The sequence below is a fragment of the Ornithinibacillus californiensis genome (assembly GCF_001038485.1).
GTDB classification, from domain to species: Bacteria; Bacillota; Bacilli; order Bacillales; family Amphibacillaceae; genus Ornithinibacillus; species Ornithinibacillus californiensis.
Map to the genome: position 1 here is coordinate 114147 of NZ_LDUE01000063.1, position 57671 is coordinate 171817.

The 57671-nt window shown below is 35.8% G+C and carries 55 protein-coding genes (1 of these 55 only partly in view); 45 read left to right on the forward strand and 10 right to left on the reverse strand.

The annotated features are described in order from the left end of the window. Window positions 1-54: 54 nt before the first annotated feature. Together TE34_RS16905 and TE34_RS16910 are read left to right on the forward strand one after the other, a co-directional pair. A complete protein-coding gene (locus TE34_RS16905) occupies window positions 55-327 on the forward strand; it encodes a DUF1292 domain-containing protein (RefSeq protein ID WP_047985994.1) in 273 nt (90 codons plus the stop codon). A gap of 154 nt (window positions 328-481) precedes the next feature. Further along, the gene (locus TE34_RS16910) at window positions 482-1687 is read left to right on the forward strand and encodes a serine-tRNA(Ala) deacylase AlaX (protein ID WP_047985995.1); all 1206 of its coding nucleotides are present in this window, start codon (window positions 482-484) and stop codon (window positions 1685-1687) included. A 305-nt stretch (window positions 1688-1992) separates the two neighbouring features. Here TE34_RS16910 and TE34_RS16915 read toward each other — a convergent pair whose 3' ends face one another. Then, window positions 1993-2892 carry a DMT family transporter gene (locus tag TE34_RS16915; RefSeq protein WP_047985996.1) on the reverse strand — a complete coding sequence of 300 codons (900 nt, stop codon included), beginning with the start codon at window positions 2890-2892 and terminating at the stop codon, window positions 1993-1995. A gap of 235 nt (window positions 2893-3127) precedes the next feature. On the opposite strand from TE34_RS16915, the gene TE34_RS16920 reads away from it, so the two are divergent. From TE34_RS16920 to TE34_RS16930, 5 genes are all read left to right on the forward strand, one after another. Continuing rightward, a complete protein-coding gene (locus TE34_RS16920) occupies window positions 3128-4957 on the forward strand; it encodes a MotA/TolQ/ExbB proton channel family protein (RefSeq protein WP_047985997.1) in 1830 nt (609 codons plus the stop codon). Beyond that, window positions 4947-5639 carry an OmpA family protein gene (locus TE34_RS16925; protein ID WP_047985998.1) on the forward strand — a complete coding sequence of 231 codons (693 nt, stop codon included), beginning with the start codon at window positions 4947-4949 and terminating at the stop codon, window positions 5637-5639. Before TE34_RS16920 ends, TE34_RS16925 begins: the two co-directional genes overlap by 11 nt. Window positions 5640-5737: 98 nt before the next feature. After that, window positions 5738-5902 (forward strand): hypothetical protein, encoded by a 165-nt coding sequence (locus tag TE34_RS21280; protein WP_169749111.1) that lies wholly within the window; start codon window positions 5738-5740, stop codon window positions 5900-5902. Window positions 5903-5930: 28 nt separating this feature from the next. Next, entirely contained in the window at window positions 5931-6056 is a 126-nt protein-coding gene (locus tag TE34_RS21535) for a DUF6254 family protein (protein ID WP_236687179.1), read from the forward strand. 33 nt (window positions 6057-6089) lie between these two features. Further along, window positions 6090-6299, forward strand: coding sequence for a hypothetical protein (locus TE34_RS16930; RefSeq protein ID WP_047985999.1), 210 nt, complete (start codon window positions 6090-6092; stop codon window positions 6297-6299). 42 nt (window positions 6300-6341) lie between these two features. Here the strand turns inward: TE34_RS16930 and TE34_RS16935 are convergent, their stop codons facing one another. Both TE34_RS16935 and TE34_RS16940 read right to left on the reverse strand, forming a co-directional pair. Next, entirely contained in the window at window positions 6342-6941 is a 600-nt protein-coding gene (locus tag TE34_RS16935; RefSeq protein WP_047986000.1) for a YqaA family protein, read from the reverse strand. Between the two features lie 323 nt (window positions 6942-7264). Next, window positions 7265-8092, reverse strand: a complete 828-nt coding sequence (locus TE34_RS16940) for an FtsZ/tubulin family protein (RefSeq protein ID WP_047986001.1) — start codon at window positions 8090-8092, stop codon at window positions 7265-7267. A 243-nt stretch (window positions 8093-8335) separates the two neighbouring features. Between TE34_RS16940 and TE34_RS16945 the strand changes: the two genes are divergently transcribed. The 5 genes from TE34_RS16945 to TE34_RS16960 all read left to right on the forward strand — a co-directional run bounded on the left by TE34_RS16945 (window position 8336) and on the right by TE34_RS16960 (window position 11529). After that, window positions 8336-8737 carry a MarR family winged helix-turn-helix transcriptional regulator gene (locus TE34_RS16945; RefSeq protein WP_047986002.1) on the forward strand — a complete coding sequence of 134 codons (402 nt, stop codon included), beginning with the start codon at window positions 8336-8338 and terminating at the stop codon, window positions 8735-8737. A gap of 15 nt (window positions 8738-8752) precedes the next feature. Then, window positions 8753-9964: an MFS transporter gene (locus TE34_RS16950; RefSeq protein ID WP_047986003.1), complete on the forward strand. Its 1212-nt coding sequence runs from the start codon at window positions 8753-8755 to the stop codon at window positions 9962-9964. Between the two features lie 143 nt (window positions 9965-10107). Continuing rightward, complete coding sequence (locus TE34_RS21125; RefSeq protein ID WP_236687180.1) at window positions 10108-10272, forward strand: hypothetical protein; 165 nt, start codon at window positions 10108-10110, stop codon at window positions 10270-10272. A gap of 100 nt (window positions 10273-10372) precedes the next feature. Further along, complete coding sequence (locus TE34_RS16955; RefSeq protein ID WP_047986004.1) at window positions 10373-10582, forward strand: hypothetical protein; 210 nt, start codon at window positions 10373-10375, stop codon at window positions 10580-10582. 131 nt (window positions 10583-10713) lie between these two features. Next, window positions 10714-11529 carry a Rossmann-fold NAD(P)-binding domain-containing protein gene (locus TE34_RS16960; protein WP_084710762.1) on the forward strand — a complete coding sequence of 272 codons (816 nt, stop codon included), beginning with the start codon at window positions 10714-10716 and terminating at the stop codon, window positions 11527-11529. A gap of 57 nt (window positions 11530-11586) precedes the next feature. On the opposite strand, the gene TE34_RS16965 is transcribed toward TE34_RS16960, so the two are convergent. After that, on the reverse strand, window positions 11587-12453 hold the full coding sequence (locus TE34_RS16965; protein ID WP_047986005.1) for a proline iminopeptidase-family hydrolase: 867 nt from the start codon (window positions 12451-12453) through the stop codon (window positions 11587-11589). A 118-nt stretch (window positions 12454-12571) separates the two neighbouring features. On the opposite strand from TE34_RS16965, the gene TE34_RS16970 reads away from it, so the two are divergent. Beyond that, window positions 12572-13342 carry a DUF4181 domain-containing protein gene (locus TE34_RS16970; RefSeq protein ID WP_047986006.1) on the forward strand — a complete coding sequence of 257 codons (771 nt, stop codon included), beginning with the start codon at window positions 12572-12574 and terminating at the stop codon, window positions 13340-13342. Between the two features lie 20 nt (window positions 13343-13362). Further along, complete coding sequence (locus tag TE34_RS16975) at window positions 13363-13644, forward strand: DUF2087 domain-containing protein (RefSeq protein ID WP_053075120.1); 282 nt, start codon at window positions 13363-13365, stop codon at window positions 13642-13644. A gap of 324 nt (window positions 13645-13968) precedes the next feature. Here the strand turns inward: TE34_RS16975 and TE34_RS16980 are convergent, their stop codons facing one another. The 3 genes from TE34_RS16980 to TE34_RS16990 all read right to left on the reverse strand — a co-directional run bounded on the left by TE34_RS16980 (window position 13969) and on the right by TE34_RS16990 (window position 17706). Next, window positions 13969-15321 (reverse strand): TldD/PmbA family protein, encoded by a 1353-nt coding sequence (locus tag TE34_RS16980; protein ID WP_047986007.1) that lies wholly within the window; start codon window positions 15319-15321, stop codon window positions 13969-13971. Further along, window positions 15322-16716: a TldD/PmbA family protein gene (locus TE34_RS16985; protein ID WP_047986008.1), complete on the reverse strand. Its 1395-nt coding sequence runs from the start codon at window positions 16714-16716 to the stop codon at window positions 15322-15324. 153 nt (window positions 16717-16869) lie between these two features. Next, a complete protein-coding gene (locus tag TE34_RS16990; protein WP_047986009.1) occupies window positions 16870-17706 on the reverse strand; it encodes a TetR/AcrR family transcriptional regulator in 837 nt (278 codons plus the stop codon). A 106-nt stretch (window positions 17707-17812) separates the two neighbouring features. On the opposite strand from TE34_RS16990, the gene TE34_RS16995 reads away from it, so the two are divergent. The 21 genes from TE34_RS16995 to TE34_RS17100 all read left to right on the forward strand — a co-directional run bounded on the left by TE34_RS16995 (window position 17813) and on the right by TE34_RS17100 (window position 46036). Beyond that, window positions 17813-20893 (forward strand): efflux RND transporter permease subunit, encoded by a 3081-nt coding sequence (locus tag TE34_RS16995; RefSeq protein ID WP_047986010.1) that lies wholly within the window; start codon window positions 17813-17815, stop codon window positions 20891-20893. A 200-nt stretch (window positions 20894-21093) separates the two neighbouring features. Beyond that, window positions 21094-22311, forward strand: coding sequence for a DUF819 family protein (locus TE34_RS17000; protein WP_047986011.1), 1218 nt, complete (start codon window positions 21094-21096; stop codon window positions 22309-22311). Between the two features lie 185 nt (window positions 22312-22496). Then, window positions 22497-23555, forward strand: coding sequence for an LLM class flavin-dependent oxidoreductase (locus tag TE34_RS17005; RefSeq protein ID WP_047986012.1), 1059 nt, complete (start codon window positions 22497-22499; stop codon window positions 23553-23555). 13 nt (window positions 23556-23568) lie between these two features. Then, window positions 23569-24135, forward strand: a complete 567-nt coding sequence (locus TE34_RS17010) for an NADPH-dependent FMN reductase (protein WP_047986013.1) — start codon at window positions 23569-23571, stop codon at window positions 24133-24135. 136 nt (window positions 24136-24271) lie between these two features. Beyond that, window positions 24272-26215, forward strand: coding sequence for a GTP-binding protein (locus tag TE34_RS17015; protein ID WP_047986014.1), 1944 nt, complete (start codon window positions 24272-24274; stop codon window positions 26213-26215). 181 nt (window positions 26216-26396) lie between these two features. After that, a complete protein-coding gene (locus tag TE34_RS17020; protein WP_047986015.1) occupies window positions 26397-26672 on the forward strand; it encodes a hypothetical protein in 276 nt (91 codons plus the stop codon). 436 nt (window positions 26673-27108) lie between these two features. Then, on the forward strand, window positions 27109-27936 hold the full coding sequence (locus tag TE34_RS17025) for a DUF6612 family protein (protein WP_047986016.1): 828 nt from the start codon (window positions 27109-27111) through the stop codon (window positions 27934-27936). Window positions 27937-28372: 436 nt separating this feature from the next. Beyond that, entirely contained in the window at window positions 28373-29494 is a 1122-nt protein-coding gene (locus tag TE34_RS21705) for a PcsB-like coiled-coil domain-containing protein (RefSeq protein ID WP_053075121.1), read from the forward strand. Between the two features lie 101 nt (window positions 29495-29595). Next, window positions 29596-30051, forward strand: coding sequence for a DinB family protein (locus TE34_RS17040; protein WP_047986018.1), 456 nt, complete (start codon window positions 29596-29598; stop codon window positions 30049-30051). A 304-nt stretch (window positions 30052-30355) separates the two neighbouring features. Then, window positions 30356-31024 (forward strand): response regulator transcription factor, encoded by a 669-nt coding sequence (locus tag TE34_RS17045; RefSeq protein WP_047986019.1) that lies wholly within the window; start codon window positions 30356-30358, stop codon window positions 31022-31024. Beyond that, window positions 31021-32382, forward strand: coding sequence for a sensor histidine kinase (locus tag TE34_RS17050; RefSeq protein ID WP_047986020.1), 1362 nt, complete (start codon window positions 31021-31023; stop codon window positions 32380-32382). Before TE34_RS17045 ends, TE34_RS17050 begins: the two co-directional genes overlap by 4 nt. Window positions 32383-32507: 125 nt before the next feature. After that, on the forward strand, window positions 32508-33419 hold the full coding sequence (locus tag TE34_RS17055) for an ABC transporter ATP-binding protein (protein WP_047986021.1): 912 nt from the start codon (window positions 32508-32510) through the stop codon (window positions 33417-33419). Next, window positions 33416-34126: an ABC transporter permease gene (locus TE34_RS17060; RefSeq protein WP_047986022.1), complete on the forward strand. Its 711-nt coding sequence runs from the start codon at window positions 33416-33418 to the stop codon at window positions 34124-34126. The genes TE34_RS17055 and TE34_RS17060 overlap by 4 nt, the downstream gene beginning before the upstream one ends. Then, window positions 34127-34858: an ABC transporter permease gene (locus TE34_RS17065; RefSeq protein ID WP_047986023.1), complete on the forward strand. Its 732-nt coding sequence runs from the start codon at window positions 34127-34129 to the stop codon at window positions 34856-34858. A 301-nt stretch (window positions 34859-35159) separates the two neighbouring features. Beyond that, entirely contained in the window at window positions 35160-35360 is a 201-nt protein-coding gene (gene cspD / locus TE34_RS17070) for a cold-shock protein CspD (protein WP_047986024.1), read from the forward strand. Window positions 35361-35692: 332 nt separating this feature from the next. After that, the gene (locus tag TE34_RS17075; RefSeq protein ID WP_047986025.1) at window positions 35693-35947 is read left to right on the forward strand and encodes a transcriptional regulator SplA domain-containing protein; all 255 of its coding nucleotides are present in this window, start codon (window positions 35693-35695) and stop codon (window positions 35945-35947) included. Continuing rightward, window positions 35940-36968, forward strand: coding sequence for a spore photoproduct lyase (splB, locus tag TE34_RS17080; RefSeq protein ID WP_047986069.1), 1029 nt, complete (start codon window positions 35940-35942; stop codon window positions 36966-36968). Before TE34_RS17075 ends, splB begins: the two co-directional genes overlap by 8 nt. Window positions 36969-37088: 120 nt before the next feature. Then, window positions 37089-37970: an aminoglycoside 6-adenylyltransferase gene (locus tag TE34_RS17085; protein WP_047986026.1), complete on the forward strand. Its 882-nt coding sequence runs from the start codon at window positions 37089-37091 to the stop codon at window positions 37968-37970. A gap of 223 nt (window positions 37971-38193) precedes the next feature. Then, window positions 38194-39090: a heme o synthase gene (gene cyoE, locus TE34_RS17090; RefSeq protein WP_047986027.1), complete on the forward strand. Its 897-nt coding sequence runs from the start codon at window positions 38194-38196 to the stop codon at window positions 39088-39090. Window positions 39091-39586: 496 nt separating this feature from the next. Further along, complete coding sequence (locus TE34_RS21545; RefSeq protein ID WP_053075122.1) at window positions 39587-44764, forward strand: S8 family peptidase; 5178 nt, start codon at window positions 39587-39589, stop codon at window positions 44762-44764. Between the two features lie 219 nt (window positions 44765-44983). Continuing rightward, the gene (locus TE34_RS17100) at window positions 44984-46036 is read left to right on the forward strand and encodes an FUSC family protein (protein WP_047986028.1); all 1053 of its coding nucleotides are present in this window, start codon (window positions 44984-44986) and stop codon (window positions 46034-46036) included. Between the two features lie 54 nt (window positions 46037-46090). On the opposite strand, the gene TE34_RS17105 is transcribed toward TE34_RS17100, so the two are convergent. Next, a complete protein-coding gene (locus tag TE34_RS17105) occupies window positions 46091-46429 on the reverse strand; it encodes a DUF4363 family protein (protein ID WP_047986029.1) in 339 nt (112 codons plus the stop codon). Between the two features lie 89 nt (window positions 46430-46518). On the opposite strand from TE34_RS17105, the gene TE34_RS17110 reads away from it, so the two are divergent. From TE34_RS17110 to TE34_RS17120, 3 genes are all read left to right on the forward strand, one after another. After that, the gene (locus TE34_RS17110) at window positions 46519-47379 is read left to right on the forward strand and encodes a DUF421 domain-containing protein (RefSeq protein ID WP_047986030.1); all 861 of its coding nucleotides are present in this window, start codon (window positions 46519-46521) and stop codon (window positions 47377-47379) included. Between the two features lie 35 nt (window positions 47380-47414). Beyond that, complete coding sequence (locus tag TE34_RS17115; protein WP_047986031.1) at window positions 47415-47870, forward strand: hypothetical protein; 456 nt, start codon at window positions 47415-47417, stop codon at window positions 47868-47870. Between the two features lie 211 nt (window positions 47871-48081). After that, on the forward strand, window positions 48082-49326 hold the full coding sequence (locus tag TE34_RS17120; RefSeq protein ID WP_047986032.1) for an EAL and HDOD domain-containing protein: 1245 nt from the start codon (window positions 48082-48084) through the stop codon (window positions 49324-49326). Between the two features lie 116 nt (window positions 49327-49442). On the opposite strand, the gene TE34_RS21285 is transcribed toward TE34_RS17120, so the two are convergent. Then, a complete protein-coding gene (locus TE34_RS21285) occupies window positions 49443-49610 on the reverse strand; it encodes a hypothetical protein (RefSeq protein WP_169749112.1) in 168 nt (55 codons plus the stop codon). Between the two features lie 205 nt (window positions 49611-49815). Between TE34_RS21285 and TE34_RS17125 the strand changes: the two genes are divergently transcribed. Genes TE34_RS17125 through TE34_RS17135 form a run of 3 tightly spaced genes read left to right on the forward strand, consistent with a single transcriptional unit; the run spans window position 49816 to window position 52875 of the window. Further along, a complete protein-coding gene (locus TE34_RS17125; protein ID WP_047986033.1) occupies window positions 49816-51087 on the forward strand; it encodes a nickel pincer cofactor-dependent isomerase, group 22 in 1272 nt (423 codons plus the stop codon). Then, window positions 51084-51959 carry a fumarylacetoacetate hydrolase family protein gene (locus tag TE34_RS17130; RefSeq protein WP_047986034.1) on the forward strand — a complete coding sequence of 292 codons (876 nt, stop codon included), beginning with the start codon at window positions 51084-51086 and terminating at the stop codon, window positions 51957-51959. Before TE34_RS17125 ends, TE34_RS17130 begins: the two co-directional genes overlap by 4 nt. Window positions 51960-52017: 58 nt before the next feature. Next, window positions 52018-52875, forward strand: a complete 858-nt coding sequence (locus TE34_RS17135) for a protein kinase domain-containing protein (RefSeq protein ID WP_047986035.1) — start codon at window positions 52018-52020, stop codon at window positions 52873-52875. A 28-nt stretch (window positions 52876-52903) separates the two neighbouring features. Here the strand turns inward: TE34_RS17135 and TE34_RS17140 are convergent, their stop codons facing one another. Continuing rightward, entirely contained in the window at window positions 52904-54487 is a 1584-nt protein-coding gene (locus TE34_RS17140) for a peptide chain release factor 3 (RefSeq protein ID WP_047986036.1), read from the reverse strand. Between the two features lie 279 nt (window positions 54488-54766). Between TE34_RS17140 and TE34_RS17145 the strand changes: the two genes are divergently transcribed. The 4 genes from TE34_RS17145 to TE34_RS17160 all read left to right on the forward strand — a co-directional run. Next, complete coding sequence (locus tag TE34_RS17145; RefSeq protein ID WP_047986037.1) at window positions 54767-55672, forward strand: hydroxymethylglutaryl-CoA lyase; 906 nt, start codon at window positions 54767-54769, stop codon at window positions 55670-55672. A gap of 129 nt (window positions 55673-55801) precedes the next feature. Next, window positions 55802-56317 (forward strand): hypothetical protein, encoded by a 516-nt coding sequence (locus TE34_RS17150; RefSeq protein ID WP_047986038.1) that lies wholly within the window; start codon window positions 55802-55804, stop codon window positions 56315-56317. Window positions 56318-56418: 101 nt separating this feature from the next. Beyond that, window positions 56419-56967: a helix-turn-helix domain-containing protein gene (locus TE34_RS17155; protein WP_269083196.1), complete on the forward strand. Its 549-nt coding sequence runs from the start codon at window positions 56419-56421 to the stop codon at window positions 56965-56967. Between the two features lie 278 nt (window positions 56968-57245). Beyond that, on the forward strand, window positions 57246-57671 hold the start of the coding sequence (locus TE34_RS17160) for an L-lactate MFS transporter (protein WP_047986040.1). It continues 867 nt past the right edge of the window; the window shows 426 of its 1293 coding nt (coding positions 1-426); its start codon is at window positions 57246-57248; its stop codon lies beyond the right edge, outside the window.

A 57671-nucleotide genomic window follows, 5' to 3' on the forward strand; every position in this document is an offset into this window, starting at 1 on the left:
TTGAATTTGACTACTAGATTTACCTAACTCGAAAACAAATAGGAGGCAGTACAAATGGATCCAATTGAAGTAGGAGAAGTATTCACGATAAGTGATGAAACAAATGAAGAACAGGAAGTTGAAGTGTTAGCTAAGGTTACCTTGCAAGGAACAGATTATATAGCTGTCAGCTTTACAGAAGACTTAGAGGAAGGTAACGATGATGATATTGATATCTTTTTCCTCAAAATAGATGAAGATGGTGAATTAGAAGCAATTGAAACGGAAGAAGAATTCGAAAAGGTTTCCGAGGCATACGATGCACTTTTAGCAGAGGATCAAGAATAATTAAATCACATATTACTACATATGTTGTCCACTCAAAAAAGCAACCGAAAATAGGTTGCTTTTTTGTTGTTTAATCACGAACAATCTTTTCATTCGCTACCTAGAAGGGTATAGTAGAAGGAAATAATAAGATGTTTAGAGGTGGAAGTGAAAAGTGACAACAGAAAAATTATATTACCAAGATCAATACTTAGGACGCTTCACAGCAAATGTCCTTCATTCAGGTAAAGATGAAGCGGGACAATTCTATGTTGTCTTAGATCAAACAGCATTTTATCCCACTGGAGGTGGACAACCTCATGACACCGGAACATTGAATAATGTACAAGTTTTTAATGTGGAGGAAATAGATGGTGAAATAAGACACTATCTAAGTGAAGAAATTGATGCAAGTAAAGAATGTGTAGGAGAAATTAATTGGGACAGAAGAATGGATCATATGCAGCAGCATGCGGGACAACATATATTAACTGCAGCCTTTGAAGAAGAGTTCGGTATAAAGACAGTAAGTTTTCATTTAGGAAAAGAGATATGCTCCATTGATTTAGCAACCGATCAACTATCTGAAGAAAGAGCAATTGAAGTAGAGAAAATAGCAAACCTCATTATCATTGAAAATCGACCAATTGAAACTAGATGGGTGACAGAAGAAGAACTAGCTAACTATAAGCTGCGTAAAGAACTTGCCGTTTCAGAAAATATTCGACTAGTCATCATTCCAGATTTTGATTATAACGGTTGTGGTGGTACACATCCTAAATCCACTGGACAAGTCGGTTCGATTGAAATTTTGCATTGGGAAAAGCAAAAAAGTCATATCCGGTTATACTTTGTTTGTGGAAGGAGAGTTCGACAACAGCTTCATGAGAAACATCTAGTAATTCAAAAACTAACAACCCTGCTAAGTGCGCCTCAAGAACAGCTAGAAGATACAACAAAGAGGTTATTAGAACAAACAAAGGATTTAGAAAAAACAATTTTCGAATTAAAGAACCAAATAATTGAATATGAAGCGAATTCCTACATAGAAAAAGTGTTGCACCTAGATGGTAACTATTTAATAAAAGATAAGTTCCATAATCGTTCTATTACTGAAATCCAACAGCTTGCAAAATATATTACAGCTCGTACGAATAGGGGAATAGTTTTGTTTGTCAATGAAACAGAGGAAAAACTTCAACTGGTATGTGCAAGGGGGAGTGATGTGTCTTTAAGTATGAATCATTTGGTGAAGTCAATTCTACCTACTATTAACGGAAAAGGCGGTGGAAGTGATTCGATCGCCCAGGGTGGAGGTGATAAACTTGTTCCAGCAGAAGAATTACTGGAGATGTTGGTAAATCCGGATGAAAAATATTAAAGTGAACAGAATACAAAATGGAATAGTGCACATTTTTCAAATTAGTACATATACTAACTTCTGTGTGAATAAGGGGCATGGAAGGGTGAGTTTAAATGGGAAATCTTAAATCAATAATCAACAATGAACATAAGGCTTGTACAAATGGCTATAAAGTTATAGAAGTAAATATGTCTGCTTCAAACGAAAACTTATATGCAGTTTGCACGCCAGTTAAATTGCGTGATTAGGAAAAAAACAATCTCGTTTGCTATTTTACATATAACGAGATTGTTTTTTTTTTTGAAGTATTTGAAGAGGACTTTTCATTTTAGGCTATGTAATAACATACCTATTATGACTAGTAAGGTACCAATAAGTGAAACAAGGCTAGGAATAGGGGCACTTAGAATAATTATTTCCCCTATTAAGGCAAAGATTACTTCTCCTGATTGTGTTGCTTCAACACCAGCAAGTTTACGATTATCATATTGAACCAATTCAGTAGCATAGAAAAATAATGCTGTTGCGATAATTCCGGAAGAAATAGCAACAATCAACGTTTGGATGATTTGACTAGAGCTTGGAAATCCATGGAACATGAGTCCATAAATGGATAGAGCCAACCAAAAGGGCATGGAAGCTATAGTCATTCCAAGTATTCGCTGAAATGTATTTAAATCCCCATTAACTAGTTGCATCATTTTTCGGTTACCTAGCGGATAAGCAAAAGCTGAAATGATCAGTGGAACTATTGTGAGGATTACATTAATCATCGGGACTTCCGTTGCGTGATCAACCTGCATCATACCTATACCAATTAAGATAATCACAGAAAATAAAATACTTTGTAGGGGGAGTATTTGTTTCTGACTTTTAGTGATAAAAGGAACAAGAAGGCTCCCTGCTACAATTGTTAATTGAAAGGTAGCTGCTACTAGCCAGCCGGGGCCATATGAACTAGCAAAGGTTAATGGCGCATAAAACAGTCCAAATCCTACTATACTCCAAATCAACCAAGGAACAGGGGTACGTTTTATATGAGTTATAACAGGCTTTACGTTTTGTTTATACCCTACAATTATAAACAGAATAGGTAACATAAAAATAAATCGGAGCGAAGCACTCCAGACCCAGCTTCCTCCTTCTAAATCCATCGAACGGTTTAAAACAAAAGTGACCGAGAAAAATAGTGCCCCAAATAAACCAATAACAATTGCTTTCATGGTGTCCTCCTGTATATTTAAATGGCCAACTATGAAATAGTATAACAAAATTATTCCCTGAATGAATAGAAGAGTCTAATAATTTAATATTATCAGGGAATAAAAGTTTCTTATTAAGCTTTTCTTCAATCAAAATCGATAGCACACAATCCACTACTCATGAATTGGCCAAGTTAAGAATAGGATGGATTATAGCATTATTTGGTCGAATCTTTTTAGTGGGGAGCGGTAATAAGTGGTGCAATTTCTATTAGAGATTTTTACTAGTGAGGAAAAGGCGGAGGCAATTCTTGCAAGTCCGTTTATTGAGCTTATATTTATGGCTCTTATAGTTGGATTTATCATCGCATTAGTCGTTCATTTTATGTTGTACAGTAAACTAAAGAAATTACGTAACTATATAAGTGAAACCGGCCGAATGGATGTCGAACCCCTTCAAACATTCCAAAAAGAATATGAAAAAAAACAACAGGAGGATTCAGTTACAGTAGAAACATATGTACAATCGAAGTTTTCTAGTTGGAAAGTATTTGGAATTCCAGTAGTTAGTCTTATAAAGATGATACAGGTGACAGTATCTGTCTTTATTTTAATAGGTGTATTAGGTACATTTATTGGATTAACCATTTCATTAGGAAGTATTAGTGCTACTGGTGATCAATTAGTGGAGAATATTGCATCCGTTCTAGCGGGAATAGATGTCGCTTTTTACACTAGTATAGCTGGAATGGGATTCTCGCTGATTATGACCATTTTATTAAAAACCTTGAATACAGAACATATGTTAACCGATATTATGTTAGAAGTAGAGTCTAACCTAGAGGGTAGAGAGGATAATAACTTAAGTAAATTGATTCATGTTTCTGAAATGATAAATCAATCGATAAAGAATTTACAAGAGTCGAATCAGCAATCTTTAGGAAGTATTGAACAAGCTTTTGAAGGTTTTCAAGAATATACAACTGGATTACAGCAGTCAGCTAGAGATTTATCTCATTTTAATGATGGGCTTTCAAAGAACCTGGAAGAATTTCATAGCTTGTTCGATCAAATGAAAGAAGTTACAGACGGATTCGGAGAAGGAACTTCACGGTTAAACGAGAACTTTGATTCTCTATTTACTTATTTTAAACGGGTTGATGAGAAGAATGAACGTTTAGTTCAAACAGTAGAGGGTACGTATGAAAAGGTAAAGAATGCATCCGAGACTCAGAAAGCGACGTTACAGCGATTTGAACATGTTGTTTCTGACTTAAAAGAATTTACTTCTTCTATATTACAAGGTCAACAATCTGTTCAAGATTCATTTGGGAAGATTCTACAGCAAAGCAATTTATTAGTTAATAAAATGGAGAATCATAATAGAGAATTTAAGCAAATATTCGGCAGTGATTTATCAGCAAAACTTACTAGTATTACATCGTACCTAGCGGAATTATCAAGAGAGTTCGATCGCTTAGGTGAATGCATCACTGATTTACCAGAGGCATTACAGATAATTAATCAGACCCAGATGGAGTACAAACAGCTATTAACGGACCGTTTTGAAGAATTAAAACATTTTAATCGAACATTTGGTAATCATTTAAAAGAACATACGACAGAATCTATGGCATTTGAAAGAAACTTACGGGCTGCTACGAAGACGTTTGAACAGGTTAGTATCAAAAATAATCAACTGATGCAGGAAATCGATTCAAAAATAAATCAAATGAACCAATCGTTTAATTACCGCGAAAATCAGATGGAAACAAGTGTTACCATGTTAAAAGATACACTTTCCAGTTATGTGTCTAGTTTAGAAGGAACTTTTGGAAATCGGTTAGATCAGGTCGTTCGAAATATATCTAGTTCGATGGATCAGACTAATGAAAATATGAAACGCGAATTTATGGAAATACGAAGAATAACAGAACAAATCCAACAAAGTAATTCACAGTACACACAGCAGATGCTCCAAGAATTGGGTAGGGAAATGCAAGCCTTAATCAGGCAACTCAGTGTTGTAAGTCAACAAGGTCCATCAAGGCCTCCTGGGATAGGGATGAATCAAAATGGATACTAAATATCAAAGGCTCTTTAAGCGGGAAAGTGATGAGGGGCACTTTTGGCCATCCTTTACAGATGTATTAACGATTATTTTATTATGTTTTATATTAATTTTTATCGTAATGATGGTTATTAAGTCTTTTCAAATTGAAGAGATGAAGCGAACAATTGACCAAATTATGGGAGTAAGGGTTAACATTGTAAATGATCTCAAAGAGGAATTTAACGATTCCTCAACAGGCATTACTGTCGATGAAAAAACAGGTGCTATTATTTTTAATACGGATATTCTTTTTGAATTTGATCAAGCAAAATTAAAACCAGAGTCATATCAGTTTTTAGATGAATTCATACCTAAATATTTAGATGTATTATTGGGGAGCGGTTACGAAGAGTATGTAGCGGAGATTATAATAGAAGGCCATACCGATCGAAGTGGGAGTTATTTGTATAACCTTGAACTTGCTCAGAATAGAGCCTATAGTGTTGCTTCCTATATTCTAAGTGATGATTTTCCATATGAAAATATCCAAGAGCATTTACAAGAAAAGTTGACGGTAAATAGTAAATCGTATACGGATTTCCGCGAGGATGAAACGGGAGAGTACAGTGCAGAAGCTTCTAGAAGAGTAGAGTTTAAATTTAGGTTGAAGGATGAAGAAATATTAAATAAGACAAGAGAAATCTTGGGTGAGTAAAAGTAAGTGGGGGACGTTAATCCCCTTACTTTTTTATTGCACAAAAAGCATATTTCAAATGTGCTTCTCCATACTAAGGATAAAGGAGGGAAGTACGTATGGCAAAACGATCCAAGAAAAGTCGACCAGATCAAAAAAATAAACAAGGTTTTGATTCAAGCAAACAGGATACAGAGTTCTCAACGGAATTCGGCAGTGCAAAGGCTAATCAAGCACATAAAGAAAAGGCGAAAAAGGCTAGAGCAAATAAACAAAGCAATTAAATTATAGTTAATAAAGGAGAGTGTGATCATGACCCGTTCTAATAGAGAAAAGGAAAGAGAAAAGCGCTCAAAAAAGAATGCACAGAATCCGCATGGTAAAGTGAAGTCATTGGACCAATTAGCGGAGGAAGCAGGTAAAAACGGTAAACTCTGACGTCATTTTTACACGAGATATAGGAGAATAGTGATGGAAAAACTAACCCATGAAGAAATGATAAAACGACTCAATGAACTACTAGATGAAGATGTCACAAAGCCATTTGAAGAACAGTTAGAAAATGCTGGTGAACATGGACATCCTAGTTTTGCCGTTTCTAATAGTGAAGGGAAAACCGTAGAAATAGGCGTTGAATGGGACAAGGAAGCAGATCAGCTATATTTTACAATTGATGTTTAGATAAACAAAAAAATAAGAGTTGAATTACTCAGCTCTTATTTTTTAACTAACAACACTTTCTTTGTTTTCTATATTACGATTTCTTTTCTGATGGTATTTTCTTTTTATATAGAAGTAGCCCAATAAGATAATTGCAATTCCGCCCATAATATACGAAAGATAGTTGGTGACAAATTCTTCTGAAGCTTGTCCGTACAGATAAAAGGCTATTCCGACTATATAAAATTTAACAGCTCTTCCGATTGCTGCATAGCCAATTAATTTCCAAAGTGAATAGTGAAAAGCTCCGGAAAGGATAGTAAATACTTTAAAAGGAATTGGAGTAAAGGCACCTATTAAAATGGCTGCTTCACCGTTTTTATTAAAGGATTCAGTGGTTTTATCCACCCACTTTTTCTTAAGAAACCTATGCAAGACAGGTTCACCGAATTTTTTTCCAATCAAATATCCAAGTGGAGTTCCCATTAGACATGCAATATAACCAATGGTAGCCAACCATAGAGCGTTCTCTGGTGTTAACATACTCAAAGATACTTGGGTGAAAAATGCAGGTATTGGGAAAATAATTGCATCAATAAAGGAATGAATGAACATTCCTAACATGCCGAAATCCTCAAAAAATTCACTGACTTGCTGGACCATGACCCATCTCCTTTTAAAATGAATCTTAATTTTTCTAAATTATATCATATAAATAAAGATAACCCTCTCCTGAACTACAAAATTTGTCGAAATGAAATTAAACATAAAAAAAGGACAGTAACCTCCTTTTTGGAGAGTACTGCCCTGTAAGTTTATTGTCTGTTTTTGGGATATCTTTCTTTACCCTTCATCTCATTTAATTCTTTTTTAGTTTTATGTTTTTTCTTTTTGTCTTTTGCCATTAGAATCCCTCCTTGACCTTAGTTTAAACGAATGTAGATAAAAAATGTAAACAAGGTAAGAGAAGAATTCATAAGCATTTTTTAACGAGTTTCAGCTAACCATTTTCTAATGAAGTTTTTATATTTTATGGATGGTTTTTTATCCGAAAGAATTGGTGTCTCTATAGGATCCTGTATTCCATTTACTAGTAATGTAATTTTAAACCGCTGACCAGGCTCATCTATAAAATAGGAGCCAATTTTAAATAGCTCTGCTTTGTCGAATAAGTCATTAAGCCTTAAGTTTATTTGCCTAAATGCTTCCATATCAACCTCTCTAGTGTAGCCGATATTGATAATTAACTGTTCAGCCTCTGTGAAGTCGTTGGGTAGATATGGTGTGGCAATCATATATTTTAAGGGCTCATCAAAATTTCTTCCCTCGATTGTATGTACAAATAATGGTCCGCGATTCCTATTAATAAAAGTTTTAATATCTTGGTAGTCAATATTGATCTTACCAGTTTCGTCGACCATTTCTCGTAGCGTTTGCATAGATTTTTCCTCAATTTTATCAAAAGCTTGCCTAGCTTCATGGATAGGGGTATTTGGATCTATAGTTTCCATCAATCCATCACTATCAAAAAAGATAACTGCATCACAGTAATCACGCATGACATAATACTGCTCTTTTGCTGTCATTTGTCTTCTTTTGCCTTCAAAACGGAATGGAAAGCGAAAGACGCCAATGAGCAGTGGTTTTCTTTCTCTCAAGTTCTTTAGCTTCACACCCAATTCTTGTGTTTCGCTAGGATTACCACCGATAAAACGATAGAAACAAAGATCATCTTGTTGTAGTTCTGCAATAATCGATTGTCTTTTATCCGAAAAGTCTGTATTCAATCTAAAAGGTCCAAAGATTCTCTCCATGTCGCCTCTCCCAACTCTATTATTTCATTATTTTCACCATAATATCAGATTCACTCAGGAAAGTTTGTCATATTCTGTTGAGAAAAAGAACTAGTTTTGTTGAAAAATAACAGGGGTATGGAATTATTGTTTTGTCACCATAATACGTAAAAATTAATGAAGATTATCTGTACAATCTCGGTATTCTGGTATAAGATATTTATTATGCAAAATACTTACCTAGGTAAGTAATGGAGGTGCATGATGTTAAACCAGGATTTACTTCACTTATTGAATCAACGAGTTCGTTATATTAATAAACATTTAAATGAGCAACTGCAAAAGCACGGTCTTTATAATGCACAATGGTCAATAATGTACTATTTGTATAAAAATGGCGTTAAAACGCAATCAGAAATTATGAATTACTTTCTTGTAAATGCTCCTACGATCACCCGTACGGTCAAGCGTATGGAAGAAAATGGATGGATAAGTCGTGTTGCAGGTCAAGATAAACGTGAGCGGTATATTGACTTAACAGATGAAGCAAAGAAGAAATATAAAGAAATTGAAGAGACTGTGTCGGAGCATGAAGTCGTAATGCTAGCTAATTTAACGACGGAAGAAAAAGAAACATTATTGAATTTACTACAGAAATTAGAATAAAGGGGAACGTACAACATGAGTAATCAAAATAAGATTTGGACAAAGGATTTTATCAATATCTCATTGATACAATTCATTGTGTTTATTGGGTTTTATACATTACTTACAACACTACCAATATACGTTATAGAGGATTTAGGGGGTACAGAAGCACAGGGTGGTTTAGTTGTAACAATCATGTTAATTGCAGCTATTATCATGAGGCCAATCTCAGGAGGGATTATTGAAAAGTTTGGTAAGAAGAGAACGTTACTATGGAGCACGGGCTTGTTTACAGGCACCATGTTTTTTTATTTTTTCATTGAAAGTTTCACTGGTATTATGGTTCTTCGTTTTATACATGGGTTATCATTTGGAGTGTTAACTACGGTTGCTAGTGCAATTGCAGCAGATGTAGTACCGAATGCAAGAAAAGGAGCAGGTTTAGGTTATTTTGCTATGGCAACCAATATCGCGATGGTAGTCGGCCCATTCTTAGGTTTAACCTTAATTCAGTTTGTTTCCTATAAAATGTTATTCATGATTATTAGTTTTGTCGCTGTAATTGGTGTCCTTTGTTCTGTACAAGTGAAAGTTCCACATGTCACTAGTAATCCATTTAGCAACGTGAAAAAGAAATTTTCTATTCAATCTTTAATAGAAGTGAGGGCATTACCCATTGCCTTCATTAGTTTATTTGTGGGAATAGCTTATTCGAGTATTCTTTCTTATGTAAGTGTTTTTGCGAATGCAAGTGGTTTAGCCCATGTCGCAAGCTACTTCTTTGTCGTCTTTGCAATAGTAATGATTTTAGCAAGACCCTCATTTGGTCAATTATTTGATGTGAAAGGACCAAAATATGTTATTATTCCATGCTTATTAATTTTTAGTATTGGATTAGTTATGCTAAGTTTCTCTGGTGATTCTGCTTGGTTATTCTTAATAGCTGCCGGGGTCATTGGTCTTGGTAGTGGTTCTTTACTCCCTAGTTTTCAAACGATGTGTATCCAAGCTGGTGGTCCCGGTAGAAGCGGTCATTCCACAGCTACCTTCTATATTTTTTGGGACATAGGAATTGCTACAGGATCTTACGTACTTGGCATGATCGTAGCAATGTTTAACTTCCAAGTATTATATATTGTATGTGCCGTATTATTAGTCTTTGTAGTAGGCATGTTTATCATCCAGCAATCATGGCATGGAAAAAAAACTCCTGTACAACAGCAGATTCCAGCAGAGAATATGTAATAAAACTTGGTATCAGTCTCTAGACCGAAAATCCCTACAGTGATAGTAGGGATTTTTTGTGCTTAAAAATCGGTCGCGGTCCCGAGGTTGAAATGATTCAAAGTGTATATGATAGAAGTAAGAAAACAAAGGAGGAATTTATGATGAATGTTGAAATAAATAGAATGGTAACTGAAGGAAGAATGCAAGAGATGAGGGACTATGCTTTTCAGGCGAATACTGTTATTCGAAAAAAATCTAGTAAAAAAACGAAGAAGTTAGCACATGGTAAGCGTTATAACCCATTAATTCAGAAAAAAATAGGATAAAACTCCTTTTCATGAGGAGTTTTATCTATTTCTAGTAATATTATGGAAAGTACTAACTATATTTTAGTAAAAGTCTATAAATATAGTTAGGGGGATATTTATGTTGATCGTAGTATTAGTATTACTGCTAGCAATAGGCATAAGAGCTATGATATATGGAGGAAAAAATATCATAAAGAGTATTGGGTTTTGGCTAGGAGGTCTAGTAACTATATTTACTTTTATGTTTGTTTTAATTTCCATGTACTTTATGACAGGTGCGGAGAGTGAGCCATATATTCTAAAAGAAGATGTTCAGATTACAGAATAGTAAATCGATGGAGTTTGCACCTTGTTAATATTAAGTCTGTAATTCATAATGTAATTACTAGGTGAAGAAAGGGGCTGTATCGATGAGAACAGCATTAGTATTCGGAGGTACTAGATTTTTTTGGAGTGGACTTGATTGAAAAATTACTAGAAAATGGTGTGAAAGTAACTGTAGCTACACGTCAAACTAGTGAGGATTCATTTGGAGATAGAGTGGAACGATTAAAGGTTGATCGTTTTGATGAAGTTTCTATCCGAGAGGCTGTTGAAGGGAAATTTTGGGATGTTGTTTTTGATCAATTATGCTTCTCATCCAATGATGCGGAAATGATAGCAAACACATTAGAAGGAAAAATGAAGCGTTATGTGTTCACATCTACTTTATCCGTTTATGATTATGGTGAAAATATGGCGGAAGAAGTATTTGACCCGTATACATACGATTTGAAAATGGTTGATCGCCAGGAAGTAACGTATCAGGAGGGAAAAAGACAAGCTGAAAGCTATTTTTTCCAAAAAGCAACATTTCCTGTAGTGGCTATGCGAATTCCAATTGTACTTGGTGAGCAAGATTATACCGAGAGATTGTTACACTATGTAAAAAGTGCACAAGAAGGAAAGAAAGTGTACTTTCCAAATCCAAAAGCAGAAATGTGTTTTGTACATCAACAAGAAGCTGGGGAATTCTTGGCTTGGGTAGCTGAAACTGATTTCGTGGGACCGATCAATGTTTGTGCTAATGGTGTTATTACGATGGAGTATTTAATGAATCTTATTTCTGAAATTACTAGAAATGAAGTTGTGATAACTTCTGAAGAGAAGCTTGAGTCTCCTTATGCAATCAGTGTAACATGGACATTAAGTAATGAGAGAGCAACCCGACTAGGTTATGAGTTTACTAATCTTACTAACTGGTTACCGGGATTGATTACTTATTTAGCAAAATAAACGAAGACATTATATAAGCGATTGAACTAGCTCTTCACTAGTTCAATCGCTTTCGTATTAGGACAAAAATTTGCGCATCACTTCTAGATAAACTTCTGGCTCTTCTATATAAGGCATATGCGCGCTATTCTCGAAAATATGTAACTTACTATTTGATGTAAGATTACTAAAATATTCTGTCGATTCCGGTGTGGCTTCATCGAAGCGACCGCATGTGTAAAGGGTTGGAACATCAATCTTGTGAAGTTCTTTTGTACAATCAAAGTCCTTTAAATTACCTGCTACATGAAACTCTGATGCGCCCCACATGATATTATAAACTTCAGAATTTCTAAATTTAGCTCCTTCCTTAAGGAAAGCAGGCCGATCTGATTCCGGTAATTTACAAACAAAATTGTCGTTAAATATTTTTGTTGCTTTTTTATAAGCTTCCGAGTCTGTATTTCCGTTTACTTCACATTCTCTAATTGTATGTTGAACTTCTAAAGGTAACTTTTGAAGATTTCTTTGTTGATCTTCTGCCCAAATTGGCGCACTTAAACAAGGACTAGAAAATATTATACTTTGTACTCCTTGAGGGTATTTCAAATAATAAGCTGCAGCTAAAGTAGTTCCCCAGGAATGACCTAGAATATGAAACTCTGTTAATCCAAGTCCCTCTTTCAAATGTCTAACCTCTTCAATGAATCGATCAAGATTCCACAATGATTTATCATTAGGACGGTCAGAATGTCCACATCCCAATTGATCATATAGAATTACTGGTCGAGTATTTGCGAGTTCCTGTAACCCTTGTAAGGACCAGTGGGAAGACCCTGGTCCACCGTGTAGAATAAGAACTGGCGCATTATTCGTTTGTTGGTCATGAATTTGATACCAAACCTTTCCACCAGTTACCTGTATAAACCCTTCTTTTATTGGCATGATTTTTCTCCTTTGATTTGTTCTATTTATCATCTATCATAACACCTTAAGAAAGTCCATTAAACAATGAAGTATGATAAACTGTTTATAACATTCTGTATATATGGAGGTCTATCACTTGAATCAGACGATTCTAATTTTTACCATAACGGTTGTAGTAATCATGTTATTGCTGATGTTCATTGTTCGGAAAAAACTAAAAATAAAAACAGAAATAGGTTTGTATAAGTATATTAATAAGACGCATAAATGGGGAGAACGTATACTCTTACTGCTGTTTTTTATCACTTTATCCATAGCTTATTTTGGTTTTTATTATGTAGAAGTGTACTTGATTTTTATTTTTTTCCTCGCGCAATCTATTTTTCGTGCGTTTATGGAGTGGAAATATGAACGGGAAGAAAAAGAGTATATTATATCGTTAATTGGGGCTGGTACCAGTGTTGTGCTTTTCATTGGTGTTCTCTTCTTTTCGCTACAAACAACTACTTTCGAGGTGTTTCTGGAAGAAAACAAAAATCTTAATTTGGACTCTATTCCCAAAATAGAAATTGGTAATTATGCTTGGAATGATGAAGAAAGAAGTTTACATGATAAAGAAATACTAAAACGAGAAGTGCACATAGAGGACCAGAGAATAATCAATAGAATCTTTGCTGAGTTACATGCCCTTGAGTTACGTGAAAGAGAGATTGATAAAGACAGTCTGGGTAATTACTATAGCTTTTTTGTAGATAGGAATCGTTATTTCGAAATTACAATTTATGATGAGTACTTGTCTATTTCTACCGATGATTATCATGTTTACCGTGTTACGAATCAAAATGGGCTATATAGATTTTTAGAAGAGGGAGACCTAAATTGGGTTTTTCCTGAAAGTGAAAAGTGAATATCGAAGGGAGAGATAGCATGTTAAAAGATTTGGAGATTACTAGTGAAGAACGAGATAAAATTTTAACAAATTACATAAAAGAAGGTAAGCTTGATACTTTTCCTAGTAAAGTAAAGCGTAAAATAATCATACTGGAATACTTTATTCAACAATTTGAACGGGAAAAGGATTATACTGAAAAGGAAGTTAACGACAAATTGAAGGGCATTTATGAAGACTTTGTTACGATTAGAAGAGCTCTTGTTGATTTTGGTTTTATGGAAAGAAGTAGAGATGGTAAAGAATATCGTGTGAAATGAAAGGGTAGGGAAGAGGTCGGGACATAACTAGATCAAAGGAATATAAATACAAACAATCACCAAATTAGCCCCGGAAATATACGGAGACTCCTTGAAAAAGAAGATCGCTTTTTCTGCGTGCGATGAGTCGCTGCCGAAGCGTTCCTTGTCCTGTGGGAGGATAGGCATAGGTGAGACCCCTCGGGGAGCGATAGCTCTGAGGAGGCTCACCAGCCGCCCACGGAAAGCGTAGTATATTTCCGGGGCGGGTTATGTGCACTAATAATGTTCGGATTTACCTTTGAAAGAATTACTTTTGTCCCAGTCTTTTCCCTTTTTATTTACTTAATCTACAGTAACAGCTAATCCTTTTATCTTTAGTGATGGAGATCCAATGTAACCATAGTAATCCATTGGTGAAAACTCTAGGTCATTACCTACCATTTCAATATCTTTTAGTAACTCAAAAAAATTCCCAGCAATAGTCATTAGATTGGTTGGACCAATTATTTTACCGTCTTTCACAAAATATCCATTTGCTGCGAGTGAAAAATCACCCGAAATTTGATTAGCACCAGAATGAAGACCAGCAAGGCTCGTAATGATGATCCCTTCTTCCATTGTACCGAACAATTCCTCATAAGAGTTAGCGCCGGGTTTAACATAAAAGTTGGAAGGACTAACACCGATAGAATCTTTATAAGATGGTTTATGACCATGACCAGTTGATTCCACGCCATCTTTCTTCGCTGTTTTTAGATTATGGAAGTACGTTTTTAATACTCCTTCTTGAACAACTGTTAATTCTTTAGTTGGAACACCTTCTGAATCAAATGTTCCACTTCGAGTCCCATCTTCTAAAAATGGATTGTCAATAAGGGTTACCACCTCAGATGCAATAACAGTATCAACTTTCCCTTTCAGACGTGATTGATTATCATGAACTGATTTTGCAGAAAAAGATGGTGAAAAAGTTGCTAATAAATTAGCAGCAGCTGAACCTTTTAATATAACAGGATAAGTTTTATTTGGATATGTTTTTCCATTTAAGTGACTTAAACTTTTTTCTACAGCTTCCTTGGCTATCTCTTCTGGATTGAGTGAATCTATGTCTTTGGTAAGTTTGAAATAAAAGTCGGATTTAATTTCATCATTCTCTTTTACTACGACAGAAAATACAACATAAAGGAAGTTATTTCTATCCTGTAACGATAATCCTTTATTGTTGAACAAAGCTTTTTCCACCATTGTGTCTTGAATAGTGGCATAATCCGTTTGAACTACTCTTGGATCATATTCGTAAATCTTCTTCTCAGCATCTCTTAAGAGCTGGATTTTTTTATCAATAGTAACATTGGAAAGAGAAGTGGAGTAAAAATCTCTATCTTTGTAAGTTGCATTACCGTCAAATAATTCTTCGGGATCATCTTCAATTAATAGTGAATTTTCCTTTATGTTCTCTAGTAAAAAGGCAACAGAATCTTTATCTATCTTCTCAGTATATGCATAGCCCATCTTACCATCATACAAGCCGCGGACAGAAACTCCGATTGTCGTTGCGGATACATAGTCATCGATTTCACCTTTGAAGATTTGGCAGCCAAATCCTGCTTGTTTCTCGTAATAAAGTTCTAGATCAGAGAATCCCAGTTTTGCACCTTCTGTAAATAACTGTTCTTTAAATAAATTTATATCCATTTAATTTGCCTCCCTTCCACCAACTGTAATTTCACTTACACGAAGCATCGGTTGCCCCACGTTGACAGGGATGCTTCCGCTTGAAGCTCCACACATCCCAGCACCATGGCCGAGATTATTAGCAACCATATCTACTTTTTGAATAGTTTTGGCACCATTTCCAATCAATGTTGCTCCTCGTAATGGTTTATCTACCTTACCATTTTTCACGAGATATGCTTCATTTACTGCAAAGTTGTAATCACCAGTTGCAGGGTTAACAGATCCACCACCCATGTATTTGGCGTATATTCCATATTCTGTGTTTGCGATAATTTCTTCAGGTGTTGACTGTCCAGGTGCAATGTACGTATTCGTCATCCTTGAGGTAGGAGCGAATTTGTAGGATTCACGTCTTCCGGAACCAGTAGATTTTTCATTCATTCTTCTAGCATTAAATTTATCAATCAAATAGCCCTTTAGGATTCCGTTTTCGATTAATACATTTTTGCGAGCTTTTTCTCCTTCATCATCGATGTTAATAGAACCCCATTCGTTAGTAATTGTACCGTCGTCAATATAGGTTACTAAATCTGAAGCAACCTTTTCACCAACTTTATTAGCAAAAACGGAGTTGTTCTTTGCGACTGCTGCTGCCTCTAATCCGTGTCCACAAGCTTCATGAAATATAACGCCACCGAATTCATTGTCAATGATTACAGGGAACTTACCACTTGGCGCTGCATCTGCATTTAACATCGTTACAGCTATTCTTGCTGCCTCTTCTGCGTAATAATCAACATCTAATCCTTCTATGTATTCAAAACCTTGTAATCTCCCAGGCCCATAGAAACCTGTTTGCATGTCATGTTCATTAGAAGCAATGGCATTAACGACAAATCGACTTCTTACACGTGTATCTTCTACATAAGTACCTTCTGAATTAGCTATCAAAACATGTTGTTCTTCTTCTGATAGAGCAATGGTCGCTTGGGAAATAGAAGAATGATAGTTTCGGGCCACTTGATTAGCATGGCGTAGAATTGCTAGTTTACGCGTCTTATCCACACTGTTTGGTAAAAGTTGTATTGGGTGTAATGGTTTAACCGTTTGTTTTTCAAGAGGTAAAACAATATTTTTATTACTTGCAGTCCCTTGAATTGCTTGTGCGGCGGCACTTGCAGCTTGTAATAATCCATCTCTTGAAAAGTCATTTGTAAAGGCATAAACACTATTTAGTCCTTTGAAAATACGAATACCTACCCCGAAATTACGTCCAGACAGACTATCTTCTAACCTGCTGCTTTGTAATTTCATTAAGTTAGTAAAGCGGTCTTCAACATACACTTCGGAAAAATCTCCACCAGTAGTTAGTGCGGCAGATAGCACGTCTTCTATGAGTGCCTTGTTTAACATAAAATCCCCCCTATATTGTGGTAGTTTGACTTATCTGAATTCATTATACATTATAATCAATCAGATAACATTATCCTTCAGACGGGTTTGAACTCCGTCTTAAGTCGTAGGCATAAATAAAAAGCATCATAGCTACTGCTAGCTAGATGCTTTTTAGTTGGTTAATTGAAAGTATTTCTTTAATAAATATCCTAATCGTTTATTTTCAGAGCGACCATATATATTTTCTATTAGGCCATTTAAGATGGCCGGGCTATAGGTTTGAAGCTGTAATTGTTCTTTTAAAATAGTTAATGATTCTTTACTAATTTTGTCATCGGCCTCTTTAAACGCATCCTCAACCATGTGAAGCAGATCTACAGCTGAGTATTCATCATCTGAAAAGGTGTGAAACCTTTCTGCCATTTCCTCCGTAATAAAAGGTATAGTTACATGTTTAGCAAGAATTTCAGTTTTTTCTACGAGTGAATTAGAAATTAACTCTAGGTCCATCTCGATTTCATTAAACAAAATAAAGTTCGCATAGCCATTCATTAATCCCTTAATAGCAAAAACTAGATCAAATTTATTTCCTTTAATCTTATTCCCATATACATTTTCAATGATGGAAAGGATCGTTTGGTCGGTTCGTCGATCATAATACTGCATTTTAGTAAGTAACTTCGAATTAAGAGAATGGGTTTGTTCTTTCATTAAGATTTTTGCAAAGTTTGCGTGTCTAGAAAATGCTAAGAAAATAGTATGGAAAAAGTGGTACATAATACGGTCTGTAGTTACATTTCTGACCGTATAGTCAATATCGATTGAAATTTGCTCCATAAAATGATCAATGATTGCTAGTATAAGTTCGTCCTTAGATTTGAATGATAAATAGAAAGCACCTTTAGAGATACCGCAGTAATCAGTTATTTGTTGTACGGATGTAGCTTCGAATCCTTGTTTTGCAAAAAGTTCTAGTGCTTTTTCCATGATTAACTGTTTTTTAGACATATGTAAAATCTCTCCTAAATTTATATCATCAGAGTTGACAAATTGACTGGTTAGTCATTAGTATAGGTAAATGGGTTAGTAAAGTCAAATTGAGGTAGGTGTAATTGTGAAGAATTTTGTTAATTTTGTTGTGAAAAACAAACTAGCAGTTTGGTTATTAACGATTATAATTGTCGTATCAGGTATTTACTCTGGTTCTAGAATGAAAACAGAAATGATTCCTGATATTTCTATACCGTTTCTAATGGTAACTGGAGTATATCCTGGAGCAACTCCTGAGAAGGTAATGGATGAAGTGTCCATTCCAATAGAAAAAACGATAGAAAATTTAGAAGATGTAAAAGCCGTTTATTCGAATTCATATGCCAATATGGCAAGTATACAAGTAGAGTATGATTATGGCATAGATATGGATGAAGCAAAACGAGCGTTGGATTCAGCATTAGATAATGTAACACTACCAGAAGGTGCACAAGAACCAACCATTACATCAATTAGTATGGATATGATGCCAGTTGTGGCATTAAGTATCGGTAGTGAAACAGAAGACATTGTGGAATTAACCTCTACTGTCGAAGAAATTATCCTTCCTAAGCTAGAAAAATTAGATGGTGTAGCCTCAGCAACCATTACTGGTCAACATATCGAGGAAATAGAACTAAGATATGATGAAGATAAAATGGAAGAGTTAGGCATCACGGAAGATGATGTCAAGCAAATGATTCAAGCAAGTGATATGGCTATTTCTCTTGGACTTTACGAGTTTGAGGAGGGTGAGCAAGCTGTTGCATTAGATGGGAAGTTCATGTCGGAAGATGAATTGAAAGATATGCTAATCCCTGTTACTCCATCTGAAACGCAGCCTTTACCTTTTGTAAGACTAGGTGATATTGCAACTGTAGAAGTAATTGGTAAGGTTGAATCGATCTCTCGTACAAACGGAGAGAATGCGATTGCTATCCAAATTGTTAAAGGACAGGATGCAAATACAGTTGATGTTGTAAATGAAGTGAAAGAATTAATGGAAGAGGAAGAGTCGAACATCTCTGGATTAGTCGTTGATATCTCACTTGACCAAGGTGAGCCGATTGAGGATTCCGTAGCAACAATGATAGAAAAAGCAGTCTTTGGTGGATTGATTGCTGTACTCATTATTCTATTGTTCTTACGTGATTTTAAATCAACGATTATATCAATTATCTCTATTCCTGTATCTATATTTATCGCATTAATGCTTTTAAATTGGTTGGATATTACACTCAATATTATGACTCTAGGTGCAATAACTGTAGCTATAGGCCGTGTTATTGATGACTCGATTGTTGTTGTTGAGAATATATATCGACGATTACACCTTAAAGAAGAGAAGCTAACTGGTCGTGCTCTAATTCGGGAAGCAACGATTGAAATGTTTAAACCGATTGCCTCATCTACACTAGTAACCGTTGCAGTATTTGCACCATTAATTTTTGTAGGGGGAATGGTTGGAGAATTATTCATGCCATTCGCACTGACGATGACATTTGCATTGGGTGGTTCGTTATTAGTTGCGATCACAATCGTACCAGCACTATCTCACTTCTTATTCAAGAAAAAGCTTTATGGTAAGAAAACGGAAGTTAAACACAAAGAAGTGGGTAGGTTAGCGAATTGGTATAAAGGGGTTCTCCGTTGGACATTAAACCATAAGATTATCACCTCAATTACAGCAATTGTTTTATTAGTTGGTAGTTTAGCATTAATGCCGTTAATTGGATTTAGTTTCCTAGGTAGTGAAGAAGAAAAGGTTATGTATTTAACGTACACTCCGGAAACAGGGGAACTACCAGAAGAGACTTTAGCTAATGTGACAGAAGTAGAAGAAGAAATGCTTAAACGTGAAGATATCGATATCGTGCAGTTATCCATTTCAGAAAATGATCCACAAGCCTCTATGATGATTGGTGGAGGCGGTGCATTAATGTACTTAATCTTTGATGAAGATATGGATGATTTCCCAGGAGTTCGTGAAGAAATCGAAGAATATGTATTTAATATTGGTCAATCTGGAGAATGGAAAAGCCAAAACTTCTCTGCGATGTCCTTTGCTTCTAATGAAATTAGTTACACGTTATATAGTGAAGACTTAGACAAATTAAATGAAGCAGTTACCATGGTAGAGGAAGTAATGAATGAAACAGATGGATTAAAAGATATTTCCTCAAATAAAGAAGAATCCTATGTAGAATATACATTTAAAGTTGATCAAGAAGAACTGCTTCAATACGGTTTGACAACAGGGCAGATTTTCATGGCTTTAAATCCAAATCGAACAGATGACATTCTTACAACAATTGAAAAAGACGGTAATGATTTGAATGTAATTGTGAAGCATGATGATCAGATTGAGCAGCCTTCATCCATTGATGAAATGTTAGAAATGGAAATTGAGACTGCACTTGGAACAACTATGGCGTTATCAGATTTGGTGACTATTGAAGAAGGTACAACATTAAATACACTTGCTCGTAGTGAGGGTGAGTACTATGCTACTGTATCAGGAACCATCACGGGTGATGACATTTCTAAAGCATCCGCAGAGGTTGAAGAGAAAATCAGTGAACTTGAGTTTCCAAAAGGTGTTACAACAGGTGTTGCTGGGGTAACAGCTGATATGGAAGAAACATTTACACAGCTTGGGTTTGCAATGCTAGCAGCAGTGCTTATTGTATACTTCATTCTAGTAGTAACATTTGGTGAAGGTCTTGCACCATTTGCCATTCTCTTCTCCTTACCATTTGCTGTTATTGGCTCATTTGTAGGATTGTTAATTGCAGGCGAGACAATTTCTGTCACAGTAATGATGGGATTATTAATGTTAATTGGTATCGTCGTAACGAATGCGATCGTACTTGTTGACAGAATTATTCATATGGAAAGAGAAGGCTTGGGAATGCGTGAAGCAATCCTAGAAGCAGGTGGTACACGACTTCGTCCTATTCTTATGACAGCTATAGCAACAATTGGAGCACTAGTTCCAATGCTATTTGGTAATGCTGGTGGAGGACTAATTTCTAAAGGTCTCGCGATTACTGTTATTGGTGGGTTAGCGAGTTCAACGATCTTAACTTTAATTATCGTACCAGTTGTATATGAATTCCTATCAAAAATCTTTAAAAAGAACCGGAAAGAGATTCAAGAGAATTAAAGAAGCCAGGTAGCTCAGCCTTAGGTTGAGCTACCTGGTTTTTATATTTTTTCAAAAAAATTTTTTATTATTAAGTTTGAAATTCAAACTTTTCATGCTATTAAATTGTTATGTGGACGAGTCACTCGGCCAACCCGTGACAGTCGATGTGTATATACGCTATAATTGAATATTATTTATGGATATAGAGGAGAGTGACTATGGTTTATTCAATAATTCAGCCTGATAACACTTGGGTTTTATGGGCGTTTTTGGCTGGCTGGGCTGGGGTAAGTATTTATTTAGAACAGAAATTTGAATGGGCTTCAAAGGTTTCAGGTGCCATCATTGCACTAGTGGGTGCAATGATCTTAGCGAATTTTAATATTATTCCTACCGAGTCTCCTGTATATGACACGGTTTGGAGCTATGTTGTACCTCTTGCTATACCTTTACTACTATTCCAATCCAATATTTTAAAGATTTGGAAAGAGAGTGGAAGACTATTGGTCGTTTTCCTCATTAGCTCAATTGGAACAGTAGCCGGAGCAATAGTGGGTTTCTTATTACTTAAGGACTTTATACCAGATTTATATAAAGTGGTTGGTATGATGACCGGGTCTTATATTGGGGGTAGTGTAAATCTTGCCGCCTTGTCTGCACGGTTCGAGACACCTGGAGAATTGATATCTGCTACAGTCGTTGCTGATAATTTGATGATGGCCTTATATTTCTTAGTATTAATGCTAATTCCAACATTATCTTTCTTCCGAAAACGGTATAATGCACCTCATCAGGAGTATGTAGAAAAGTTCTCAGGAAAAACAGAAAATCTTGCAGCATCTTATTGGAAAAGACAAGAAATTTCTTTAAGGGATATTGGTCTTGCATCCGGTTCAGCATTTGCACTCGTAGCTGTATCGTTTAGTTTGGCTGGATTTTTTGACCAACTAATACCTACAGGAGAAAACGTGAATATCTTACTTAATGTGTTAAATGGCATTTTGGGTGATAATTACCTTATGCTTACTACAATAACATTACTCGCTGTAACAATCTTCTCTCGATTTTTTGAAAAGATAAACGGTGCTAAAGAAATTGGAACATATCTTATTTATATTTTCTTTGTGGTTATTGGTGTCCCAGCTTCATTGCCAGTTATTTTACAAAATGCACCATTATTATTTGTGCTTGTATTCATCATGGTTGCTTTAAATATGATTATCTCGTTTGTATTTGGTAAGTTTTTTAAATACAATTTAGAGGAAATTATATTAGCAAGTAATGCTAATATCGGTGGGCCTACTACAGCTGCAGCGATGGCAATTTCAAAAGGTTGGAGTAAGCTTGTGGCACCGATATTAATAATAGGGACGTTGGGGTATATTATTGGAAATTACCTTGGTGCGGCAATTGGATATTGGTTAGGTTTATATTAATATATGGAATACAGGTCAAATTGACTTGTATTCCTTTTTTTACTTCATAGCTCTTTAATATAACTAAGTTAGATTTGTAAGCAGTTTATTAGCTTAGGATGAACATTTTAGTGTACTATTATTTTATTGAAGTGAGAAATAATCTCATTTAACAGAACGTTTAAGCTTGGAGAGGATGTTCATAAATGGAAAATTATCGAATTGATCCTAATAAAGGATTAGAATTTGGTATTTATACGCTAGGAGACCATATACCAGATCCCCATACAGGTGAACGAATATCTGCAGAGCAGCGTATTCATGAGATAATTGAACTTGCTAAGTTGGCAGAGCAAGCAGGAATTGACTTTTTTAGTGTTGGTGAGAGCCATCAAGACTATTTTACGACTCAGGCACACACCGTTGTACTGAGTGCGATAGCTCAAGCAACTAATAGAATAAAAATAGGTAGTTCTTCTACAATAATTAGTACTTTAGATCCTGTCCGAGTTTATGAGGACTTTGCAACGATTGATTTAATTTCTAAAGGACGGGCTGAAATAATTGCTGGTCGTGCATCTAGAGTGGGTGTATTTGACTTACTTGGATACAATTTAAGGGATTATGAAGAGCTTTTTGAAGAGAAATTCGAACTATTGTTAAAAATAAATGAAGATGAGATAGTGAATTGGAGCGGGGAATACCGTGCCCCTTTAAGAAATGCCAAAGTGTTGCCAAGACCAATTCAGGGATCATTACCGATTTGGCGAGCTGTAGGCGGACCACCGGCTAGTGCTATTAAAGCAGGGTTGGCAGGTGTACCTATGTTTTTAGCGATGCTAGGTGGTCCAGCAATAAGTTTTAAACGTTCTATCGATGCATACCGAGAAGCAGCTAAGCAAAAGGGACATAATCCTGATGAATTACCAATAGCAACTGCTGGATTCTTTTATGCCGCAGAAACTACACAACAAGCTCAGGTAGAAACATATCCATATATTAATGAGGGTATGAAGCTAACAAATGGACGTGGTTTTCCAAAGCAGCATTTTGCACAAGGCGCTCATCCACATGATGTGATGAATATTGGTAGCCCACAGCAAATTATCGAAAAAATCCTGTACCAACATGAGGTGTTTGGTCATCAACGTTATATTGCCCAAATGGACTTTGGTGGCATTACATTTGATAAATTAAAGCGTAACATCGAATTGATTGGTGATAAAATATTACCAGAGATTAAGAAACATACGGCTAAGAAGTAGGGAGAGAAAACACATGAAAATTGTGGGGTTATCTGGTTCCATTGTTGGTTCAAAAACTAGAACTGCTATGGAATATACAATTGAAACTATTAGGAAAAAATATTCGGAAATTGAAGTCACTTTTATTGATTTGGCAGATTATGATATCCAGTTTAGTGATGGTAGGAATTATTTAGAATACGATGGGGACACAGGCTATGTAGCTAAAACTATTATGGATGCAGATGCAGTCTTAATCGGAACACCTATCTTCCAAGCTTCCATACCAGCTACTTTAAAGAATATTTTTGACCTTTTGCCGGAAAAAGCCTTCTTAGATAAAGTAGTAGGAATGGTTGTAACTGCTGGATCTCCAAAGCATTTCCTAGTTGTTGAGCAACAATTGAAACCCATTCTTGCCTATATGAAGGCACAAATTATACAGACTTATGTTTTTATCGAAGAACAGGACTTTTATCGCAAGGAAATCACTAATGATGACGTATTATTTCGGATTCAGCGCTTAGTGGAGGACACTGTGACACTTGTTGAAACATATCAAAGTATCCGTATGGAAAAAGAAGCGGAGTATGGATTTTAGAGGAATCTGGTGTAGGAACCAGGTTCTTTTTTTTTGCCAAATATTTTACAGTATTTTTCACAAGTGGACATCGAACTTGGAAAGTAAAGAAATTGACATGTTATACTATGGTCAAGAAGTATAAAGGGGCTTAACGATGAAGAAAACTATAGGTATATTAGCACACGTAGATGCTGGAAAAACAACCTTCTCTGAGCAATTACTTTATCATACGAAGGCAATTAAGCAACGTGGAAGAGTAGACCATCAAAATGCGTTTCTTGATAGCCATGAGATCGAGAAACAGCGAGGAATTACGGTGTTTGCGGATCAAGCCATCTTTCAATATAAAGATTCTACCTATTACTTAATTGATACACCAGGGCACGTGGATTTTTCTCCTGAAATGGAACGAGCTATAAGAGTAATGGATTATGCTATTATTCTAATAAGCGCAGTTGAGGGGATTGAAGGACATACCGAGACGGTTTGGAATTTATTACAGAAACACCATGTTCCTACCTTCTTCTTTATTAATAAAATAGATAGAACGGGTGCTAATCCAGAAAAAGTTATTGATGATATACATGACAATTTTACTGGTGATATTTTAGATGTTACAAATACTTCCATGAGTAATGAGGGAATTATCGAGTTTGTTGCTGAACGGGATGAAGAACTTTTAGAATACTATATGGAATACGGGTATAATGAAGAGTTGTGGTTAAGTAAAATGCAAGAGTTAATTAAAAACAGAAAAATATTCCCTTCCAACTCAGGATCGGCATTGCAGGATGCTGGTATAAAAGAGTTCCTAGAGTATTTTAATCTTTTTACTAACACAGACTATAATCCGGATAAAGCTTTTTCCGGTAGAGTTTATAAAATAAAATTTGATGAAGCAGGTACTCGGTTTACTGTAATAAAAATACTAAGTGGAACTCTAAAAACAAGGGAAATGGTTGACTATGGAAATTCTGATTATCGTTTTTCAGATAAAGTAAGCCAAATTAGAAGATATAATGGAGATAAATTTGAAATAGTTCGCGAAGTTTCTGCTGGAGAGATAGTTGCAATTACTGGGTTATCGAATGCCACTGTTGGTGACGGTGTTGGAGCTCTTACAGATAGAATTAATTATGACATGGTACCTACATTACGCTCCAAGGTTGTTTTTGAGCCATATATTAACGTAAAAGATGCCTTAAGGTACTTTACGATGTTGAATTTAGAAGACCCTTCCCTACAGGTAATCTGGGAGGAAAAGCTACAACAGATACATATCCACGTTATGGGTACGATACAACTTGAGGTGCTGGAACAAGTTGTATTCGATCGTTTCGGGTTAAAGATTGCTTTTGAGAGACCGGAAATTATATATAAAGAAACTGTAGAATCAGAGGTAATTGGTTATGGACATTTTGAGCCACTTCGCCATTATGCAGAAGTACATTTGAAGATAGAACCTATACTTCGCAATAGTGGAATTGAATTTGAAAGTAATTGCCATACGGATGATTTATCAGTAGGGATGCAGAATTTGGTACGACAGCATATATTCGAACGGGAGCATCATGGATTATTGACTGGTTCTGGCCTTACAGATGTAAAGATAACTTTATTAACAGGTCGGGCGCATAACGAGCATACACATGGTGGGGATTTTCGTGAAGCTAGTTTTCGAGCACTTCGGCAAGGTTTAGAAAAAGCAAAGAATGTTCTTCTTGAACCGTATTATCGATTCAAGATTAGAGTAGCTATTGATCAAATGGGACGTGTATTATCAGATGTTCAAGCAGCACATGGCCAGTTTGATGCTCCAGTGACTGAAGGAGAAAAGGCTATTATTACTGGTAAAGTTCCGGTAGTAACTTTCATGGAGTATAGTTCGACGCTTGCCTCATTTACGAAAGGAAAAGGAAGCATTTCTTTAACTTTTGGTGCATATGATCGGTGCCATAATGAAGAAGAAGTGATATCGCGAACAGGGTATGACAAAGATGCTGATCCTGACTACACATCATCATCGGTATTTTGTGCAAAAGGTGCAGGTTATAGTGTGAAATGGGACGAAGCGGAGAAAAAGATGCATTTATTATAAATAAAAATATTCAAATTTGTAGTAGTCTAAATTAGTTAGTTTTCTTCTTGTCTTTGTACTTTTACTGTGAGTATTCTTGTTATACGACTAAACTTCATTTGAATCCACACATATTTGTAAGGTGGTTTGGAACAATAAAGATAGTTATTTTGTTTATCTTTTAGTAATGGAGGTTAACCAATTGGCACAAGTAAATATGCATGAAAAACTACAGCAGGCAAGTAAAATGTTAAAAGAGGCACAACAGGCTGTAATCCAGGCTCAGGGGCAAGACATACAAACTGTTGAACGAGCTCATGAATTGCTTAATCAGGCTGAAAGTGAACTGCAAAATTTGCAGAATCAGGCTGGTAGGGAAGCAATTGAAAACTCGCAGTTTCAACAGGCTTTTGAATCTCTTCATGATATTAGGCAGCAAGCACAGGAAGCAGCCCAAAACATTCGTGATGAATTATAATGGGAAGAATAGGTTGGGACATAACTCAATCAGAGGCAGTAAAAGAAGAATAAACACTACATTAGCCCCGGAAATATACGGAGACTCCTGTGGGAGGATAGGCATAGGTGAGACCCCGGTGATGCACCTGCGTCTACGAGTAACGCTACGAAGAAGGCTTCCTCGGTGCAAGGCAGCAAAGAAGCCTATTCAAGTAGTAGCCTGGCTCACCAGCCGCCCACGGAAAGCGCAGTATATATCCGGGGCGTGTTATATGCACTAATAACAATATTCTATTTTGCCTTTGATAGAGATACTTTTGTCTCAAACCCTTCTTTTTTAATTGTCTGGGACTTTTGTATCAAATTAACGGTAACCACCAGTATTATTGAAACCTTTAATAGGTAATTGTCGTAATTACAACTGTATCGAATACTTATTAAGGGGATGGAAGGTTTTGAAAAAATGGTTATTAACTGGTTTCTTAGTAGTAATGATATTTGGACTCGCGGCATGTGGTGAGGATGCTGAAGAAGTATACACAAAAGCACTTGAAGCTTCTGAAAAGATGGAAAGTGCTAAAGTGGCTATGAAAATGAATCAAGAAATTTCGATGGCCGATGAGGGTAAAGTAGTTATTGAAAGCGACATGGAAGGATCTGTTATTAACGATCCCTTAGCAATGCACCAAAAAGGAACCATGTTGATGTCTATGGAAGGGGAAGGCATGGAAAACGAAATGCCGCTCGAAATGGATACAGAAATATATTTAGTTGAGGATGAAATGTATATCTTCGAGTCGCTATCTCAACAATGGATTAAGGCTGATAGCTCTCTTGTCCCAATTGACACGTTAACTGCTAATCAACCAGATGTTTCTGAACAGCTAAAAATGATGGAAAAATATGTAGAGGATTTTGAGTTTGATAAGTCTGATGATGGTTTTATTTTTAAACTAACTGCTGACGGAGAAGGTTTTAAAGAGTTAACAAAAGACATGCTAGAAGAATATCTTCCACAAGAGTTATCCGAACAACTTGGAGATATCACGAAAATGTTAGAAGACATGGAAATTAAGGCACTTAGTGTTGAAATGGTTATTGATAATGAAACGTATGATTTAAAGACCTATAATATGGATATGAAAATGTCCATGACAGTTGAAGGTGAAACAGTTGATATCGTACAGCATATAGAATCTGATTATAAAGATATTAACACAGTAGATAACATTGAAATACCGCAAGAAGTTAAGGATTCTGCAATTGATGGAGCTGGATTATAAGATAGTTAAAAAGATTGGCCCTTATTTTGGGGCAATCTTTTTTTACTGTTTTTTTATATCGCCCAAATATGATAATAATAAATGGGAAAAAATTAGAGTTAATGTATATGCAATGACGGGTTCATTAGTAGTCCAAATGGCTGTTAATGTTAAGTACAGGATAGTAGATAAACCAACTAATAATATCAAATATATAAAGAAGCTTATAAAAGTATTCATGGGATAATCCTCCTTTGAATCTTTCTTTTTATTATTTTACCATACTTCCTATGATTACAAATTGTGTGATAAGTAGTAGTAGATTAATGGTTGCTACTAAACTATGAAATATAATTGTAATCTCATTCTAAAGAAGAAGAAATCTAGCAATGTTATACTTTCAATTGGTAGATTTTATTTTGAACTTAAACTGATATATAGGAAGCAGGGGAAAAAGTTGAGAAGATTAACTGTAATTACCTTAGCTATTTTAATTACATTAGGAACAATGTTAAGTAGTACACATGTATTAGCTGCAGCAAAAGATGAATTGCAAAATATAAAAGAGAAAAGAGAACAAATCGATAAAAAATTAACTGGTGCGGAGTCTCAAATAGCTGAAATTATGTCTGAAATAGATGAACTTAATAATGAGATAAACCATATCAACGAGGATATTGCTGACAATCAAGCATCTATTAATAAAACAGAAGAAAATATTGCTAACACCATAGATGAAATAGGTAACCTTCAGGAAGAAATTAAACAATTAGAAGCTGATATTGAGAAACGGTATGAAATTCTTGATGGCAGAATCTCTTCCTACCAAAAGTCTGGTGGTGCAATTAGTTATCTAGAGGTGTTATTTGGAGCACAGAGCTTTAGTGATTTCATTAGTAGAATCACTATGGTAAATAAGGTAACGGAGTCGGATGCAGAACTTATATCAGATCTCGAATCTGATATTAAAACTGTGGAGGAAAAGAAATCACTTTCACTTGGAAAGCTTGACGAACTGAATAAGATGAAATTAGAACAAGAAGAATTACTAGCACAGATACAAGAACAAAAAGAGCAGATTAATAAAGATAGAGCTTCGCTAGAAACTAAGCAAAATAACTTATTTACTCTTATTAACGATCTGAAGGCAAAAGATAGTAGCCTTGCTTCAGTTGAAATGGAAGTAAAGCAGCAAATTGCTGATGAAGAAGCAAAATCTAGAGAGTTAGAGCTAAAAGCAAATAAGTCTGTCGATACTGAGAATAACGAGGGAGATCTTAAGCATCCTGAAGGAAAAACGATTACTGTTAGATCTACCGCATATACGGCTAATTGCACCGGTTGTACCGGAATAACATACACAGGTATTAATCTTAAGGAAAATCCAGATGCTAAAGTCATTGCAGTTGATCCGTCGGTTATTCCTTTGGGGTCAGTTGTCCATGTTGAGGGGTATGGATATGCGATTGCCGGTGATATTGGTAGTGCAATAAATGGTAATAAAATTGATGTTTTTGTTCCATCTCGTGCCGAAGCTTTACAGTGGGGAGTTCGACGCGTAAAGGTTACGATACAATAATTACAATACCGAGATGTGTCTAAGTATACCAATGGGCACATCTCTTTTATTTGGTTTAGGATTCCATTATACTTATAGTTGTTTGGATAGGAGGAAAAAATATGTCAGTATTAAAGCAATTTAACCTTACAAGAACATCGTTATTAACTTATTTAAGTGAGTTGGATGAAGAAATATTGGATCGTCAATCAAAGCACTTTGATCAAACAATTCGATGGTTTATAGGAAATACGTTATTTGTTAACGAAAAATTACTATTCGTTAGCAAGAAATCACATACCTTACCAAGTGAATACAGTCAGCTGTTTAGCTCTGATATAAATGTTCAAGATTGGACTATTCAACCCCCAACATTGGATGAACTCATGGATAAACTGGAAGATCAACAAAATAGAATTAATAAATTTGATGAATTATTCTGGAAATCGGATGTTAAATTTAAAGTTCCTTACGGCCATGTAGAGTCCCATGGAGACTTACTAATTATGCTAGCGCATAGAGAAGCAGAACTACTGGGGAAATTAAAAGTTATGAGACAAGTATTAGATGTTGAATAAAAACGGAAAACTCGCTATTATTAGCGAGTTTTTTTGTTTGGAGAGTTAGAACCAAATTACATTACTGATATATTTTCTATAAAATGGTATTGTAGATTCATAGAATAGTGAATATTTAATATATAGAGTTTATAGTATGGTAAAAAGAAAGGAGTTAGATAAAATGGAACCAAATAAGAAATCTCCAATTTATAATAGCTTATTCTTTTGGTTAATCATTCTAGTAATCGCATTAGGGATAGCAGGATTTATATTAGGAAAGTAGACGTAATGGGGACAGTCCCTAAGAAAGTGGGGAAATGAGTTGGCTCATGTATTATACATAGAAGATGAAAGAGAAATCGGGGAATGGGTAGAAAAAGATCTTACAGCTAGAGGACACCAAGTCACTTGGCTGACGTCGGGTGAAGGCCTAGATTCGTATATTTCCCAATCAGATATTATGATTTTAGATGTTATGTTACCGGGATTAGATGGATTTTCTATAGGTAGAAGAATTAAAAAGGATCATGCTACTTTACCGATATTAATGTTATCAGCAAGAACTTCCGTAGAAGACAAGGTAGAAGGACTAGATTTTGCGGATGATTATTTGACAAAACCATTTCATCCAGATGAGTTAGCAGCCCGAGTGGAAGTCTTACTAAGAAGATTCCAAAAGCAAAATGAAATAATTGAGCTTCAGCATTTAATTATACATACAAAAGATGGATTAGTTGTGAACCGTGAGACGGAAAAAGAGATTCAATTAACCGGTAAACAATTCCACTTATTTCAGTTCTTTCTAAAACATTTGAATCAGATCCTAACGAAAGAACAGTTATATGAAGGTGTTTGGGGCGAACGATACCTTGAAGGTGACAAGACGTTAATGGTTCATATACGCTATCTGCGGGAGAAAATAGAAAAGAACCCTGCCAGCCCAACGATTATTGAGACCATCCGTGGAATTGGATATAGGGTGAAACTATGAATAGATTTATGAAGTCACTTTTGGCAAAATATATGGTTATTATTTTTATGGCAATCATTGTTGTGCAAATAGCTTACTTTATTGTTGGATCAATTGCTATATTAGGATTTGACTTAGGCCATAAAGAAGATGTAGATGCAAATAATGTAGAAGAAAAGTGGCATAAGGCTGTACAGAACTTAAATATGGTTACACAAGAAGAGATAACAAATCTGTTTAACGAATGGAAGGTACATTATCCTGAAGCCGGTATGTTTTGGGTTGATGGTGATGGGAGAATGCAAGTAGAATTAGATGCTACGGAAGGATTACCCAAGCAATGGTCAATTATAGATATTGTAAAGTTCAATAAAGAAAGATATGATGGAGACCCTTTCACTGTAATGGCTTTTGCTGGTGATAAGGAGAATGAAAGTTTAGTAGTATTTGAAGTACCAAGAACAATTTTTGATCCACCGTTAATAACTGCATCTCAAAAATATGGTTATCTAATTTTAGTTGGTGTGTTAGGTTTTATTATTTTATTTATAGTCGTTTCGTTCGTATTCTTTAGAAGAATTCAAAAGCGATTACTCAGATTACAAGATGCTATGGGAATACGTGATGAAAATGGTCTACCTATAGAAGTAGTTACAAAAAAAGAGGATGAAATCGGACAGCTTGAGAAATCCTTTAATCATATGGTGACAGAAATAAGGGCGAGTCGAATGCGAGAACAAAAGGAGGAACAAGTCAGAAGAGAATTGATTGCTAACCTCTCCCATGACCTTAGGACTCCTTTAACAAAAGTTCGTGCTCAAGCCTACACTATTAAGCAACAACATCTATCCGAAGAAGGAGAGACAGCACTCAGAGCAATTGAAATATCGATTGATAACATTGATCGATTAATTGACAATCTAATGTCCTATACATTATTGATGGCAAGTAAATATCAGTTTGTACCGAAAGAAATAGACATTAGCCGCTTTGTGAGGGAATCCCTTGCAACATGGTATCCAGCATTTGAAAAAGATAATTTCGAGATTCAAGTCTCATTAGAATCTCTTAACAATTGGCACGTTGATCCAATATGGATGGGAAGAATATTAGACAATCTATTCCAAAATATTTTACGCCACGCTAAAGATGGTAAGTATATTGGAGTTCAATCTGAAAACATCGATCAGTTTGAAGCAATAGTTATTCTTGACCACGGAAAGGGCCTTGATAAAGAATCCGAAGAAAAAGGAGCAGGCATAGGGTTAGCAATCGTCGATATGATGGTAAAAGGGATGTCACTAGAATGGGAAATTGAAACTAGTGAACAAGGTACAACTATTCGAATAAAGAGACCCAAAAAAGGTGTAAATGACTAACTCATTTACACCTTTTTTAGAGGGACAGTCCCTCATTATGTAAACTAGGATTTAAACGAATTTTAAACTAACAGCTACCTTGGTTTTAACCTTTGTACTTTATTCTAGGATTAGAGGTGATCATAGTGGAATATGTTGTAGAAACGAAAAAATTAACGAAGAAATTTGGTATTGAATATGCCGTTGCGGATTTGGATCTGAAAATACCTAAAGGGGAAATTTACGGTTTTCTTGGACCAAATGGTGCAGGGAAAACAACGACGATTCGTTTATTGTTAGGCTTAATGCGTCAAAATACTGGGACTATCAAAATCTTTAATAAGGATTTGAATAGTACTCGGTTAGAAATCTTAAAAAAAGTTGGATCACTAGTAGAGAATCCATCCTATTATGGTCATTTGACAGCAAGGGAAAATTTAGAAACATTACGTAAAATTCATGGTGCTCCAAAGCAACGAATCGATGACGTATTAGATATTGTTCGTTTGTCAGATGTAGGAAATAAAAAAGTAAAAGGTTTTTCACTAGGTATGAAACAACGCTTAGGGATAGCGGCATCTCTTCTAAATAATCCAGAGTTATTAATATTAGACGAACCAACTAATGGATTAGACCCATCTGGAATCATTGAAATACGAAATTTAATTAAACGATTGCCATCAGAGTATGGTATGACTGTATTAATTTCTAGCCATTTACTCTCAGAAATCGACCAGATTGCCACTAGTGTAGGGGTCATTTCCAAAGGGAAAATGATTTTCCAAGATTCCATAGAGGAAATGCGTATGCTATCACAACAAAAGATTTCACTTAAGTTAGATGACAATGAAAAAGCGTGGCGATTCTTATCTTCAAAAGGGGTAAAAGTGGAACCTGAAAATGATTGTTTAGCGTTGGTTGAGCAGAGTGACCAAGAGATTGCTCATGTCATTCGGATGTTGGTAGAGAACAACTTCTCCATCTACCGAGTAGAAGAAGAGAAGCGCTCACTTGAGGATACATTCCTTCAAATGACAATGGAGGAGAAAGCGGTATGATAAGTAAATTAGTACAAACTGAGTTTATGAAACTTAGGCGAAAAGGAATTTGGTTTTTAACTTTCCTAGGTCCGTTCGGTGTAGTAGCCCTTCAAATGGTAAACTACGGATTGAGGAAGGACTGGTTTATATCACAAGGAACCTATGAATGGTTCTATTATGTACGCAATGTGAGTGCTTTTACACCGTTTGCATTAATTCTAGGGATAGTTATTTTAACATCATTTATGGCTAGTATTGAAAGTGAAACAAAGGCTTGGAAGCAAGTAATGGCCTTGCCGGTTACCAAGTGGAGTGTATATATAGCTAAGTATACAACTCTAGTAGCTTTATTAATGATTGCATGTCTTCTATTAGTCATATTCACATTATGTTTTGGCCTATATTTAGGTTTTGATGGTAATGTTCCTTATCTGGATATTATAAAATACAGCTATTATCCGTTTATAGCTGCGTTACCTGTATTAGGTTTGCAACTGTGGCTAGCTACGGTTAGTCAAAATCAAGGGTTACCGATAACACTAGGGGTATTAGGGGTCATCCTCAGTTATATGGCTTATTTTTTACCTGATTGGATGATTTGGAAGTGGCCTTCATTAGACAATGCTTGGGACGAACCACTAGTCAATGTTGGATTAGGATTGGCAGTAGGATTGGGGATATATCTAATTGGAATGATTGATTTTATTAGAAGGGACGTAAAGTAGATGGTCTCATTATTGCGATCAGAGTGGTATAAATTAAGAAAATCAAAGATTGTTTACATTCTTTTAGTTGGTCCAGTTGTTGGGCTAATCATAGGGATATTTACTAATATAGATATGCTACCTCTGGAAATGAATCAATGGGTGGGGACACTCATGATGATGAATTTAACTTATGCATTATTATTTTTACCGTTAATCACTGGTGTCTTAGCTGGTATGATATGTAAGTATGAACATGATGCAGGAGGTTGGAAGCAATTATTAGCATTACCAGTGACCAGAGGAAAAGTATTTGTCGCAAAATACTTTTTGCTCATGTTATTAATCTTAGCTATTCAAGTATTCTATCTTGTTTCTCTTTTAGGAATCGGTTTCGCAAAAGGTTTTACAGATACATTCCCAATTGAGGTTGTCTGGAAAAGCATACTTGGCGGATGGGTTGCAACATTACCATTAGCCTCCCTACAGCTTTGGATGTCTATGATGTTTAAAAGTTTTGCTGCATCCTTTTCAGTCAATGTTATATTTACTCTTCCTACTATCGTAATCGTAAATTCAGAGAGGTTTGGCCCCTATTATCCATGGGCTCAGCCATTCTCCATGATGTATCTCAGTGGTGATACGAATGATATTTTTTTCGTCCCGTGGGATCACCTACTAACAGTAGTGGGTGGGAGTTTTATAGCGTTTTTCGTCGCAGGATTTATTTACTTTCAAAGGAAAGCGGTCTAGTTTTAACATTCCAATAATACGCCTCTTCCTAGGTTTACCTATAAAGTTTGCAAAATTTTAGGGGGATAAATTGTAGGAGATGATGAGTCTAAGTTCTTATTTTTTTACTCTTGAGAGAAAAATTTTTAAAAAAAGGTATAGTTTTTTGCTAAAACGTGCTATACTAAGAATAACTTATTGATGTTCCGTGTAATATACAAGATTTATGTAATAACTTTCTAGTGATTATCTTCGTCTTGAAATTATCATCTTGAACTGAAATTAGTAATATACGTGCATAATGCACATGGAGGTTTTTTCTATGAACACAGGTTCAGTAAAATGGTTTAACGCAGAAAAAGGTTTTGGATTTATCGAAGTTGAAGGTGGAGACGACGTATTCGTACACTTCTCAGCAATTCAAGGCGACGGTTTCAAAACTCTAGAAGAAGGTCAACAAGTTTCTTTCGAAATTACTGAAGGTAACCGTGGACCACAAGCTGCTAACGTAACTAAAATATAATTAATAAAAAAGCTCTTCTCCTCGGAGAAGGGCTTTTTATATGCTCTAATCTTTATTTGTCCCTCGTATTCCCTCATGATCAAGTACTTCTATAGCTACAGACCAATGTAGTATGGTCTGGTCCCAACCTAATTCACGTAAATCTAAACCTTCCATTTTATTTGCCCTAACTTCTCAGGTTTAAGTCAATATGCAGACCATGTTGTGGAAAAAGAAAAATACCAAACATTAATTATACTAAGGAATTGAGTTTTATATAAAACCTTTACATATTTATAGCCGGAAGAGGAATAATGATGATAATTATGTAAGGTAAAGGTTAGGTGGTAAACATGGTTGAGAGCTTCAGCCCAGGTGAAGTAGTATACATTATTATTCGAAACCCGCATGCACAAGACGTTGCTCAAGTTCAACAAGCAGCAGTTGTCGTTAACCCGGAAAATCCTTCTGAATTAGCATTATTTGCACATGAAACGTATTATCCTTTTTCAGAGGAATTTGCCGTTTTTAAAACAGAAGAAGAAGCAGAGACAGCTTATAAAGAAGCTTTTGGTACTTATGAGGAGTTTGATGAATTTTATGGTTAAACCATTTGTACCCCAGTTAGTCTATATAGAACCTCGAGCATTAGAGTATCCACTAGGCAGAGAGTTGCAAAAGAAGTTTGAGGATATGGGTGTTGAGATTAGAGAAACTACCTCTCACAATCAAATTCGAAACCTTCCTGGGGAAAATCATTTTCAAAAATACCGGATTGCTAAGTCAACACTAGTCGTTGGAATTAGAAAAACATTAAAGTTTGATACGTCCAAGCCCTCAGCGGAGTATGCAATCCCTTTTGCTACAGGGTGCATGGGGCATTGCCATTATTGTTATTTACAAACTACGATGGGTAGTAAGCCATATATAAGAACATACGTGAATGTAGAGGAAATATTTGATGCAGCTGAAGTATATATGAAGGAACGTGCCCCTGAGATCACAAGATTCGAAGCATCATGTACGTCAGATATAGTGGGGGTAGATCATTTAACACATACATTGAAGCGAGCAATAGAGTACTTCGGTAAAACAGATCATGGTAGATTACGCTTCGTTACAAAGTTCGCTCATGTAGACCATTTACTTGACGCTAAGCATAATGGGCGAACAAGGTTTCGCTTTAGTATTAATGACGATTACATTATTAAATATTTTGAACCTGGGACTTCCCGGCTGAATGAAAGGATCGAGGCTGCTGCAAAAATAGCAGAGGCTGGGTACCCGTTAGGATTTATTGTTGCTCCAATTTATATACATGAGGGCTGGAAAGAGGGCTACCTAGAAATGTTTGAAAAGTTAGAAGCTCAGTTACCTAGTTATGCTCGAAAGGATTTAACATTTGAGATGATTCAGCATCGTTTTACAAAGCCAGCAAAGCGTGTAATTCAAGAAAATTACCCAATGACTAAACTAGAGCTTGATGAGTCAAAACGAAAATGGAAATGGGGGAAATATGGTATAGGGAAATACGTATATAACGACAATGAGCAAGAGGCTATTAAAGATACATTAGGCGGATATATCAAAAAGTATTTTCCAGAAGCAAAAATTGAGTATTTTACATAATTATCTTTTGAATAGATAGGAAATTAGCACATAGCGACAGTGGAACGGAGAACCTGTCGCTTTTTTGCATTGTTCTAGAATATAATAGAGTTATTAAGTCTAGTTATAGGGGGAAATAGGATGAGAACAGAAGAAGAGATGTTTCAACTAATCCTGGGAATTGCCAAAAGGGATGAGCGTGTACGTGCTGTCTATATGAATGGTTCTAGGGCGAATCCGACAGTATCTAAGGATATTTTCCAAGACTATGACATTGTATATGTAGTAACAAATGTAGATACTTTTGTTAACGATAAGAATTGGATTACTCAATTTGGTGAATTGTTAATGGTTCAGGAACCAGAGAAAATGGATGATGCGCTTGGCAGAGTGGTCAACCTTAGTCAAAACTATGGTTATTTAATGTTGTTTACAGATGGCAATCGAATTGACCTACATCTGCAAACCAAAGAATTTATGTTAACCAATTATAGAAATGATAGCCTCACTATACCTTTGTTAGACAAAGATGGTTGTCTACCAACAATATCGCAAGCAACTGATAAAGATTATTGGACTAAACGGCCATCAGAAGCAGAATATTTTAGTTGCTGTAATGATTTTTGGTGGTGTTTGCAGAACGTCGCCAAGGGAATATGGAGGGACGAATTACCATATGCAAAGCAGATGTTTGAATTAGTGATACGTCCAAGACTAGATCAAATTGTTAGTTGGTGGATTGGTATGGGATATGATTTTAAAATTTCATCAGGTAAAATGGGGAAATATTTTAGAAGATATCTACCAAGTGACTATTGGGAGAAATACCAAAATACGTATTCTGATAGTAATTATGAAAAAAATTGGGAGGCTTTGTTTACGACCTGTGAGTTATTTCGTACCTTAGCAAAGGAGGTTGCAAATGAACTTTCATTCGACTATCAATATAAAGATGATATAAATATGACCAGGTATCTAAAAAGTGTACGCAACTTACCTATATGTGCTCAACAGATTTTTTAACATGAAACAGATTAAAGAGAAGAGGTTTTTTTACGGAAAGTTTGTCCTTCTCTACCAAATTCCTTTCTAAAATAAAGTACATAAAGCTAACTATAACTGTTCATCAAATAGTACTAAATAAAACTGAGAAAAAAATAGCAAGAAATGTTACAATAGTAGAAGTGTAAATGGGAAAATACTCCTAACGTTTCTAGGATTGATAGAAGGGAATATTAATGGTAACATGAGTAATTTAAAAGATTTAAAACTTACATTAGACAAAACATTAAAAGTTGGGATAATCAAATCTAACCTTATTCCAATGTTTGCAGGGTTAACATTGGCTATGTACACTTATGATTATAAACTTACTGATAAAATACCTGAAACGATACTGGCTATTATCGGTACAGCTTTTATCATTGGTGCTGCAGGTGCCTTTAACAATGTTTATGACCGTGACATAGATGCAATTATGGAGAGAACGAAAGTCCGCCCGACAGTGACTGGGGTTATTAGTATACAAGCAACAATATGGATTGCAATTGTATTAGCAATTCTAGGTGTTATAGCCCTTTCATTTACAACCCTATTATCTGCATTTCTCGGATTTCTTGGTTTATTCTTATATGTTGTACCGTATACGATGTGGACCAAACGCAGAACTGTTTATAATACAGAGGTAGGTAGCTTGTCTGGTGCAGTTCCTCCGTTGATTGGGTGGGCGGCGATTTATCCAGATATAACACATCCGGCACTATTAGGATTATTTGTTATTGCAGTGCTTTGGCAAATGCCTCATTTTTATGCTATTGCTATTAGAAGACACGATGATTATAAAGCTGCAAATGTTCCTATGTTGCCAGTTGCTAAAGGTATTAAAAGGACATACTTACAAACCAATATTTATTTAATTGTTATGATGCTAGCTAGTTTTCTATTAGGATCCTTAAGTATCGGTCTTATGCTAGTAGGATTATTACTTGGTGGTATATGGTTAATCATTAGCATTGTTGCATTTAGACAAGAGGATTCAAAAAAATGGGCCAAAATGCTGTTTATTTATTCACTTATATATATGACAATCATGTTTGCCACAATAATTATTTACTCCCTAATGGGAATTATATTTAATTTATAAGAAAAAGTTCATGGGAGCTTTTTCTTTTTTTATGGTAATAATGTCTGGCAAATCAGAAATAAATGTAGGCCAATAGTAAGGGAATCCATTGAATTTTTTGTAGAAAATGTTAGAGATTGATCGTTTTTGTATATTAATCCATTTTTTTGTATTACTTTATCATTATTTTTCTTTCATAGTTTAGGAAAGTAAGAATTGGATTAATTAGTACTATTTGATAAAAACCCCTATTTATAAGGGTTTATGATTCTGTTTAACAAGAAACTCACAACTTTTATCACACTAGAGGATAATAATTATATAGGGATAAATATTCATTTTTTAAAAATTCAAAAAATGATGACAAAATTAGACAGAATATGACAAACTCCATAGCTTATAGTGGATACAACAACTAGAGAGAAATTCAACAACCAGACATGTTCTTACTTTTCAAGGAAAGGAGGCAAGTTTGGTTTTTTTGTTTCTAAAATAAGATTTGGGGGAGGAATATTCTTTGAAAAGAAGAAAACAGGCAAGAGGATTTAGTATAATTGCGACTATCCTGATGATCTTCTCATTGTTTGCTCCAGCCTTTGCTGGTGCACAAGCTAATACTAATGCTACGCCACACACTTCTTTAGTTGATTCCAAAGAAGTTGTAGAAGCTAAAGTTAGCAATAGCTTGTTGAAGTCATTTGACAAAGATGAGAAAGTCACATTTTTAATTAAATTTAAAGAAAAAGCAGACCCGATGAAGGTTGCTCAGGATGCACGCTCAAAAGCAAAAAGTGCAAGCCTTTCAGCTTTTAATCAAGAATTAGCACAACGATCCGCTGTTATTTCTGAACTGAAAGCAACAGCGATAACTTCTCAACGTAATGTTGCAAGTTTCCTAGAAAAAGAGGCATTAAATGGGAACGCAGAAGACATTAAAGAATTTTACATTGTAAATGCAATAGCAGTTACTGCTACAAAGGAAGTAGCTGAAAAAATTGCAAGCTTCTCAGAGGTAGAAAAAATTCTTCCGAATGAAAAGCGTCAGTTAATTAAAACTGAATTAGCAGGAGAGATAACTCCTAGTGCTAATACACAGAATATTGAATGGAACGTTGACCGTGTCAATGCACCAGCTGTATGGGGACTTGGTATTGATGGTTCTGGTGCAGTAGTTGCTAATATCGATACCGGTGTTGACTGGGAACATCCAGCATTAATGGAAAAATATCGTGGTTATGATGCGTCAACTGGTGAAGTTGACCACACTTACAGCTTTTTTGACCCTGTAAATGGACAAACAGTACCATACGATATTGATGGCCACGGAACACATACCATGGGTACGATGGTAGGTAGTGAGTCAAGTGGGTCTAACCAAGTTGGTGTTGCACCAGGTGCAAAGTGGATTGCTGTACAAGCATTTACAGCAGACGGTGCTTATGATACAGATCTAATCGAAGCTGGCCAATGGATTATGGAGCCAGGTGGAGATGCTTCTAAGGCCCCAGATGTAGTCAATAACTCATGGGGTGGAGGAGCTGGAATTGATGAATTCTATCGTGATATAGTGACCGCTTGGCGTGCAGCAGAAATATTCCCAGCTTTTGCTGCTGGTAATACGACGTTATTTAATCCTGGAGGCCCAGGTTCTGTTGCAACACCAGCAAACTATCCAGAATCATTTGCTGTTGGAGCTACAGATAATAATGATATGCTTGCAAGTTTTTCACTAAGAGGTCCATCTCCATATGGAGAGATTAAGCCAGAAGTATCTGCGCCTGGGGTGGCAGTACGTTCATCTATACCAGGTGGTGGATATGCTAGTTATAATGGAACGTCAATGGCAACTCCGGCAGTGGCAGGAGTAGTAGCATTACTCCGTTCTGCTAACTCGAGTCTGTCTGTTGATGATATGGAACAGTTGCTAATGGATACAGCAGTACCAAGAACAGATGCTGAATATCCAGAAAGTCCGAATAATGGGTATGGACATGGAATTGTTGATGCTTTTGCTGCAGTTTCTACCATTGCTGATGGACTAGGTTCAGTTGAAGGGCAAGTAACGATGGACGGTGAAGATACAGAAGCACCTGTATTTCAACATGAAGCTCCACCTGAAACTTATGCCGGACTTGACCTTGAGCTAGACATTAATGTTAGTGATAACATTAGTATTACATCCGTTCAATTACAAGCAGGTGACCAACTATTTGAAGCTACACGTAAATCTGGAGACTACAAATCTGGTGAATATAGTGTAACAATTCCAGGAGATTCACTAGAGGTTGGTTCATTTACTTATAGTTGGATTATTAATGACTTTGGTAACAACGAAGTAAATAGTGAAGAGTACTCCGTTGAAGTAAAAGCGGGTATTACAAACGGTTACTTTGAGAACTTTGAAGCGAATCCTGTAGGATGGCAAAAGACTGGTTCGAATAACTCATGGGAGTGGGGAGCACCTACTTCTGGACCAGGTGAAGCTTTCTCCGGTGAAAACTTATATGCTACTAATTTAGCTGGTCCTTATGCAAGTCGCATGGATGCACATCTTATTATGCCTCCAGTTGATGTTCCAGCTGAGGGAGACTCTTTCTTACAATTTAAGAGCTGGCACAACTTTGAAATGAGTTCTTCAGGAAGAGCTTGGGACTACGGACAATTAGTGATTTCAACCGATTTAGAAAACTGGACTGTCGTAGAAGAATTTGCGGGAACTTCAGATGGTTGGAGTAATATTGAAGCAGACTTAAGAGATTACCTAGGGCAACGAGTCTATGTTGGATTCTATACGTACTCTGATGGAAGTGTAACCAGAGATGGATGGTATATTGATGATGTTGCACTAACAAACGAATCTCAATATAGTAACGATGAAGTACCTCCAACATTCGACCATACACCACCAGGAGTTGCATATGTTGGAATGCCTTTGAACTTAAATGTGAATGTTCAAGATGATTTATTAGTAGGTGGGGCTACTCTACACTTCCTAAATGCAAATGGTGAATGGCAGGAACTCGAAGCTGAACTTGAATCAGGAAGTGATCTAGAAGCTACATTCTCTACTCTTGTTCCAGGTGAACATGTAACTGGTGAATCGTTTACTTACAAGTGGGCTGTTCGAGACTATGCTGGTAATACAGTGGAGAGCGAAGAATATGTCATTTCTCTAAGTGAAGGTATTACGGTAGGTTACTCTGAGGATTTCGAATCTGATCCTCAAGGTTGGACTCTAATTGGTACGAATAACGTTTGGGATCTGGGCGAACCAACTTCAGGACCGAATGAAGCTGTATCCGGTGTAAATGTTTATGCTACAAATTTAGGTGGAGAATATCCTGTACGTATGGATGGTACATTAATTATGCCAGTTGTGAGCGTTCCTGATGAAGGAGCATATCTACAATTAAAGAGCTGGCATGAATTTGAACAATCATCTACTGGAAGAGCTTGGGATTATGGTCAAATTGTTGTATCTACTGATTTAGTTGAGTGGACAACGTTGGCGGAATTCCATGGAAGTGCAATGGAATGGCAAGATGCGGAAGTAGATTTATCAGAATATGCTGGGCAATCTATATATGTTGGATTTTATGGCTACTCTGATGGTAGTGTAACAAAACTAGGCTGGTATATTGATGATGTTGCGATATCTGATACTTCTCTAAATCTAGCAAACAACCCTGCTAGTGAGAAATTTACAAAACAAGATGATGCAGCAGAAAAAGAAAAAGAAGCAGCATTAGAAAAGAATAACGCTTCTAAGGAGGCTGCTGTTCAACCAACAAAAGATGACTCAGTTTCAATGAATCCTGCAGTTAATCAAACTAGTGGATTGCCGTTAGGAGCTACAGTGTCAGTTTTAGAAAATGGACGTTCAGTTTCTACAAATCCACAAGATGGTTCATATAGAATGACACTTCCTGCTGGTACTTACACTTTGGTTGCTGAAACTTATGGATTCGCTGCAGAAGAACAAAGTGTAACTGTTGTAGAAGATGGAACTGCAACTGCAAACTTTGTACTAGAAGAGTTACCAAAGGCAACAGTTTCTGGTACGGTTACAAGTGATAAGTCTGGTAACCCAATTGCGGGAGCTACTTTAATACTTGTAGAAGATTCAAACGTTGCACCTGTTCAAACAGATGAAAATGGGAACTTCTCGATTACTGCATATGAAGGAACGTACACATTAAAGGTTCTTGCTCAAGACTATTATGGTCAAGAATTAGAAGTAACATTTGATCAAAACAAAACTCTTAATATCGCATTAGAACCATTCTTTACAATTCCTGGTGGAGAAATTGGTTATGATGATGGAACAGCAGAAAATGCGCGTGCTTTCTATGACGCTGGCAATGGTTGGGCAGTTAAAATGTCTCTTCCAGAAGGAAAAGAACAAGCAATTGTAACCGATGGAGTATTCCAATTCCACGGTACTGACTGGCCAGTTCCTGGTGATACACCGTTCGCTGTAGAGGTTTGGAGTGCTGGCGAAGATGGACTACCTGCTGAGAAATTAGCTGGTCCAATTGATGCAGAAGCAGTTCGTGATTTAAACGAGTGGACGGTTGTTGACTTAAGTGAACATAACATCCAAGTGAATGGTGACTTCTTTATGGTATACATCCAAACTGCTCCAAATCCAAATGTACCAGGATTAGCAACTGATGAAAATGGTACTAATGCTGGTAGAAGCTATCAATTAGTAGGTGGAGCTTGGTCACCATCACCGGCAGCTGAGGGGAACTACATGATTCGTGCCCGTGTCGCATATGGTGTAAGCGATCCAGTAATCACATCTCCTACTCATGGTGAATTTACAAATGAAACTGCTGTAACTGTTGAAGGAACTGCTTCACCTACAACTTCTGTAACACTATTAAATAATGGTGTAGAAACTGGCTCAGCAGAAGTAGGTGATGATGGAGTATTTAACTTTGATATCGATTTAGCTGAAGGTGAAAACGAACTTCAAGTAGTTACTTATATCAATGGTGAAGAAGCTACTGAGTCTGAGGCAGTAACGGTAACTCTGGACACGATTGCACCAGAATTGAACATTGCTAATGTTGAAGACGGTGATAAAACAAATCGTGAGACATTAACTGTTCAAGGTACAGTTAATGATGTTAACCTTTCTTCTGTAACTGTTAACGGACAAGAAGCACCTGTTGAAGCAGGAGCCTTCTCTAAGCGTATCTTACTTGATGAAGGGGAAAATGTTGTAGAGGTAGTTGCTACTGATGCAGCTGGTAATACAACAACGCAAACCTTTACAGTGATTGCAGACTTTACTGCACCAGTCATTGAAAATGTGACTCCTGCTGAGGACCAAACACTTCAAGCTGGTGAAACTGTAATGATTACCTTTGACAGTGAAACAGGATTAGATGCTTCCTTTGTTGTTCACTTACCACTAACTAATATGGGAACATCTAACGTAACAGAGCTGCCATTAACCGAAATGTCTGAAGGTCACTATGTCGCTTACTGGACTGTACCAAGTGGTATTGTTGCTGAAGGAGCAATAGTTGAAGTTATCGCGGTAGATGACTTCGGTAATGAATCTCGCGCACAAGCTACTGGTAAGCTGTTCATTACTGACGGAAGTGATGAAGAAGATGATAAAGGTAAAGGAAAAGGTAAAGGCAAGGGTAAAGGAAAAGGTAAAGGTAAAGGTAACAATTAATTACAATTAATCTTTTTCAAAGAACAGGTGCAGAGGGCTATATGAAGCCTCTGCACCTTTTTTCTCTTGAAATCTGTAAAAATTGATCCCAGATGATTTATAATATTTTTTTGTCGAATAGTTTAAACATAATAGTGATTGAATTTTATAGAATAAGTCACTATAATAAGTCTATCTTTAATAATCTCTTTTCTGGATTATTTACTTGAGGTGCAAAACATGGAATTTAACATTGGCCCGCGTATGGTAAAGACGGGTCTTGCGGTCGCATTAACATTGATTGTTACCGACCTTCTAAAACTAGATTTAGAGATTGTTGCTGCGATTGCAGCAGTACTAGCAATGCAACCATCCATCATGAGATCATACGCTTATATAAAAGAAGTAGTTATTTCTAACAGTATTGGAATAATCTTTGCATTAGGTGGTTATTTCCTAATAGGTAGTCATCCACTTTCAGTTGGGGCAGTTGTGATCATGTCAATTGCTATTAATATCAAACTTGGTCTTACCAAGACTGTAAGTTTAACAGTGTTAACAATTATAACAATGATGCTTGGTGGAGAAGATGGAGTAAGTTATTGGTATATAATCGAAAGGCTATCTTTAGTTGCTATTGGGGTATTAGCAGCTTTTATCATCAACGCTCTAGTAATGCCGCCAGACCACAAAAAAATCCTATTTAATTTAATAAAAAGTGCTAGTGAACAAACAAACTTTTTACTACGAGTAATCTCAAATAAAACAATGAGTGTACCACAAATGCGAGCTGAGGATAAGGAAGCAGAGAAACTTATTAATGATGCAAAAAATTACTATGAAATTATATCGGATGAACGCAATCGTTTGTTTATTCGCAAACGACTTAGTTTCTTTCGTAGCATTATTATCTACAAACATATGATTCAAGTGCTAGGTAAAAAACACACCTTAATACGAGAGTTAGAGAAAAATATTAATGAAATTGAACTGATGCCAAGTAATAAATCATATTTGATTAAAAAGCTTGTACAAGAAATTAACGCTTATAGTGAAAATATTCTACTACTTTATGAAGAGAAAATTATATTAGATAAAGATCTGCAAAAAGAAACAAAAGCAGCTATGCAAGTAACTATTAATAATTTGATTGAGGAATTACAAGGGGCTGAATTTTCTAAGTGGGCGATTGTATTTCCTATAGCAAATAGTATAATTGAGCTTTTTTTCGAGCTAAATAAACTAGAACGTTTCGTGCGGTTGAAAGAAAATAGAGATAAATCTTCAATGTAAGAAGAGGATATCTTGGGTAGTCAAGGTATCCTTTTTTGTTCAGTAAATTTCGACTTACATAGAATATATTTCTTCCAGGTATGCTCTTATCGTCGCTAATTCTATTAATGATTGTGTAGTATCTTGTTCATTAATGGATGCAATTAATCGTTCTAAACTCTCATGTAAACCTTCATATTCATTTTCATCCCCAAGTAACTGTAGTTTCCAAATATTCTTTTCATAGTAACTTTGAAATTCATTTAAGTAAGCATCAGTAGATTTCCAATCCTCTTCTTTAACAACTTGTTCAATATCCTCGATTTTATTAAAGAAGTGTTCACCGGCAATGGGTTTATTACACGCAGTTAAAATTAACAGAAAACCGAAAAGGATAAAGAATTTTTTATTCATAAGTACCCTCCATGTTGTATGTTATTTCTAGAATGTCCAATACTATAAAATGCTTACATATATTTCAAAAATAGTATGGAGGATAGCAAGTGCCTGAATATATTCTAACAATTATTCGCTCGTTGACGGCTTTTGGGATTTTATTAATAATGGCTCGTATAATGGGTAAAAAACAAGTTTCCCAGTTAACATTCTTTGATTACTGTGTTGGAATAACCATTGGGTCCATTGCTGCAAGTATGGCTGTCGATCAGGGGATTAAAATGTCAAATGGCGTAATTGCACTTATCTTATGGGGGGGTATTCCATTAATCTTAGGTTATTTAGGAATGAAGTCCAAAGTATTTTTAACTATTACTGATGGTCGGGCGGATGTGGTGATTGAAAAAGGGAAGATAATGGAGAAGAACTTGCGAAAAAATCATATGGCAGTTGAGGAATTACTACTATTATTACGTGAGAAGGATATATTTAAATTGGAAGATGTTGAAATGGCAGTGTTTGAAACAAATGGTCAATTAAGCGTTCTTAAAAAGACAGAAGTGCAACCTATCACACCACAAGATGTAGGATTGAAATTGGAACAAGAGCATGGGCCAACTATTGTGATATCAGATGGTCAGATTATGAAGAATAGTTTAGCGAAATTAGGATATTCCAGAGAATGGTTACTAGGGGAAGTCCAAAAGCAGGGGGCACTAGATATTAGTGATGTCTTTTTGGCTCAAGTGGATTCGAAAGGAAACCTTTTTGTTGACCTCTATGTGGATAATCTAAAGCAAGAAGTGGAAAAACAACGCCCACTAATTGCTTCAACACTTAAAAAATTACAAGCTGACTTTGAAAGTTTTGCATTACAAACTGAAAATCAGTCTGCCAAACAAATGTACACCGAGCAAGCTAAAAATCTGAAGGGGATTATAGATAATATAAATCCTTATTTAAAATAAAAAGGTATATACGAAAAACAACTAGGAGGTAAAAGATGAAAAGATGGTTAACTACATTAGTTGTAGTTTTGTTCATTGTTCTTATTGCTGATAGTAATGTGTTAGCATATGAAGAATCTAAAACCAAATATTTTGGAGTAGGAGCAACGGTAGAGGAAATTGAACAAGCGACTTTTCAAGTGAAGACGATGGGCGAAAAGTCAGAGGAAGGGTTCATTTATACCCCGGTTCAAATCAAAAAAGGTAAAGATATGACATTTAAAGTGACCTTGCAAGGGGATGGAACAGTTTTTCTGAAATTGGTAGAAACGGATTCTAAAGGCAGATTTATAAATGAACACACTACTCCAATGATTTTATTGACTAGTGATTGGAAAGCGTATAAGCTTCCAGCTACGTTGAATGAAAAAACTGCACAGATCGATACTCTAGTTATAACAGGTGGTAAGCAACAAATGAACTTTATGTTCCGTGACGTAGCTGTTGAATAATAATAGAGGTACGAATATTGGATTCGTTTCCTCTATTGTTTTAAATTAATATAGATTTATACCGCAATTAATATTGTAAACCTTTAGGAATAAAGAACTTCACTTAATTAATATTAAAACCTATCTTAGGCAAAATTTAATAAAATCTGGCTATTACTGTCAAATTTATGGTATTATTTTACTATAAAATGACTAAATTCGAGGTGGGACTGTGGAGGTTTATGTTGCCAGGCAACCGATTTTAACTAGAAAGCAAGAGATATTTGCTTACGAGTTACTATACCGTAGTAATAAACATGACAATTTATATTCAAATGGTGATTTTGATCAAGCCACCTCAGAAGTAATTAACAGTTTATTGCAAATAGGTATCGAAGAAATAACCGAAGGAAAACCTTGCTTTATTAATTTTACGGAAACATTACTAGAAAATACTTTTCCTACTTTCCTGCAGCCAGAATTAATGGTTATCGAAGTATTAGAAACGGTTAGACCGACAGAAAGAATCATCGAAAATTGTAGAATATTAAAAGCTCAAGGGTATAAAATTGCTCTTGATGATTTTGAATTGCGAGATAATGATCCTTATTATTGGAAGCTTATTGAATTAGCGGATATTGTTAAAATTGATGTACAAAAAAGTAGTCGATTAGAACAACTGAAGATTATGAAAGCGCTAAATAAGTATAATATGATCTTTTTAGCAGAAAAGGTTGAAACCAGAGAAGAATATGAGCAATGTTTAAAAGATGGGTATACATTTTTTCAAGGATATTTCTTTAGTAAACCAGTAATATTAAGAACAAGTGATTTACCTATTTTAAATCATAACTTATTTGTAATTATTTCGGAGCTTTCCAAGGAAGAGCCAGATATAGATAAATTAACTACTTTTATTGAATCTGATGTTTCTTTATCTTATAAGCTTCTTCGTTTACTCAATTCTCCTGCTATTGGCCTTGTCTATAAAATTAAGTCAATTAAGCAAGCAATCGTATTACTTGGGTTAATTGAGCTCAGAAAATGGGTGTATGTCTTGTCATTTCGTGAACATCTTAACAAAACCGATTTTATTATGGAAGAAGTAATTAAACTAAGTCTAACTAGAGCGAAAGCAAGTGAGTTAATTAACATATCTATTGGTAAGAGAAGTCAGAGTTCAAGTGCTTTTATTGCGGGGCTATTCTCTCTGGTAGAAACTATTTTTAAACAACCATTAGGACAAATATTAAATAAGTTACCACTTGATCAAGAGATTAAGCAGACCCTTTTAGGAGAAGAGACTTCTTTAACCCCTGTGAAGGATCTAGTTTTTGCTGCAGAAAAAGGGGAATGGTCTGAGATAGATCGTATTGTCTTGGAAGTTGGATTAAATGGCGATAAATTCAGTGATTTGTACAAACAATCAATTAAATGGGCAAAAGATGTTCTAGTTGGTACGGAAGCGTTGAATTAAATAATTATTTATTAAAAACTTTGTTATTTCTATAAACAAAGTTTTTTTAGTTACTCCTTTCAATCATAATAAGAAAACTAACACATTTTTATATAGTTGTGTTAGTTTTCTTAGGGTTAGGATTCACTATTGTCATGATTCCAATAAGTATCTTGATTGCTAACAGGGCATTGGGGGAATAAATCTTCCTTGTTTAGCGTTGCTTTTGCACCTGATTGGCAAATGTAGGTACCTTCTACAGGTACTCCCTGACCAGTACGGTATTCGCTTAAATTTTTTTCCACAAGAACACCTCCTAATTTAGTATCACCAATTAGAGTTTTCTTTCCCCATAAATAAAATCTTAATGTAGTTGTACAGACACAACTTCATTAAGAGTACTAGATGTTCGAAATCTATGTGCTTAATATTCTACCTATCTCTAGTGAATATTTAGAAACTATAATGTATACTGATAATTAACTTTGGTTGCCGTTAGGGGGTGATAGGATGATTTTATATGAGATAGAACAGAAATTTAAATCGTCCAAGATTCATAATCTAAGAGAAACAATACGTGAGGAACTATCAAAAAACACAGAACTAAAAGGTCTACCAGCAGGTTCCCGTGTTGCTATAACAGCGGGTAGTAGGGGGATAGATAATATTGTTGTTATCTTGAGGGAAGTTGTATCCTATCTAAAAGATAAACAATTGTTTCCCTTCATTGTACCTGCTATGGGGAGCCACGGTGGAGCAACAGCTGAAGGTCAACTAGCTGTATTGTATCAACTTGGGATTACGGAAGATACAATAGATGCACCAATCAAATCTTCTATGGATGTTGTAAACCTAGGGGAAGTCACTGGAGAATTACCGGTTTATATGGACAAATTTGCCTATGAAGCAGATGCTATTATAGTCATCAATCGAGTGAAAGCTCATACGGCTTTCAGTGGCAAAATTGAAAGTGGCTTAAGTAAAATGGTTATGGTTGGATTAGGTAAACAGAAAGGGGCAAGCTTTGTTCATAGTCAGGGTGCAGAACGAATGGAATATAATATCGTAGAGGGTTCAAAGTTTGCTTTAGAAAATTCACCTATATGCATGGGACTTGCTATCGTGGAAGATAGTTACGAGCAAACAGCGATTATTAAAGGGGTATCGAAAGAAAACTGGCATGAAGAGGAAGGGGAGTTACTTAAGCAATCGAAAGATCTAATGCCATCCTTACCAGTAAGTGAGATAGATTTACTAATAGTAGAGGAAATGGGAAAAGTTTATAGTGGAACAGGAATGGACCCCAATATAATTGGACGTATAAGAATTGACGGTGTTCAAGAACCAACAAACCCGAAGATTAGAAGAATTACAGTATTAGACCTCGCTGAAAAGTCCCATGGTAATGCTCAAGGGATTGGACTTGCAGACTTTACGACTGAGAAATTAGTTGAAAAGGTAGACAAACAGGTGACTTATATGAACACTATTACTACTACTTTTTTACGTAGGGCAATGTTACCGTTAATATATTCGACGGAGCAGGAGGCAATCGAACAAGCTTTTTTGAGCCTAGGTCCTAACTTTAAACGGGAGGAGGGAATAATCATTCAAATTGCAAATACGTTACATATCAATCGTTTGATAGTTTCTGAGTCTGCATTGGAGAAAATTCCCCCTAATGTTGAATATTCTATTATTAATAAATTTAACCTGTCATTTCAGAATGGAGATCTAGTATATAAACTATCTAAAAAATATGTAGGGGAGAGTGAAGTATGAGATTAGCGACAATATTATACCAAGAGAAAGAACAAGCTTCCATTGTATTTTATGAAGGATTATTACCAGTAAAACTATTAAACGAGCGACTAAATGTACTTTGGCCAACTGACTTATTTGAACTTGTAAAAACGGAAAAGCTAGAAGCATTAATAGACTTTATTAAAGAAAAAGAAGAAATGATATTATTGAAAACATCCTCAGACTTAATTCCACATCAAGAAGTAAACTATGGCCCTCTTTATCGTCACCCTGGAAAGATTTGGGGAATAGGACTAAACTATGTAGAACATGCTTCTGACTTACATGAAGTTGCACCGAATACAGAACCTGCAAGCTTTATGAAGCCTGATACAACGATTATCGGACAAGGTGATGCGATAGAAATCCCATATCAATCCTATCGTACTACTGCTGAAGCGGAATTAGGTATTATTATTGGTAAAGAGTGTAAAAATATTGAGCCAGAGGAAGTTCCGAATGTAATCGCTGGCTATACAACCATTATAGATATGACGGCAGAGGACATCTTGGAGAAAAACCCACGATACTTAACTCGAGCCAAAAGTTTTGATACATTTTTTAGCTTTGGTCCGCAATTAGTAACGATTGATGAGGTGGAAGATATATCAAAACTACAAGTATCCACTGTTATAAATGGTGAAGTACACCGGAAGAATATCGTAGAGAATATGACGTTCAAACCAATGGATTTAGTCTCGTTTCATTCAAAGGTGATGACCTTGAAACCAGGTGACATTATTTCTACTGGAACACCTGGAGCGATAAAGGTATCAGATGGCGATGTAGTTGAATGTCACATTGATGGATTTACGAGTCTAGTAAATCCCGTGAAAGACTTAAAAGTTTAAATAATACTAAGCCTTACGTTTCTTGATATATGTCATAGCTTAATAGGGGTGGCTCTTTATAATAAAGCGAGTAGGTAATGTTGCAATTCATTTGAAAAAAGACCATGACTTTGCATGGTTAGAAAAAATAGGAACGGTATTTTGTGTGTTCGATCAACAAGACTCTGGCAATATCAGTTTCGGAGTGGAGAAAAATGGAGAGAAACGGTTTGTGAAATATGCAGGGGCTAATACTATTCATGCTTCCGTTAATTCTAATATTGCCATACAGAATCTGAAACAATCCGTACCATTGTATCAAGAATTAAAGCACCCAAACTTGGTAAATTTACTTGAGCATTTTGAGACTAAACAGGGATATGCTTTAATCTTTAATTGGTTCTCTGGGGAAACTCTTCACAATCACTGGGAATTTCCTCCACCAGATAAATATGAGCACCCGGGTTCATCTTTTTATCGGTTCAAGCAATTATCGGTAAAGAAACGATTAAAATCTTTTCGGCAGATTTTAGAATTTCATGTTCATGTCGAAAAGAACGATTATGTAGCTATTGATTTTTATGATGGAAGTATTCTATATGATTTCAGTACAGATCGGTTAAAGATCTGTGATATCGATCTTTATAGGAAGAAGCCATTCCAGAATTTGATGGGAAGGATGTGGGGATCATCTCGCTTTATGTCTCCAGAAGAGTTTCAGTTAAACGAATACATTGATGAACGTACAAATGTATTCAATATGGGATGTACTGCGTTCTGCTTAATTGGTAGTGATAGTAATCATTCTTTTGAACATTGGGATGCTGGAAGAGAATTATATGAAATTGCTCTAAAAGCGGTCGAGAAGGACCGAGATAAACGATATTCCAGTGTTGAAGAATTCTATACCGAATGGAAAAAATGGAGCAAAGGTTAAACACATAACCTTTGCTCCATGGTGATTATTATATTTGACCATAGGAATTAACTTCAAATAAGTCAATTAGTTCTATATCCTTATGGTTATCCTTGAACCAGTTTAATGAGAAATCATTACGGAAAAGAACGAGGTAGTTATCCTCACGGTCACGAACTAGTAGATTTCGATCATCGAAAAGTGATTCTTTAACTTGTTCAGACTTCAACCAACGAGGAATTCTTTCTCCAATGGATTCAAATAGAACCTCAACATTATATTCATTTTCCATGCGGTACTTAAATACCTCATATTGTAATTCGCCTACTGCACCAATAATGTAAGATTCCGTTCGCTTATCTTTGAATAACTGTATAGCACCTTCTTGAACTAATTGCTCAATTCCCTTTTTAAACTGTTTGGACTTCATCACATTCTTAGCCATAACTTTCTTAAATAGTTCAGGTGGGAATTTAGGGAGCTCATCAAATTCAAAGTTTGCTTTCCCTTCGATTAGTGTATCACCAATTTGATATGCATTTGGATCATATATTCCAATGATGTCTCCTGCGTATGCCTCGTCAATAGTGTCTCGGGATGAGGCGACAATTTGCTGAGATTGGGAGAGTTTAAATACTTTACCTGTTCGAGATAGTTTGACACTCATTCCCCGCTCAAATTTCCCAGAACAAACTCGGACAAATGCAATACGATCACGATGGGCTGGGTTCATATTGGCTTGTATTTTAAAGATAAAACCAGAGAAATCAGTGTGTTCGGGTGCAATAACTCCCTCGGTTGATTTTCTAGGTTGAGGGGATGGTGCGTAAGTGATGAACGTATCAAAGAAATCATTAACACCGAATGGTGCCAGTGCACTACCAAAAAATACCGGAGTTTGCTCGCCACTTAAGACAGCTTCAAGTGAGAATTGATCACCAGCCTCATCTAATAACTCCAGTTCGTCTTTAGCAGATATAAATTCTTCTTTCGTTGTCATATCCGTATATTCAGCGTTGTCTAATTCAGTATAAGGAATATGGGATTCATCCTCATTCCCATTGAATTTAATAAATTGTTCGTTCATTCGATCAAATATTCCAAGGAATCGTTTACCCATACCGGCAGGCCAGTTCATTGGAAATGTCTCGATTTCTAAAACTTCTTCTATTTCCTCAAGTAATTCTAGCGGTTCTCTACCTTCGCGGTCCAATTTATTAATAAACGTAAATATTGGGATGCCACGCATACGACATACCTTGAAAAGCTTCAGAGTTTGAGCTTCAATTCCCTTTACAGAATCGATAATCATGACAACACTATCCACCGCAGTAAGTGTTCTGTATGTGTCCTCACTAAAGTCTTCGTGCCCTGGTGTATCAAGAATATTGACTTGGAAGTCCTTATATGGAAAATTCATTACACTAGATGTGACAGAAATACCACGTTGTTTTTCAATTTCCATCCAGTCTGATGTAGCAAACTTGCCAGACTTTTTCCCTTTTACCGTACCTGCAGTACGAATCAGATTTCCATATAATAATAATTTCTCAGTTAGCGTTGTTTTCCCCGCATCGGGGTGAGAAATGATTGCAAATGTTTTTCGTTTTGCTACTTCTTCTTTTATGTTCATAAATAATCCCTTTCCATGATAACTTCTTAGGTATTTCCATTTTTCTATAATACTATATTCACCTTAACAATGCATGATATTTCATAAGAAGTCTGGTTGACATTATCGCGATACTTAGTTAAACTGTATTCAACTTAGTTGAATAGAACGACACAAAATTGAATAAGCTGTATTAAAACGTTTTAAAATATGTAGCATAAATTATTGTATAAAGATTATCAACATGAATGAAAGCGCATTCTCTTGTACGATGGCGCCCAATAATGAGGAGGGAAGAATTTGAAAAAATTGCCTAGTTTCGTTCAGTTAAAAGAAGTAGGTCCGCGTGACGGCTTGCAAAACGAGAATAATTTTATTTCAACTGATGATAAGGTTGCATGGATTGATATGCTCTCCAACACAGGGGTTAGCGAAATCGAATATTCATCTTTTGTAAATCCGAAATGGATACCTGCATTAGCAGATGCAAAAGAGGTGGGGAAGAGAATAAAGCGCAATCCAAAGGTAGAATATTCAGCTCTAGTTCCAAATATAAGAGGGCTGGAAAATGCGATTGAAGCTGGTATTGATCGTGCATCTGTATTTATGTCTGCAAGCGAAACGCATAATCTAAAGAATATTAATAAATCAATAGAAAACACATATCCAGTTTTAAGACAGGTAATCGAAGAGAGTAAAACAGAAGGCAAGAAAGTAACTGGTTATGTTTCAACTGTATTTGACTGTCCATATGAAGGAAGTATATCACCTGACCAAGTCATGCGGGTATGTGATCAATTGATTGCTTACGGTGTGGATGATATTTCACTAGGAGATACAATTGGATCGGCTGTTCCTTCGCAGGTCGAAAGGTTACTCGATGAAGTGCTCAAGCGTTTTCCAAAAGAGAAGTTAATTATGCATTATCATGATACGAGAGGCATGGCAATTGCTAATATTATGACATCGTTGCAATATGGTATATCAAGATTTGACACATCAATTGGGGGATTGGGCGGCTGTCCATATGCGCCAGGAGCTGCGGGGAATGTAGCAACTAATGACGTCCTCTACTTACTTCATGGTTTAGGGATTGGCACAGGTATTCAAGAAAAGAAGGTTCAAGATGCATCTATTTTCATTCAAAATAAACTTGGTAAAAAGCTTCCAAGTCGCTCTTTAGCATTTATAGAAGGTACAGCTTAAAGGAAATTAAGGAATGTGATATTCAATACACATTCCTTTTTTATGTTTTACAAAAAATAAAAATATTCATTAAATTATATGGTAGAATAAACAAGAATTTAAATTAATTCATTGTTTGGAGGGGGATACATGCGACATATTCGCTTATCTGAAAAAATTCTACTCTTAGGTTATGGCATGATTTTAATCTTTATGTTGGTTCAAGATTGGGTTCCACTTGGTAAACTGAATGACATAGAAGCTATTAAGCAGGAAAATACCACCGGTGAACTGGTTGTAGTAACTTTAATCGGTGTAGTACAAGTTGTTTTATTTATCTTTTTAATACTATTATTTGTAGGTAAAAAGTATCCAATATTTATCAAATTGTGGCTAGTAATCCATCCTTCTTGTATTTTAGCAGGTGCTATAATAGATTGGTGGCTGCCTTATCTCACTGGTTTTGGTGCTGAAAATAGAATCGAGCGGTATCATACAATGTTTGGCGAAACACATGCATTTCTTCCAATTATGAATGGAATTGTGCCAAATACTCTACATACGTTATTTCATATGACATTGTTATTTTGTATCATCCTGTCGATTTATATTTTTGTAACCGAGAAAAGAACACGGATAATAAATACACAGGAAAAAGTAAGTTAATAAACGGAAAAGGCTTGGCCTTGACGTCTGTTTAAATTGTCATCTATGATATAGAAAAGATCTTAGTCAGAGGGGAGAGAAATGTCATAAATCTAGAAACAATTGGAAAAAAAGTCAAAGAAGTGCGCTTAAGAAAAAAGCTTACACAACAACAAGTTGCTGATACTGTTGGAATATCAAAAAGTATGCTATCAAAAATTGAGAATGGCCAAACAGCTTCAGCAGTTGCGACATTATCAAAAATAAGTGAAGCACTTGAAGTTTCTCTCTCATGGTTATTAGATGAGCGGAAAGAAGAAGATTTAGTGATGCTACCAAAATCTAGCAGAAGAGCAAGATTTGGAGACGAGAATATGGGTTATTCCTATGAACTATTGGCTAATCGATCATCACTATCAGGATTTGAACCGACAATTGTTCATGTAACGCCGAAGAAGTTAAATCTGCGTGAAGAGACTTATACCCATTCACAAGATGAGTTTATTTTCATTTTAGATGGCTCCATTTACCTTCTATACGATGGAACTAAATATCTTATGGAACAGGGAGATAGCGCTTGTTTCCAAGGATCTAAACCACATCTGTTCGTCCCTGTGGATGACAATGAAGCAAAAGTTCTGACGTTCTTCATTGATAATCCAATATCATAAAGTCTTGCACAATAAAAGGTGCAAGACTTTTATAATTTAGTGGAGTAAAGCGCTAAATTTTTTTGTTGCTATGTAATCGTTTTCATGTTACCATATTAAACAGAATTTGGTGAAAATAGGGAATAAAACATTAACTTTCCATATATTTACACTTCATTATACTAAGTCCTATTGTCACAATATCAACTCTGTAAAACTAACATGTAATTCCTTTTTAGTTTGTTTTCTAATCTTAATAGGTTTAGAAAACTTACATATATATTTAAAGGAGGATGTTTATGGAGAAGGTAAAAAATAGGTGGCTTATAGCTGCATCAGCGCTTGGGGTACACCTGTCCATTGGGTCGGCTTACGCATGGAGTGTGTTCACAAATCCAATGATTGACGAATACGGCTGGAGTCAGACACAAGTTTCAACTGCATTTAGTATTGCAATTTTCATCCTAGGTTTCTCAGCAGCTTTTATGGGGAGATTTGTAGAGAAGAATGGCCCTAAAAAATCTAGTATGCTAGCAGCTATCTTCTTTGGAGTAGGGGTAGCAGGATCAGGATTTGCAACCATGATGGAATCATTATTATTGTTATATTTATTTTATGGACTTATAGGTGGGATTGGACTTGGAATAGGATACATATCACCGGTATCTACATTAGTAAAATGGTTTCCGGACAGACGTGGTTTAGCTACAGGATTAGCCATCATG

Bases quoted from the DNA above. Each gene is read 5' to 3' on its own strand.
- TE34_RS16905 (WP_047985994.1), top strand. From the start codon at position 55: ATGGATCCAATTGAAGTAGGAGAAGTATTCACGATAAGTGATGAAACA.
- TE34_RS16915 (WP_047985996.1), bottom strand. From the start codon at position 2,892: ATGAAAGCAATTGTTATTGGTTTATTTGGGGCACTATTTTTCTCGGTC.
- TE34_RS16925 (WP_047985998.1), top strand. From the start codon at position 4,947: ATGGATACTAAATATCAAAGGCTCTTTAAGCGGGAAAGTGATGAGGGG.
- TE34_RS21280 (WP_169749111.1), top strand. From the start codon at position 5,738: ATGGCAAAACGATCCAAGAAAAGTCGACCAGATCAAAAAAATAAACAA.
- TE34_RS21535 (WP_236687179.1), top strand. From the start codon at position 5,931: ATGACCCGTTCTAATAGAGAAAAGGAAAGAGAAAAGCGCTCAAAAAAG.
- TE34_RS16930 (WP_047985999.1), top strand. From the start codon at position 6,090: ATGGAAAAACTAACCCATGAAGAAATGATAAAACGACTCAATGAACTA.
- TE34_RS16935 (WP_047986000.1), bottom strand. From the start codon at position 6,941: ATGGTCCAGCAAGTCAGTGAATTTTTTGAGGATTTCGGCATGTTAGGA.
- TE34_RS16940 (WP_047986001.1), bottom strand. From the start codon at position 8,092: ATGGAGAGAATCTTTGGACCTTTTAGATTGAATACAGACTTTTCGGAT.
- TE34_RS16945 (WP_047986002.1), top strand. From the start codon at position 8,336: ATGTTAAACCAGGATTTACTTCACTTATTGAATCAACGAGTTCGTTAT.
- TE34_RS16950 (WP_047986003.1), top strand. From the start codon at position 8,753: ATGAGTAATCAAAATAAGATTTGGACAAAGGATTTTATCAATATCTCA.
- TE34_RS21125 (WP_236687180.1), top strand. From the start codon at position 10,108: ATGAATGTTGAAATAAATAGAATGGTAACTGAAGGAAGAATGCAAGAG.
- TE34_RS16955 (WP_047986004.1), top strand. From the start codon at position 10,373: ATGTTGATCGTAGTATTAGTATTACTGCTAGCAATAGGCATAAGAGCT.
- TE34_RS16965 (WP_047986005.1), bottom strand. From the start codon at position 12,453: ATGCCAATAAAAGAAGGGTTTATACAGGTAACTGGTGGAAAGGTTTGG.
- TE34_RS16975 (WP_053075120.1), top strand. From the start codon at position 13,363: ATGTTAAAAGATTTGGAGATTACTAGTGAAGAACGAGATAAAATTTTA.
- TE34_RS16980 (WP_047986007.1), bottom strand. From the start codon at position 15,321: ATGGATATAAATTTATTTAAAGAACAGTTATTTACAGAAGGTGCAAAA.
- TE34_RS16985 (WP_047986008.1), bottom strand. From the start codon at position 16,716: ATGTTAAACAAGGCACTCATAGAAGACGTGCTATCTGCCGCACTAACT.
- TE34_RS16990 (WP_047986009.1), bottom strand. From the start codon at position 17,706: ATGTCTAAAAAACAGTTAATCATGGAAAAAGCACTAGAACTTTTTGCA.
- TE34_RS17000 (WP_047986011.1), top strand. From the start codon at position 21,094: ATGGTTTATTCAATAATTCAGCCTGATAACACTTGGGTTTTATGGGCG.
- TE34_RS17005 (WP_047986012.1), top strand. From the start codon at position 22,497: ATGGAAAATTATCGAATTGATCCTAATAAAGGATTAGAATTTGGTATT.
- TE34_RS17010 (WP_047986013.1), top strand. From the start codon at position 23,569: ATGAAAATTGTGGGGTTATCTGGTTCCATTGTTGGTTCAAAAACTAGA.
- TE34_RS17015 (WP_047986014.1), top strand. From the start codon at position 24,272: ATGAAGAAAACTATAGGTATATTAGCACACGTAGATGCTGGAAAAACA.
- TE34_RS17040 (WP_047986018.1), top strand. From the start codon at position 29,596: ATGTCAGTATTAAAGCAATTTAACCTTACAAGAACATCGTTATTAACT.
- TE34_RS17050 (WP_047986020.1), top strand. From the start codon at position 31,021: ATGAATAGATTTATGAAGTCACTTTTGGCAAAATATATGGTTATTATT.
- TE34_RS17060 (WP_047986022.1), top strand. From the start codon at position 33,416: ATGATAAGTAAATTAGTACAAACTGAGTTTATGAAACTTAGGCGAAAA.
- TE34_RS17065 (WP_047986023.1), top strand. From the start codon at position 34,127: ATGGTCTCATTATTGCGATCAGAGTGGTATAAATTAAGAAAATCAAAG.
- cspD (WP_047986024.1), top strand. From the start codon at position 35,160: ATGAACACAGGTTCAGTAAAATGGTTTAACGCAGAAAAAGGTTTTGGA.
- TE34_RS17075 (WP_047986025.1), top strand. From the start codon at position 35,693: ATGGTTGAGAGCTTCAGCCCAGGTGAAGTAGTATACATTATTATTCGA.
- splB (WP_047986069.1), top strand. From the start codon at position 35,940: ATGGTTAAACCATTTGTACCCCAGTTAGTCTATATAGAACCTCGAGCA.
- TE34_RS17085 (WP_047986026.1), top strand. From the start codon at position 37,089: ATGAGAACAGAAGAAGAGATGTTTCAACTAATCCTGGGAATTGCCAAA.
- cyoE (WP_047986027.1), top strand. From the start codon at position 38,194: ATGAGTAATTTAAAAGATTTAAAACTTACATTAGACAAAACATTAAAA.
- TE34_RS17100 (WP_047986028.1), top strand. From the start codon at position 44,984: ATGGAATTTAACATTGGCCCGCGTATGGTAAAGACGGGTCTTGCGGTC.
- TE34_RS17105 (WP_047986029.1), bottom strand. From the start codon at position 46,429: ATGAATAAAAAATTCTTTATCCTTTTCGGTTTTCTGTTAATTTTAACT.
- TE34_RS17115 (WP_047986031.1), top strand. From the start codon at position 47,415: ATGAAAAGATGGTTAACTACATTAGTTGTAGTTTTGTTCATTGTTCTT.
- TE34_RS17125 (WP_047986033.1), top strand. From the start codon at position 49,816: ATGATTTTATATGAGATAGAACAGAAATTTAAATCGTCCAAGATTCAT.
- TE34_RS17130 (WP_047986034.1), top strand. From the start codon at position 51,084: ATGAGATTAGCGACAATATTATACCAAGAGAAAGAACAAGCTTCCATT.
- TE34_RS17140 (WP_047986036.1), bottom strand. From the start codon at position 54,487: ATGAACATAAAAGAAGAAGTAGCAAAACGAAAAACATTTGCAATCATT.
- TE34_RS17150 (WP_047986038.1), top strand. From the start codon at position 55,802: ATGCGACATATTCGCTTATCTGAAAAAATTCTACTCTTAGGTTATGGC.